57 protein-coding genes (1 of these 57 cut by a window edge) are annotated in these 55,639 nt (G+C 60.7%); 22 read left to right on the plus strand and 35 right to left on the minus strand.

The features are described from left to right. Nucleotides 1-182 precede the first annotated feature (182 nt). The 9 genes from ACFOZ5_RS15220 to ccoN all read right to left on the minus strand — a co-directional run bounded on the left by ACFOZ5_RS15220 (nucleotide 183) and on the right by ccoN (nucleotide 8,917). Nucleotides 183-863: a sulfite exporter TauE/SafE family protein gene (locus ACFOZ5_RS15220; protein WP_379888821.1), complete on the minus strand. Its 681-nt coding sequence runs from the start codon at nucleotides 861-863 to the stop codon at nucleotides 183-185. Between the two features lie 2 nt (nucleotides 864-865). Further along, nucleotides 866-1,120, minus strand: a complete 255-nt coding sequence (gene ccoS / locus ACFOZ5_RS15225) for a cbb3-type cytochrome oxidase assembly protein CcoS (RefSeq protein WP_379888823.1) — start codon at nucleotides 1,118-1,120, stop codon at nucleotides 866-868. Between the two features lie 13 nt (nucleotides 1,121-1,133). Then, nucleotides 1,134-3,608 (minus strand): heavy metal translocating P-type ATPase, encoded by a 2,475-nt coding sequence (locus tag ACFOZ5_RS15230; protein ID WP_379888825.1) that lies wholly within the window; start codon nucleotides 3,606-3,608, stop codon nucleotides 1,134-1,136. Beyond that, nucleotides 3,601-4,137: a FixH family protein gene (locus ACFOZ5_RS15235; RefSeq protein WP_379888827.1), complete on the minus strand. Its 537-nt coding sequence runs from the start codon at nucleotides 4,135-4,137 to the stop codon at nucleotides 3,601-3,603. Before ACFOZ5_RS15235 ends, ACFOZ5_RS15230 begins: the two co-directional genes overlap by 8 nt. A 57-nt stretch (nucleotides 4,138-4,194) precedes the next feature. Further along, entirely contained in the window at nucleotides 4,195-5,637 is a 1,443-nt protein-coding gene (ccoG, locus tag ACFOZ5_RS15240) for a cytochrome c oxidase accessory protein CcoG (protein ID WP_379888829.1), read from the minus strand. 141 nt (nucleotides 5,638-5,778) lie between these two features. Next, nucleotides 5,779-6,672, minus strand: a complete 894-nt coding sequence (gene ccoP, locus ACFOZ5_RS15245) for a cytochrome-c oxidase, cbb3-type subunit III (RefSeq protein WP_379888831.1) — start codon at nucleotides 6,670-6,672, stop codon at nucleotides 5,779-5,781. Further along, nucleotides 6,669-6,854: a cbb3-type cytochrome oxidase subunit 3 gene (locus ACFOZ5_RS15250; protein ID WP_379888833.1), complete on the minus strand. Its 186-nt coding sequence runs from the start codon at nucleotides 6,852-6,854 to the stop codon at nucleotides 6,669-6,671. The genes ccoP and ACFOZ5_RS15250 overlap by 4 nt, the downstream gene beginning before the upstream one ends. 5 nt (nucleotides 6,855-6,859) lie before the next feature. Then, the gene (ccoO, locus tag ACFOZ5_RS15255; protein ID WP_379888835.1) at nucleotides 6,860-7,468 is read right to left on the minus strand and encodes a cytochrome-c oxidase, cbb3-type subunit II; all 609 of its coding nucleotides are present in this window, start codon (nucleotides 7,466-7,468) and stop codon (nucleotides 6,860-6,862) included. An 18-nt stretch (nucleotides 7,469-7,486) separates the two neighbouring features. Further along, on the minus strand, nucleotides 7,487-8,917 hold the full coding sequence (gene ccoN / locus ACFOZ5_RS15260; RefSeq protein ID WP_379888837.1) for a cytochrome-c oxidase, cbb3-type subunit I: 1,431 nt from the start codon (nucleotides 8,915-8,917) through the stop codon (nucleotides 7,487-7,489). Nucleotides 8,918-9,316: 399 nt separating this feature from the next. Between ccoN and ACFOZ5_RS15265 the strand changes: the two genes are divergently transcribed. Together ACFOZ5_RS15265 and rlmM are read left to right on the plus strand one after the other, a co-directional pair. After that, nucleotides 9,317-9,988 (plus strand): alpha/beta fold hydrolase, encoded by a 672-nt coding sequence (locus ACFOZ5_RS15265; protein ID WP_379888839.1) that lies wholly within the window; start codon nucleotides 9,317-9,319, stop codon nucleotides 9,986-9,988. Nucleotides 9,989-10,005: 17 nt separating this feature from the next. Further along, complete coding sequence (gene rlmM / locus ACFOZ5_RS15270) at nucleotides 10,006-11,097, plus strand: 23S rRNA (cytidine(2498)-2'-O)-methyltransferase RlmM (protein WP_379888841.1); 1,092 nt, start codon at nucleotides 10,006-10,008, stop codon at nucleotides 11,095-11,097. A gap of 12 nt (nucleotides 11,098-11,109) precedes the next feature. Here the strand turns inward: rlmM and ACFOZ5_RS15275 are convergent, their stop codons facing one another. Beyond that, nucleotides 11,110-11,394 (minus strand): antibiotic biosynthesis monooxygenase family protein, encoded by a 285-nt coding sequence (locus ACFOZ5_RS15275; RefSeq protein ID WP_379888843.1) that lies wholly within the window; start codon nucleotides 11,392-11,394, stop codon nucleotides 11,110-11,112. Nucleotides 11,395-11,726: 332 nt separating this feature from the next. Here ACFOZ5_RS15275 and tusA point away from each other — a divergent pair, with 332 nt between their 5' ends. Beyond that, the gene (tusA, locus tag ACFOZ5_RS15280; RefSeq protein ID WP_379888935.1) at nucleotides 11,727-11,969 is read left to right on the plus strand and encodes a sulfurtransferase TusA; all 243 of its coding nucleotides are present in this window, start codon (nucleotides 11,727-11,729) and stop codon (nucleotides 11,967-11,969) included. Here the strand turns inward: tusA and dsbD are convergent. Further along, nucleotides 11,966-13,840 (minus strand): protein-disulfide reductase DsbD, encoded by a 1,875-nt coding sequence (gene dsbD, locus ACFOZ5_RS15285; protein WP_379888845.1) that lies wholly within the window; start codon nucleotides 13,838-13,840, stop codon nucleotides 11,966-11,968. The genes tusA and dsbD overlap by 4 nt on opposite strands. A 158-nt stretch (nucleotides 13,841-13,998) precedes the next feature. Here dsbD and ACFOZ5_RS15290 point away from each other — a divergent pair, with 158 nt between their 5' ends. From ACFOZ5_RS15290 to ACFOZ5_RS15300, 3 genes are all read left to right on the plus strand, one after another. Then, entirely contained in the window at nucleotides 13,999-14,607 is a 609-nt protein-coding gene (locus tag ACFOZ5_RS15290) for an elongation factor P hydroxylase (RefSeq protein ID WP_379888847.1), read from the plus strand. 64 nt (nucleotides 14,608-14,671) lie between these two features. Continuing rightward, complete coding sequence (locus ACFOZ5_RS15295) at nucleotides 14,672-15,955, plus strand: DEAD/DEAH box helicase (protein WP_379888937.1); 1,284 nt, start codon at nucleotides 14,672-14,674, stop codon at nucleotides 15,953-15,955. 21 nt (nucleotides 15,956-15,976) lie between these two features. Then, the gene (locus ACFOZ5_RS15300; RefSeq protein WP_379888939.1) at nucleotides 15,977-17,143 is read left to right on the plus strand and encodes a 4-phosphoerythronate dehydrogenase; all 1,167 of its coding nucleotides are present in this window, start codon (nucleotides 15,977-15,979) and stop codon (nucleotides 17,141-17,143) included. A 30-nt stretch (nucleotides 17,144-17,173) separates the two neighbouring features. On the opposite strand, the gene htpX is transcribed toward ACFOZ5_RS15300, so the two are convergent. The 3 genes from htpX to ACFOZ5_RS15315 form a co-directional block, all read right to left on the minus strand. Then, a complete protein-coding gene (gene htpX / locus ACFOZ5_RS15305) occupies nucleotides 17,174-18,061 on the minus strand; it encodes a protease HtpX (RefSeq protein ID WP_379888849.1) in 888 nt (295 codons plus the stop codon). Between the two features lie 117 nt (nucleotides 18,062-18,178). Next, on the minus strand, nucleotides 18,179-18,658 hold the full coding sequence (locus tag ACFOZ5_RS15310) for a hypothetical protein (RefSeq protein ID WP_379888851.1): 480 nt from the start codon (nucleotides 18,656-18,658) through the stop codon (nucleotides 18,179-18,181). 46 nt (nucleotides 18,659-18,704) lie between these two features. Further along, nucleotides 18,705-19,919 (minus strand): pyridoxal phosphate-dependent aminotransferase, encoded by a 1,215-nt coding sequence (locus tag ACFOZ5_RS15315; protein ID WP_379888853.1) that lies wholly within the window; start codon nucleotides 19,917-19,919, stop codon nucleotides 18,705-18,707. A 393-nt stretch (nucleotides 19,920-20,312) separates the two neighbouring features. On the opposite strand from ACFOZ5_RS15315, the gene ACFOZ5_RS15320 reads away from it, so the two are divergent. Next, a complete protein-coding gene (locus tag ACFOZ5_RS15320) occupies nucleotides 20,313-20,798 on the plus strand; it encodes a glutathione peroxidase (protein ID WP_379888855.1) in 486 nt (161 codons plus the stop codon). Beyond that, on the plus strand, nucleotides 20,799-21,281 hold the full coding sequence (locus ACFOZ5_RS15325) for a MarR family winged helix-turn-helix transcriptional regulator (RefSeq protein WP_379888857.1): 483 nt from the start codon (nucleotides 20,799-20,801) through the stop codon (nucleotides 21,279-21,281). Here the strand turns inward: ACFOZ5_RS15325 and ACFOZ5_RS15330 are convergent. Continuing rightward, a complete protein-coding gene (locus tag ACFOZ5_RS15330; RefSeq protein WP_379888859.1) occupies nucleotides 21,256-23,256 on the minus strand; it encodes an ATP-binding protein in 2,001 nt (666 codons plus the stop codon). The genes ACFOZ5_RS15325 and ACFOZ5_RS15330 overlap by 26 nt on opposite strands. A 195-nt stretch (nucleotides 23,257-23,451) precedes the next feature. Next, nucleotides 23,452-24,225, minus strand: coding sequence for a hypothetical protein (locus tag ACFOZ5_RS15335; RefSeq protein WP_379888861.1), 774 nt, complete (start codon nucleotides 24,223-24,225; stop codon nucleotides 23,452-23,454). Between the two features lie 210 nt (nucleotides 24,226-24,435). Between ACFOZ5_RS15335 and ACFOZ5_RS15340 the strand changes: the two genes are divergently transcribed. Further along, nucleotides 24,436-25,446 (plus strand): LysR family transcriptional regulator, encoded by a 1,011-nt coding sequence (locus ACFOZ5_RS15340; protein WP_379888863.1) that lies wholly within the window; start codon nucleotides 24,436-24,438, stop codon nucleotides 25,444-25,446. Here the strand turns inward: ACFOZ5_RS15340 and ACFOZ5_RS15345 are convergent. The 8 genes from ACFOZ5_RS15345 to ACFOZ5_RS15380 all read right to left on the minus strand — a co-directional run bounded on the left by ACFOZ5_RS15345 (nucleotide 25,435) and on the right by ACFOZ5_RS15380 (nucleotide 32,427). After that, nucleotides 25,435-26,409, minus strand: a complete 975-nt coding sequence (locus ACFOZ5_RS15345; protein WP_379888864.1) for a GNAT family N-acetyltransferase — start codon at nucleotides 26,407-26,409, stop codon at nucleotides 25,435-25,437. The two genes, ACFOZ5_RS15340 and ACFOZ5_RS15345, sit on opposite strands and share 12 nt — an antisense overlap. After that, on the minus strand, nucleotides 26,406-27,569 hold the full coding sequence (locus tag ACFOZ5_RS15350) for a JmjC domain-containing protein (RefSeq protein WP_379888866.1): 1,164 nt from the start codon (nucleotides 27,567-27,569) through the stop codon (nucleotides 26,406-26,408). The genes ACFOZ5_RS15345 and ACFOZ5_RS15350 overlap by 4 nt, the downstream gene beginning before the upstream one ends. Then, nucleotides 27,566-28,939 carry an adenylosuccinate lyase gene (purB, locus tag ACFOZ5_RS15355; protein ID WP_379888868.1) on the minus strand — a complete coding sequence of 458 codons (1,374 nt, stop codon included), beginning with the start codon at nucleotides 28,937-28,939 and terminating at the stop codon, nucleotides 27,566-27,568. The genes ACFOZ5_RS15350 and purB overlap by 4 nt, the downstream gene beginning before the upstream one ends. 139 nt (nucleotides 28,940-29,078) lie before the next feature. Continuing rightward, a complete protein-coding gene (gene hflD / locus ACFOZ5_RS15360; RefSeq protein ID WP_379888870.1) occupies nucleotides 29,079-29,729 on the minus strand; it encodes a high frequency lysogenization protein HflD in 651 nt (216 codons plus the stop codon). Next, nucleotides 29,726-30,898 (minus strand): tRNA 2-thiouridine(34) synthase MnmA, encoded by a 1,173-nt coding sequence (mnmA, locus tag ACFOZ5_RS15365; RefSeq protein WP_379888872.1) that lies wholly within the window; start codon nucleotides 30,896-30,898, stop codon nucleotides 29,726-29,728. Before mnmA ends, hflD begins: the two co-directional genes overlap by 4 nt. A gap of 64 nt (nucleotides 30,899-30,962) precedes the next feature. Further along, the gene (locus ACFOZ5_RS15370) at nucleotides 30,963-31,412 is read right to left on the minus strand and encodes an NUDIX hydrolase (protein WP_379888874.1); all 450 of its coding nucleotides are present in this window, start codon (nucleotides 31,410-31,412) and stop codon (nucleotides 30,963-30,965) included. A gap of 12 nt (nucleotides 31,413-31,424) precedes the next feature. Continuing rightward, nucleotides 31,425-32,051 (minus strand): pseudouridine synthase, encoded by a 627-nt coding sequence (locus ACFOZ5_RS15375; protein ID WP_379888876.1) that lies wholly within the window; start codon nucleotides 32,049-32,051, stop codon nucleotides 31,425-31,427. 73 nt (nucleotides 32,052-32,124) lie between these two features. Further along, nucleotides 32,125-32,427 (minus strand): cold shock domain-containing protein, encoded by a 303-nt coding sequence (locus ACFOZ5_RS15380; protein WP_379888878.1) that lies wholly within the window; start codon nucleotides 32,425-32,427, stop codon nucleotides 32,125-32,127. 561 nt (nucleotides 32,428-32,988) lie between these two features. On the opposite strand from ACFOZ5_RS15380, the gene clpS reads away from it, so the two are divergent. Both clpS and clpA read left to right on the plus strand, forming a co-directional pair. Further along, nucleotides 32,989-33,357, plus strand: a complete 369-nt coding sequence (clpS, locus tag ACFOZ5_RS15385; RefSeq protein WP_379888880.1) for an ATP-dependent Clp protease adapter ClpS — start codon at nucleotides 32,989-32,991, stop codon at nucleotides 33,355-33,357. 22 nt (nucleotides 33,358-33,379) lie between these two features. Continuing rightward, nucleotides 33,380-35,650 (plus strand): ATP-dependent Clp protease ATP-binding subunit ClpA, encoded by a 2,271-nt coding sequence (gene clpA / locus ACFOZ5_RS15390; RefSeq protein WP_379888882.1) that lies wholly within the window; start codon nucleotides 33,380-33,382, stop codon nucleotides 35,648-35,650. 128 nt (nucleotides 35,651-35,778) lie between these two features. On the opposite strand, the gene infA is transcribed toward clpA, so the two are convergent. The 9 genes from infA to ACFOZ5_RS15435 form a co-directional block, all read right to left on the minus strand. Next, on the minus strand, nucleotides 35,779-35,997 hold the full coding sequence (gene infA, locus ACFOZ5_RS15395) for a translation initiation factor IF-1 (RefSeq protein ID WP_008938619.1): 219 nt from the start codon (nucleotides 35,995-35,997) through the stop codon (nucleotides 35,779-35,781). A 132-nt stretch (nucleotides 35,998-36,129) separates the two neighbouring features. Then, the gene (locus tag ACFOZ5_RS15400; protein WP_379888884.1) at nucleotides 36,130-36,855 is read right to left on the minus strand and encodes an arginyltransferase; all 726 of its coding nucleotides are present in this window, start codon (nucleotides 36,853-36,855) and stop codon (nucleotides 36,130-36,132) included. Next, nucleotides 36,852-37,595, minus strand: coding sequence for a leucyl/phenylalanyl-tRNA--protein transferase (gene aat, locus ACFOZ5_RS15405; RefSeq protein ID WP_379888886.1), 744 nt, complete (start codon nucleotides 37,593-37,595; stop codon nucleotides 36,852-36,854). The genes ACFOZ5_RS15400 and aat overlap by 4 nt, the downstream gene beginning before the upstream one ends. 63 nt (nucleotides 37,596-37,658) lie before the next feature. Next, nucleotides 37,659-38,612 carry a thioredoxin-disulfide reductase gene (trxB, locus tag ACFOZ5_RS15410; RefSeq protein ID WP_379888888.1) on the minus strand — a complete coding sequence of 318 codons (954 nt, stop codon included), beginning with the start codon at nucleotides 38,610-38,612 and terminating at the stop codon, nucleotides 37,659-37,661. A 214-nt stretch (nucleotides 38,613-38,826) separates the two neighbouring features. Continuing rightward, nucleotides 38,827-39,744 (minus strand): AAA family ATPase, encoded by a 918-nt coding sequence (locus ACFOZ5_RS15415; protein ID WP_379888890.1) that lies wholly within the window; start codon nucleotides 39,742-39,744, stop codon nucleotides 38,827-38,829. 22 nt (nucleotides 39,745-39,766) lie between these two features. Next, nucleotides 39,767-40,681, minus strand: a complete 915-nt coding sequence (locus ACFOZ5_RS15420) for a carbon-nitrogen hydrolase (protein ID WP_379888892.1) — start codon at nucleotides 40,679-40,681, stop codon at nucleotides 39,767-39,769. Then, entirely contained in the window at nucleotides 40,678-41,679 is a 1,002-nt protein-coding gene (locus tag ACFOZ5_RS15425) for an agmatine deiminase family protein (RefSeq protein ID WP_379888940.1), read from the minus strand. Before ACFOZ5_RS15425 ends, ACFOZ5_RS15420 begins: the two co-directional genes overlap by 4 nt. Nucleotides 41,680-41,854: 175 nt before the next feature. Next, nucleotides 41,855-42,160, minus strand: a complete 306-nt coding sequence (locus tag ACFOZ5_RS15430; RefSeq protein WP_379888894.1) for a hypothetical protein — start codon at nucleotides 42,158-42,160, stop codon at nucleotides 41,855-41,857. A gap of 41 nt (nucleotides 42,161-42,201) precedes the next feature. Further along, nucleotides 42,202-42,792 (minus strand): PilZ domain-containing protein, encoded by a 591-nt coding sequence (locus ACFOZ5_RS15435; protein WP_379888896.1) that lies wholly within the window; start codon nucleotides 42,790-42,792, stop codon nucleotides 42,202-42,204. A 122-nt stretch (nucleotides 42,793-42,914) separates the two neighbouring features. On the opposite strand from ACFOZ5_RS15435, the gene ACFOZ5_RS15440 reads away from it, so the two are divergent. Both ACFOZ5_RS15440 and ACFOZ5_RS15445 read left to right on the plus strand, forming a co-directional pair. After that, nucleotides 42,915-44,156 carry a lipoprotein-releasing ABC transporter permease subunit gene (locus ACFOZ5_RS15440; protein WP_379888898.1) on the plus strand — a complete coding sequence of 414 codons (1,242 nt, stop codon included), beginning with the start codon at nucleotides 42,915-42,917 and terminating at the stop codon, nucleotides 44,154-44,156. Further along, complete coding sequence (locus ACFOZ5_RS15445) at nucleotides 44,149-44,865, plus strand: ABC transporter ATP-binding protein (protein ID WP_379888900.1); 717 nt, start codon at nucleotides 44,149-44,151, stop codon at nucleotides 44,863-44,865. Before ACFOZ5_RS15440 ends, ACFOZ5_RS15445 begins: the two co-directional genes overlap by 8 nt. Before the next feature lie 10 nt (nucleotides 44,866-44,875). Here the strand turns inward: ACFOZ5_RS15445 and ACFOZ5_RS15450 are convergent, their stop codons facing one another. Beyond that, complete coding sequence (locus ACFOZ5_RS15450; RefSeq protein ID WP_379888901.1) at nucleotides 44,876-45,394, minus strand: DUF2062 domain-containing protein; 519 nt, start codon at nucleotides 45,392-45,394, stop codon at nucleotides 44,876-44,878. Nucleotides 45,395-45,499: 105 nt separating this feature from the next. On the opposite strand from ACFOZ5_RS15450, the gene ACFOZ5_RS15455 reads away from it, so the two are divergent. The 9 genes from ACFOZ5_RS15455 to murB all read left to right on the plus strand — a co-directional run bounded on the left by ACFOZ5_RS15455 (nucleotide 45,500) and on the right by murB (nucleotide 54,302). Beyond that, on the plus strand, nucleotides 45,500-47,848 hold the full coding sequence (locus ACFOZ5_RS15455) for a DNA internalization-related competence protein ComEC/Rec2 (RefSeq protein WP_379888903.1): 2,349 nt from the start codon (nucleotides 45,500-45,502) through the stop codon (nucleotides 47,846-47,848). Between the two features lie 88 nt (nucleotides 47,849-47,936). After that, entirely contained in the window at nucleotides 47,937-48,566 is a 630-nt protein-coding gene (locus ACFOZ5_RS15460) for a MotA/TolQ/ExbB proton channel family protein (RefSeq protein WP_379888905.1), read from the plus strand. Between the two features lie 5 nt (nucleotides 48,567-48,571). Beyond that, the gene (locus ACFOZ5_RS15465) at nucleotides 48,572-48,994 is read left to right on the plus strand and encodes an ExbD/TolR family protein (RefSeq protein ID WP_379888907.1); all 423 of its coding nucleotides are present in this window, start codon (nucleotides 48,572-48,574) and stop codon (nucleotides 48,992-48,994) included. 24 nt (nucleotides 48,995-49,018) lie between these two features. Further along, entirely contained in the window at nucleotides 49,019-50,764 is a 1,746-nt protein-coding gene (gene msbA / locus ACFOZ5_RS15470; protein ID WP_379888909.1) for a lipid A export permease/ATP-binding protein MsbA, read from the plus strand. Continuing rightward, nucleotides 50,764-51,792 carry a tetraacyldisaccharide 4'-kinase gene (lpxK, locus tag ACFOZ5_RS15475; RefSeq protein ID WP_379888911.1) on the plus strand — a complete coding sequence of 343 codons (1,029 nt, stop codon included), beginning with the start codon at nucleotides 50,764-50,766 and terminating at the stop codon, nucleotides 51,790-51,792. The genes msbA and lpxK overlap by 1 nt, the downstream gene beginning before the upstream one ends. Before the next feature lies 1 nt (nucleotide 51,793). After that, entirely contained in the window at nucleotides 51,794-51,988 is a 195-nt protein-coding gene (locus tag ACFOZ5_RS15480) for a Trm112 family protein (protein ID WP_379888913.1), read from the plus strand. Between the two features lie 3 nt (nucleotides 51,989-51,991). Further along, nucleotides 51,992-52,753 (plus strand): 3-deoxy-manno-octulosonate cytidylyltransferase, encoded by a 762-nt coding sequence (gene kdsB / locus ACFOZ5_RS15485; RefSeq protein ID WP_379888915.1) that lies wholly within the window; start codon nucleotides 51,992-51,994, stop codon nucleotides 52,751-52,753. Between the two features lie 23 nt (nucleotides 52,754-52,776). Then, entirely contained in the window at nucleotides 52,777-53,259 is a 483-nt protein-coding gene (locus ACFOZ5_RS15490; RefSeq protein ID WP_379888917.1) for a low molecular weight protein-tyrosine-phosphatase, read from the plus strand. Then, nucleotides 53,259-54,302 (plus strand): UDP-N-acetylmuramate dehydrogenase, encoded by a 1,044-nt coding sequence (gene murB / locus ACFOZ5_RS15495; protein ID WP_379888942.1) that lies wholly within the window; start codon nucleotides 53,259-53,261, stop codon nucleotides 54,300-54,302. The genes ACFOZ5_RS15490 and murB overlap by 1 nt, the downstream gene beginning before the upstream one ends. 26 nt (nucleotides 54,303-54,328) lie before the next feature. Here the strand turns inward: murB and ACFOZ5_RS15500 are convergent, their stop codons facing one another. Further along, nucleotides 54,329-55,639, minus strand: the 3' portion of a protein-coding gene (locus ACFOZ5_RS15500) for a proline--tRNA ligase (RefSeq protein ID WP_379888919.1). It continues 423 nt past the right edge of the window; the window shows 1,311 of its 1,734 coding nt (coding positions 424-1,734); the start codon falls outside the window, past its right edge — the gene reads right to left on this strand; it ends in the stop codon at nucleotides 54,329-54,331.

The raw sequence follows: 55,639 nt of genomic DNA on the forward strand, positions 1-55,639 counted from the left end.
AAACAGAGCAGCGCCGATGGTAGTGTGGCATTGCCCATGCGAGAGTAGGTCATCGTCAGGCTCCTAATACCAAAACCCCGACAGCTAGCGCTGCCGGGGTTTTTTTATGGGATATAGCGAGACAAATACCTCCACTCACCTGTGCAAACCTGCAACATGGGTAACAGTAGTATCAGTCGCCCTCAAACCACCGCTATCCACGGAATGGTCCAGAGCCCGAAACCGATCATTGCAGCGCCGGCGATCTGCCGGAACCATCGATTGGTACGCAGTGTCTGTATCCAGGTGGCGGCCAGGCCAGTGCCTAACATTGACGGCAGGGTGCCGAGGCCGAAGAAGAACATGGTGCCTGCGGCAGCGGGGAGTGTCGGCTGAAGTGCGGCCCAACCGAGGGTGCTATAGACCAGGCCGCAGGGCAGCCAGCCCCAGAGCGAGCCAAGAAAGAGCGCCTGCAGCGGATTACGGACCGGGAGAAGTTTTCCGGTAAGAGGCTGCAGCCGGCGCCAGACAGGCCCGCCGATGCGCTCTATGTGACGTATGCCATACCACCACTGGGCCATGGAAAGCCCCATGAGGATCAGCAGGAGGCCTGCCAGCGTCCGCAACCAGGGTCCAAGGCCACTCAGGGCACCAGTGGCGCTGATACTCAGCCAGGCGATAATCGTCGCGATGAGCACATAAGAGGCGATGCGGCCGCCGTTGAAAGCCAGCAACATGGTTAGCTGACGTCGCCGGAACCCGCGGCCAACAGGGAGGTTCATGGACAGGGACGCACTGATCCCGCCACACATTCCCAGACAGTGAGTGCTGCCCAGGAGGCCGATCACAAAAGCGGCGGGGTAGCTCAGAGCCAGTTCGTTCAAGGTCAGGCCTTCGGGTCGTTCTGGTCGGTGCCGTCAGTTCCCTTGTCATCGCCCGTGGTGTTGGTTGTCTTCCGCTTTTTTTGCTGGGGCTGGAGGGCATCGTCGGGAATCATATCGCTGTCATCATCGTAGAGGATTCGATGAGCAGGACCTTCAAGGTCATCATACTGGCCGCTTTTTACGGCCCAGTTGAAGACCAGTATGCCAACGGTAACCAGCAACAATGTCACTGGAATCAGTATCAGAAGAATATTCACTGGCTATTCACCTTTATCCGCCCGTGGGTGAGGCTTCATGTTGGCCCTGGAACCTGGCTTCGGAGGAGTGCGCCTTTGCTCCCTTGGTGCCGTCATGGCTCAGCCTCAGTGCGTTCAGGACCACAACCAGCGAACTCGCCGACATGCCGATAGCCGCCAGCCAGGGCGGTACCAGGCCGGCTGCTGCCAGTGGCAGGGCCAGCAGGTTGTAGCCCAGGGCCCACATCATGTTCTGCCGGATGATACGTCGGGTAGCCCGGCTGGCGTCAATGGCCTTTACCAGAAGTGACAGGTTGCCACTGAGCAGGATGGCATCGGCCCGAAGCTGGGTCAGGTCGGTGGCGGAGCCCATGGCGACGGAAACCGCCGCACCCGCCATGGAGGGCAGGTCGTTAAGGCCGTCACCGACCATCATGATCTTGCGGTTGTCTGCCGCCATCGCCTGCAAGTGGGCAAGTTTGTCTTCCGGCGATGCGCCGCCTACGGCCTTGTCGATGCCCAGTTCCCGGGCGACGCGATCAACATGACCGGAGCGGTCGCCACTGAGCATCACGGTTTCTATATTCCGGGACTGTAGTGTGCGGATCGCATCCCCGGCCTCGGCACGTATCCGGTCATCAATCAGGAAGCAGGCTTCAACACGACCATCAACGGCCAGCCAGAGATCAATGCCGTGGCTCTCCTGCAGTTCGGGAGGACGAATACCGGTCTGGTCGGCAATGAAGTCGCGATGCCCGATGGCCACCGGCTGCCCCTGCCAGACGCCGCTCAATCCCTCGCCGAGATGGTTCCGGACATTGGTGACCGTCTCCGAGGCCCTGTCGGCAAAAACCTGGCTGATGGGGTGTTCGGAGTGGTGTTCCAGTCCGGCGGCCACCGCCAACGCCTGTTGTTCTGTCAGGTTTCCGTATGGTTGTGTTTCCAGCAGGTGTAATCTGCCCTCGGTCAGCGTACCGGTCTTGTCGAAGACAACGGTGTCAATTTCCCCCAGGGTTTCCAGGGTGTGTCCCCGGGTAGGGAGAAAGCCGAGTTTTCTCAGTGTCAGGGTGGCGCTGGTCAGTGCCGTGGGGGTGGCCAGGGACAAGGCACAGGGGCAGGTAACGACCAGCACGGACAGGGTGATGTCGAAGGCATTGTCGGCCCCCGCCAGCCACCAGCCCACCCAGACGAGAGGGGCAATGATCAATACCCGGCTGACGAAGACGCCGGCAATTCGGTCAGCCATAAGCGCCACCCGCGGCTTCTCTGACTGGACCCGGTCAAGAATGCGCAGAATGCCCGACAGTCGGGTGCGGTTGCCCGTTCTTGAGACTTCCACTTCCAGTGGGCTTTCGCCGTTGATGCTGCCGGCAAAAATCTCATCCCCCGGTTCGTGAGATTCTGGCAGGTATTCGCCGGTCAGGGCGGCTTCATTGAGTGTGGAGCGTCCCTGAACGATCGTGCCGTCCACGGCAAGTGTTTCGCCGGGTTTGACGCGAATCCTGTCACCGGCCTTCAACTGGTGGGCGGGTATCACGCGGGTTTCCTGACCCTGAATGAGAGTGGCTATACGGGGCTGGTAATTGCCCAGGGCCTTGCCGGTGAGTCCGGCACGGTAACGCGCCCTGGTCTCTATATAGCGGCCCAGGGAGAGGAAGAAGGTAAACATGCACACCGATTCGAAGTACACCTCTTCACCCCCGAAAAGGGTCACCCAGGCGCTCGCGACATAGGCCAGGCCGATGGCGGTCGCCACGGGTACGTCCATGGTGAAGTGGCGGGCCCTGAGGTCACGGATGGCATTGGTGAAGAACGGGCGGGCACTGTATGCGACCACCGGTGTTGCCACCAACAGGCTGAACCATCGGAACAGTTCGATGAATTCCGGTGTCACTTCGCTGATCATTTCAAAATAAAGTGGAACGGCGAGCATCATGCTCTGCATGGTGCCGATGCCGGCCACAAGCAGGCGAACAATGGCGGAGCGGTTTTCCGCCTTTAACGTCATTTCGGCTTCATCAGCTTGGTAGGGCGAGGCGGTGTATCCCAGCTCGTGGATCGCGATCAGCAGATCACTGAGTCGATTCTTGTCCGGAGACCAGACAAGTCTGGCCCGCTGGGTGGTGTGGTTAATGGCAAAGCTTTCCACCCCCGGGTAGCGGGCGAGATGGTTCTCCAGAAGCCAGATACAGGCCGCGCAGGTAATGCCGCCAATCAGCAACTGTGCCTCCATGCCGCCTTTGACCGGGCTTGCGAAGCTTTCCTGGGCGACCGGGTGATCCAGTTCCCGCAGACGCTCAAGATCCGAGCCAGACAATGTGCGTGGCGTTACTGCTGCCGCCGTACGAAACTCATAGAACCCATCAAGCCCTTCCTGATGGATGGTTTCGAAAACGGCCTTGCAGCCATGACAGCAGAAGGCCCGGTCCGGCTTCGACGGATCGGGCACAATGCCGTTATCGGCAGGGACAGGCTCACTGCAGTGAAAGCAGGGGAGTGTGTCAGCCACGGTCCGTGTCATCAGGGCGCAATACTATCCCGGACTCGGCAGGAAAGTGGCCTTCACCCTTGATACGCCAGTCGCTGGACGGGCCGCTCAGGTCAAGATACCACCGTCCGTCGAGCTTGCCAGTGACCTGTGCGCGGTAGACGCCGGGGCTGACGGAACTGAGCTGAATGATCCGGTCCTGGTCGCCAATGGTTGGATGAAACAGCTGCAGTATCAGATAGTCCGGGACGTCCAGCGTATCGGACTGGCTCTTGAGGGTCACTTCCAGTTGCCGGTCAGATTGGCGGATGTCGGCCTCAAGACCCAGATCCGATGCCAGGCTATCCCGCGCCAGTGACTGATTAATCCCCAATCCTTCCTTGGAATAGTCGTCTACCACCATCGACGACTGAGTATTCACGGCAATGGTGATGGCAATAATACAGTAGGTGATGGACATGCCCGGAAACAGCACCAGGAACCAGAACCAGGGCTGTCGGTACCAGGGCCGGGAGGCTTCGTCATCATGGGTCATTACAGTGTCAGACATGGTGTACTCATTTTCAGAAAGGTCAGCGGGCCCACAAGGGTGGGCCCGGCGTCAGTGTCAGCGAGGTCTTGGACCGATAAACTGGCTATCGGTTTCATCGGCGACATCGAGGTCATCCACTGCCTCGATCCGGAAGCTGATGCCCGTGTTAATGTCCTTCAGATCTTCAGGATCAACTTCCACCACCACAGGAACGGCCTTGTTATCGCCTGCAACCACGGAAACCGGTTCACCACCCCGAAGCAGTCGGGCTGACTCGATGCCCTCAACCTGGATAGTGAACTCTCGGGCTTCTTCCGACATGTTCTGGATCTTCAGGGTATAGGTATTTTCTACCCAGCCATTGCCGTTGTAGCTGAACATGGCACCCCGGTCGCGGATCACGTCCAGCTCCACGGGGACGCGGGTGGCAATGGTAAATGCTACCGCTCCGATCATGAGCATCAGCAATGCCCCGTAGCCGAAGGTGCGTGGGCGCAGCAGCTTCGAGGGCCTGCCCTCAAGCTCGTTCTCTGTGGTGTAGCGTATCAGCCCGCGGGGGTACTCCATCTTGTCCATGACGCTGTCACAGGCGTCAATGCAGAGGGCGCAGCCGATACATTCGTACTGCAGGCCGTCGCGGATGTCGATACCGGTCGGGCACACCTGCACACACAGGCCGCAGTCGATACAGTCACCGAGCCCGAGGTCTTCCCGGTTGGCGGATTTCTTGCGGCTACCGCGGGGTTCGCCGCGGTTGGGGTCGTAGGACACTACCCGGGTGTTGCGGTCGAACATGACGGACTGGAAACGGGCGTACGGACACATGTACAGGCAGACCTGCTCCCGCATCCAGCCCGCATTCAGGTAGGTCGCCACAGTGAAGAACCCCACCCAGAAATAGGCCCAGCCGTTGGCATTCAGGGTGGCCAGGTCTGCCAGCAGCTCACGAATCGGGTAGAAATACCCTACGAACGTGACACCGGTGGCCAGGGCGATCAGCAGCCAGACGGCGTGCTTGGCCGATTTACGGGCGACTTTCTCGGGAGAGTTGGGCTGCTTGTCGAGCTTCATGCGCTTGTTGCGGCTGCCTTCAATGCGCTCTTCAACCCACATGAAGATGAAGGTCCAGACGGTTTGCGGGCAGGTATAACCACACCAGACCCGGCCAAACAGTGTCGTGATGAAGAACAGGCCAAAGGCGCAGATAATCAGCATGGCGGCGAGCAGGAAGAAGTCCTGGGGAAAGAACGTCATCCCGTAGAGGTGAAACTCCCTGGCCGGCAAGTCGAAGTGAATCAGCGGATCACCGTCTACGGTAATCCAGACAAAAAGGAAATACATGCCCATTAGCGCAGTCAGGCTGACATTGCGGATACGCTGGAAGAGGCCTTTGATTTCCCGCACATAGATCTTTTTGCGGCTGGCGTAAAGCTCGACGGTTTCCGGCTTTTTCTTCTTGTTGTCGGAGGGGCCGTCAGTGTTCGGGTCAATCTGGTGGACCGGAATCTGACTGCTCATCATTACCTCCTGATGGTAACAGGTCCAACGATCCGTCGAAGGGACAGAAGGCTTGGCCTGGAGATCTTTTCAAGCCTGGGTCCGCAGGAGCAGGCCCAGGGTTGAAAAGACCGGGCGCCGCGGGCAGCGGCGCCGGCTTACTCAGTCGTCGGACAGGCTGTACACGTAACCCGCCAGGATATGGATCTGATCCTCGCTGAGGCGATCACCCTGGGCCGGCATCTCGTTCTGGCGGCCATAGAGCACCGCTTCCTCGATCCAGTCGTAAGTGCTGCCATACAGCCACGCATCGTCGGTCAGGTTGGGTGCACCCAGTGCCTGGTTACCAGTGCCATCGGCGCCGTGGCAGGCGACGCAGGCCTGGGCGAACACATCAGCGCCCGCCTCGGCTGCCTGCTCATCCTTCTCACGACCGCTGAAACTGAGAACATAGTTTACCACCTGGTCAACCTGTTCGGCGCTCATGTTAGGCATGGTGCCCTTGGCGGGCATGTTACCCTGGCGGCCATTGTGCAGGGTTTCCAGGATGGTGTCCGGGTCACCACCGTAGAGCCAGGCATCGTCAGTCAGGTTCGGGAAGCCAACGGATCCGCGAGCCGCAGAGCCGTGACACACAGCGCAGTTATTGGCAAACAGGCGCTGCCCCATCTCCATGGCATCCTGGTTGCGGGCCAGTTCAGGGATCGGCGTGTTACCGTATTGGGCGTAGATTTCGCTGTAGCGGGCTTCTGCCTGCTGTACTTCCTCTTCCCACTGCTTCTCCTGAGTCCAGTCCAGCAGACCTTTCCAGTTGCCCAGGCCCGGGTACAGGGCCAGGTAAACCAGACCGAAGACACAGGTGGCAATGAACAGGTAGAACCACCACTTGGGCAGTGGGTTGTCATACTCCTCGATGCCATCGAAGGAGTGGCCCATGGTTTTTTCGGTTTCGGTATCGCTTGTCTGGCTCTTGCGGGTGGCCCAGAGTAGCCACCAGCAACCAAAAATGGTACCGAGCACGATCACACTGATCCAGATGCTCCAGAAGGTACTCATCGTTTCTTCTCCGTCTTGTCCTGTTTCAAAGTGCGCTCGGCGATGTCGTCGTCATCAAAGGGCAGGTGCGCCGCCTCATCATTCTTCTTTTTCCGGTGAGAGCTATAGGCCCACCAGACGATGCCAAGAAAGGCGATCATTACCAGAATGGTCTGGATGCCCCTGAAATCATTGATATCCATCGAAATCACCGTTTGTCAGAGATCACGGTACCCAATTGCTGCAGGTAAGCGACCAGAGCATCGATCTCGAACTGACCGCGAACTTCCTCCGCAGCCCCTTCGATCTGTTCATCGGTATAGGGCACGCCCAGCGTCTGCAGGGTTTTCATCTTCTGTGCGGTTTTGGTGTGGTCGACCTGATCCTCGAACAGCCACGGGAATGCCGGCATATTGGATTCCGGCACGACGCTGCGCGGGTCATACAGGTGCATACGCTGCCAGGAGTCCGAGTAACGTCCACCGACGCGGGCCAGGTCCGGACCAGTACGCTTGGAGCCCCACAGGAACGGACGCTCGTATACGAACTCCCCGGCAACCGAGTAGTGGCCATAACGTTCGGTCTCGGCACGGAAAGGCCGGATCATCTGGGTATGGCAGACGTGGCAGCCTTCCCGGATGTAGATATCACGGCCTTCCAGTTCCAGCGGGTCCAGCGGCTCAAGGCCGGCCACGGGCTCGTTGGTCTCGTCCAGAAAGAACAGGGGAACGATTTCAGCCAGGAACCCACCGCTGATCACCAGCAGGATCAGTACGGACATCAGGCCAAGGTTCTTTTCTACAATTTCGTGTTTCATCTTACGTATTACTCCTGATCAGGCCGGCTGAACCGCAGCGTTGTCGGCGGCAACCGCGTCCTTCTGACGGACGGTCATCCATACGTTCCAGGCCATGACAAGCATGCCAGCGAGGAAGATGACACCGCCGATGAAGCGCACCAGATAACCGGGCCAGGACGCTTCAAGCGCCTGCACGAAGCTGTAGGTCAGGGTGCCGTCATCGTTAACCGCACGCCACATCAGGCCCTGCATGATGCCGTTGACCCACATGGCCACGATGTAGAGCACGGTACCCACGGTGGCGAGCCAGAAGTGCACGTTGATGAGGCCGATGCTGTACATGGACTTGATGCCCCAGAGTTTGGGGATCAGGTGATAGACCGCACCGATACTGATCATGGCAACCCAGCCCAGGGCACCGGAATGCACATGGCCAATCGTCCAGTCAGTGTTGTGGGAAAGGGCGTTAACGGTCTTGATGGACATCATCGGACCTTCAAAGGTGGACATGCCGTAGAACGACAGGGAAACCACCAGGAACCGAAGGATCGGGTCGGTACGCAGCTTGTGCCAGGCACCGGAGAGGGTCATCATGCCGTTGATCATGCCGCCCCAGGACGGTGCCAGCAGGATCAGTGACATCACCATGCCCGCGGTCTGGGCCCAGTCCGGCAGGGCGGAGTAGTGCAGGTGGTGGCCACCGGCCCATACATACGTGGCGATCAGCGCCCAGAAGTGAACAATGGACAGGCGGTAGGAGTAAACCGGCCGGTTGGCCTGCTTGGGAACGAAATAGTACATCATGCCCAGGAAGCCGGCGGTCAGGAAGAAGCCCACGGCGTTATGTCCGTACCACCACTGCATCATCGCATCGGTGACGCCCGCATAGGCCGAATAGGACTTGAACATGGAGGCCGGCAGCGCCAGGCTGTTACCGATATGCAGCACGGCAATGGTCAGGATGAAGGCACCATAGAACCAGTTGGCCACGTAGATGTGGGGTGCGCTTCGCTTCATTATGGTGGCAAAGAACACAATGGCGTAGACAACCCAGACCACAGCAATGGCGATGTCAATCGGCCACTCCAGCTCGGCGTATTCCTTCGACGAAGTAAGGCCAAGGGGCAGGGTAATGGCCGCCGATACGATGATCGCCTGCCAGCCCCAGAAGGTGAAGGCTGCCAGCCCGGGAGAGAACAGGCGCGCCTGGCACGTACGTTGAACAACGTAATAAGACGTTGCAAACAGGGCACTACCACCAAAGCCGAAGATTACGGCGTTGGTGTGCAAGGGTCGCAGGCGACCAAAGTGGGTCCAGGGCAGGTCGAGGTTCAATTGCGGCCACACCAGCTGCGCTGCAATCAGCACACCCAGCGCCATGCCCACAATACCCCATACCACCGTCATGATGGCGAATTGCCTCACCACCTTGTAGTTGTATGTCAGGTTTGCATTCACTGTGCTCATAGCCTTACCAATGGATTCAAGGGTGGGGAAAGAAATCGGCGCAAGTATGGAGAAACGATAATCTGTTTGCAATGACTCAGGTCAACTCCACCAGACTCCGTAATGCCGCTTAAATCAGTGTGATGGCGAATCTGTTCAATGCCGGAGTAATGTACAATCCGCGGGATTTTCGATATTCATCAATAGTTCACGACATAAATCCGCGGTGGGTGAATTGTGCCATGGAGACAACCCCACTTTGAGCCCTGTAGGCTGCCCATAGTGGCGGTGTCGCAGTGGTGCGACTTTCTGTCGCGCCGCATCCTCGGTGGCTGACGGGCAACGGAACGGGTGCCGATTCGTCGGGACTACGGGTAACCCCTTAGACAGAAGCGTAGTTTCTTTAGTGGAGCCTGCAAGATGACAGAGATGCTTTTCGACGATGCAGCCACTGCCCCGGGGCAGTCGCCGCTCCTGCTTCTGACCCACGGCGCCGGCGCGGGTTACGACACTCCCTTTATGGAGCGGCTCGCCGGGGTGCTCGTGTCTCACGGTGTCAGTGTGGCGCGTTTCGAGTTTCCCTACATGCAAAAGCGTCGGGCAGACGGTCGCAAGCGACCGCCGGATCGCCAATCGGTGCTGTTGGACCATTTCGCCACAATGGTGCGTCGATGTCGTGACAGGATTGGAGAGGAACGCCCCCTGGTGGTGGCCGGAAAGTCCATGGGCGGGCGCATGGCGTCGTTGCTGGCGGCTTCTCCTGAGGTGGCAGGCATTCAGGGTGTCGCCTGTTTCGGGTATCCTTTCCACCCTCCGGGCAAGCCCGATCGTTGGCGGACAGGGCATTTTGCGGATGTACGGGTACCGATGGAGATCTTTCAGGGTACGCGGGATCCGTTTGGCAAACCGGCGGAGCTGGCTGATCAGCCACCCTTGCCTTCCCGGGTTCGGGTTCATTGGCTGGAGGGCGGCAACCACGATCTCCGTCCGATGAAAAAGCAGGGGCTGGACCCGGATGCCCTGATTGACCAGTCTGCCCGGTTGGCGGCCAGTTTTCTGTACTCCCTGAGCCCGGAGTCCGTGCTTCTCTGACTTTACAGGACCCCTTTATGGATTCTTCCCTCAATCGATTGCTGTTGTTCTGCCGCCCGGGGTTTGAGGCGGAAGCCGGACGGGAGCTCACCGATGCCGCGGCCACCCTGGGAGCCTGGGGCTATTTCGAACCGGCTGAAGGTATGGGATGGTTGCAGTTTACCCTTGTCGGCGGGCTGGATGCGCCAGCGCTTCTCTCGGGGTTGCCGCTGGACTCAATGGTGTTCGTGCGAGACTGGCTGATCGTGGTGGCGGACATTACCCTGCCGGCAACCGACCGGGTCGGTGCGGTGATTGATGGGATGCGGGCCGGCGAACCATCAGCCCTGCATGGTTGTGACCGGGTGGATGTCCGTGTGCCCGAGAACAACAGCGATGCCGATCTGAGCCGTTTCGCCCGCAAGTGGGTAGCGCCACTGTCCAGGGCGTTGCGTGGAGCGGGCCTGATGGGCGATGGCGGTCGTGGCGATAATGCCGATCGCCTGGAGCTGTTGTTGGTGGACTTCACCCGGGCCATCGCCGGTGTCAGTCCTGTCAATAACCGGGCCCGCTGGGGCATGGGCATTCCCCGCCTGAAGCTGCCGGCGACCGCCCCCAGCCGTTCAGCGTTGAAACTGGAGGAAGCCTGGAAGGTCATGCTGCCACAGGGCAGGGAACTGGACTACCTGGGTGGCGGCAAGACCGCTGTCGATCTCGGCGCCGCGCCGGGAGGCTGGACCTGGCAGCTGGTCGATCAGGGCATGACGGTAACAGCGGTGGATAACGGCCCCATGGACGAGCAACTGATGGCGACTGGGATGGTCAGCCATGTGCAGGCGGATGGCTACCTGTGGCGCCCAAAACGGGCGGTGGACTGGATGGTCTGCGATATCGTGGACAAACCCCGGCGGACGGCTGCCATGGTCAGCGACTGGTTCAACGCCCAGCTGTGTCGCTACAGTGTATTCAACCTCAAGCTGCCCATGAAGCAGCGCTACGAGGAATGGCTGATCTGCCGTGATCTGCTGGCAGACCGCCTGGCTGACGCACCCTTCGCGGTCAAACTACGGGCACGGCAGCTCTACCATGACCGGGAGGAGATCACCTGTTTCCTGGAGCGCCTGGACTGAAGCGCGCCTGGTTCAGCATTGCTCCAGAACGGTAATTTTTTCGTCCTGGTCCATCATCGGTTTGACTTCGCTCAGCAGTCGGCGCCGCTCCTCGGAATGGAACCACCGGTCCCAGTCAGCCTCGGATCGCCAGTTTGACAGGGTCAGACGGTGATTCCGGTCTTTGGCGTCCACCAGGGTTTCGCCTGAAACGAACCCGGCAGCGGCCACGGCGCTTTGCAGAATATTCCGCGAGCGCTCCTCATAGGCAGATTCCAGGGATTCGGCGATATGACGTTCAATAATGACGCGAATCATGAGCACCTCAATGCTATACCATTCTACGGACAATCCAGCAGCCTGTCGGGCTTGAGGCTGACCTGTTGCGCCGGTGGGAAAGCGCCTCAAATTTCCCGGATTTTTCGTTACATAGAACCATTATGTGCCTCAAAATCCGAAACATTTGCGCCCACTTTTTCACCTTGCGCGCAACGAGCACTTAAGTCCGACAGGCTGCTGGTCTAAAATGAACCATCTAAACAGTAATTTAGCACCTGGGCCGGGAATTTCCATAAGGTTGTCGAGGGCGCCTGAAGGGTGTTCTCATGAACGCAATCACTCTGGCAGGGGGCATGGTCCGGGAGGTAACAATGACCGAAACACCCAATCAGGATGCTGAACTGGATGCCCGGGGGCTGATGTGCCCTGAACCGGTGATGATGTTGCACAACCGGATAGCTGATGTGCCGGTGGGAGGCGTGCTCCGGGTCGTCGCGACGGACCCGTCCACGACACGGGATATTCCCCGCTTCTGTCAGTTCCTGAACCATGAACTGATGCGGCAGGAAGAGAGGGGTGAAGAGTACCTGTTCTGGATACGTCGGGGGGCTTAAAGCACGGCGCCGGCCCGGTTCAGATGATTCACGAACTGGTCCAGATCCATTTCTCCGAGCACCCTCAGGTCCTCGGCTTCCTGCCCTTTGCCGTCGTAGAACAGAATCGCCGGAGGTCCGAACAGGCCAAGATCTTCCAGCAGTGACTGCTGTGCCGGTGTGTTATCAGTCAGGTCAATCTGTAACAGGGTATAGGGTTCCATGGCGGTGATCGCCGTGGGCTGGCTGAACACTTCCCGTTCCATGATCTTGCACGAAATACACCAGTCGGCGTAGAAATCCAGGATGACCGGTTCACCCCGGTTGCTGGCTTCGGCCAGCCGCGCCCGGAGATCATCCGGATCTGCCATCCGCTCAAAACCGGCGTGTGCCGTAACCGCCGTGGTGCTGCCGCTACTGCCAGTGGATGCCATGAAGGGGGCTAAAGGCCTCATGGGGTCCGTTGCCCCCGACAGGGCGCCGGCAAGCAACGCCAGGCCCCAGGCAAACAGCACCAGGCCGGCACCTTTCCAGGTTCGCTGCCAGCCAGCCCTGGCGTGGTCAAAGGCGCCCAGCTGCACCCCGGTGATGGCCGCCAGTACGCCCCACAGCGTCAGCGCAAGCCAGCCCGGCACCAGACGCTCCAGCAGCCAGATGGCCACCGCAATCAGCATGACCCCGTAGAAAGCCTTGACCACATTCATCCACGAGCCGGTCTTCGGCAGCAGATGACGGCCGCCAACCGCCACCAGGATAAGCGGAATGCCCATGCCCAGGCCCAGGGAGAACAACGCAATACCGCCAACTGCGGCGTCCTGGGTAGTACTGATATAAAGCAGGCTGCCGGCCAGCGGCGCCGACACACAGGGAGACACCACCAGTGCCGACAGCGCGCCTATACCGAACACGCTTGCCAGGCGCCCGCCGCTCAGGTTCTGGCTGGCCTCGTTGAGGCGGTTCTGGATAGCGTGGGGCAGGCGCAGGTCAAAGACGTTGAACATGGCCAGCGCAAAAATCACGAATAGAGCCGCGAAGGTACCCAGTACCCATGGCGACTGCAGGTGGGCCTGGAGATTGAAACTGGCGCCGAGGAGCCCCGTAATGACCCCTGCCGCAGCATAGGTCAGCGCCATTCCCAGTACGTAACTGAAGGCCAGTGCCAGTGCCTGGGCAGTGCTGCGGGTATTGTGGCTGGATACCAGTGTGGAAATGATCGGTACCATCGGCAGCACGCAGGGCGTGAAGGTCAGGCCCAGGCCCAGGGCCAGAAACACCAGGGCGATAATCACCAGAGGCTGTTCCGACAGGAAACCGGCAAGCCCGGTGGCGCTATCGAGGTCGCTGACTGTGCTGGATGCTTGCGAGTTCGCGGCACCGCTGTCCGTATCTGGCGCGGAGGGCGAAGCCGCCTGGGTGCCATTGCTGGCGTAGTATAGAACCTCCCGCGTCTGTGGCGGATAGCACAGGCCAGCCTTGGCGCAGCCCTGGTAGGTGACTTCCAGCGTCGCTTCCCGGGTGCCCTCCGGCAGTGTCAGGTCAACGCGGGCCTCTACTGGTTCGTAGAAAACGTTGACGGTTCCGAAGTAGGGGTCTTCGGTCTCCACCCCGGGTTCGGAAAACACCGGTTCCGAAATGCGAACGTCATCGGAGACCGGGGCGATGGTAATACGTTCACGGTACAGGTAGTGCTCCGGCGCCGTATCCCACCGTAACAGGACCCCGGTGTCCGTGGTGGTGGAACTGAAGGGCAGTGCCTCGTCCACCGGCAGGAAGTCCTGGCCTCCCAGGCTGTTGCTGCCCGGAGCAGCCAATGGGGTACCGATGGGTGCCAGAGCAATCAGGGTCAGCAGGAGCAGTCGTATATATACAGGAACAACAGTATTCAGTGGCATGGGGCTCGATTTCTTTCGGTTACCAGGGAAGCAGGTCATTGAGTGGAACACGAGACTGGGGCAAGTGCGGAAAGTTCCCGGCTTTTGTGGGGATATGTCCATTCATCGTTAAGATCCTGCTGGAATTCCTGCCAGTAAAGCCGCACAATAACGGACCCATGAATCACCGTCCAGAAGACCTTGTCACACTGTTCAACACATTGTTCCGGAAATCCCGGGGAACGGAACTGGTTCGCGGTGACGACGAGCCGGAGTACCTTCCCGCAGGGGTTGCCGGCGTCCATGCGCAGGTCATTTTCGCCCACGGCTATTTCGCCAGTGCCCTTCATGAGATCAGTCACTGGTGCATTGCCGGTGAGCAGCGGCGCCAATTGCCAGACTATGGTTACTGGTACTGCCCGGATGGGCGGACGCCAGAGCAGCAACAGGCTTTTGAACGGGTTGAAATCAAGCCCCAGGCGCTCGAATGGCTGTTCTCGGTAGCCTGTGGCAGTCGTTTCCACATCAGTGTGGATAACCTGGACGGCGGTGGCGCGATTGACGAGGCCGGTTTCCGGCGCAAGGTTTACCAACAGGCCTGCAAATACCTGGACGAGGGTTTGCCGGTCCGGGCCGGGCAGTTCCTGGATGCCCTGAGAGAATTCTATGGCACCGGCCCCGAGCACTTTCGCCAGTGGCGCGAACAACATGCCTGCCTGGCCGGACAGCAACCCGGGGCAGCACACTCTTTGACAACAGTAAGTGAAGCCTATGACGCAATCTCCTGAATCCGGTACGACAAACGACAATGCAGCCGAGGCACCAGTGCATAATGAGGGGCAGCAAAGCGGCATGCGTTTTGCCGAGCTTGGTCTCGACAAGCGGGTACTGGATGCCATTGCCGACATCGGGTTTGAATACTGCACGCCGATCCAGGCGGAAACGCTGCCGTACACCCTGGCGTGCCATGACCTGATCGGGCAGGCCCAGACCGGCACCGGCAAGACGGCAGCCTTCCTGATCACCGCCATTCAGGCGATGCTGGAAACGCCGGTGGATGACAAGGACCGGTTCGCATCGGAGCCCCGCGTGCTGGCACTGGCACCCACCCGCGAGCTGGCCATGCAGATTGCCAAGGACGCAGAGGAACTGTGCGCACGCACCGGACATCGCGTGGTGTCCGTCGTGGGCGGCATGAACTATGACAAACAGCGGGAAGTGTTGCAGAACGAGATCGTGGACATCCTCGTGGCCACCCCGGGGCGTCTGATTGATTTCCTCGGCTCCCAGGATGTCTACCTGGACCAGGTCGACCTGCTGATCCTGGATGAGGCGGACCGTATGCTGGATATGGGTTTCATTCCCGACGTCAAGCGTATCATCCGCCGCTGCCCCGCCAATGACGATCGCCAGACCCTGCTGTTCAGCGCCACCTTCAATCAGGACGTGCTGAACCTGGCGTCCATGTGGACCCACGGTGCCGAGTTCATCGAGATTGAACCGCAGCAGAAGACTGCCGAGCGTGTGAAACAGACGGTGTACCTGGTTTCCGAAGATCAGAAGCTACCGGTTCTGGTGAATTCACTGAAGCAGCAAGGTGTCGACAAGGCCATTGTCTTCGCCAACCGCCGCGACCAGTGCCGTGATCTGGAAGAGGATCTGAAAAACCAGGACGTGAAAGTTGCCCTGATGTCCGGCGAGATTCCCCAGAACAAACGGTTGCGTACCCTGGACCAGTTCAAGAACGGCGAGATCCAGGTACTGGTGGCCACAGATGTCGCTGGCCGTGGCATTCACGTGGACGGTGTTACCCATGTGTTCAACTACAACCTGCCGGATAATGCCGAAGATTACGTGCACCGCATTGGCCGAACCGGTCGGGCGGGGGAGCACGGGATCTCCATCAGCTTCGCCAGCGAAGACGATGCCTTCGCGCTGCCGTCCATCGAAACGTACATCAGCCAGAAGCTGACCACCTCGGTGCCGGAAGAGGAGCTACTCCAGCCCCTCGAGAAACCACCGATCCAGCGTCGTCGTGGCGCCCGTCGTTCCAGCGGTGGCCCGCGCAGTGGTGGCAACCGTGGACGCTCAGGGCAGGGCGGTCGCGGACGGTCACGGCCTTCCGGCAACCGCTGATCTCTGTCGGAGATGGCTTCGCTGCGGATCGTCGCGGATGAGAATATTCCCTTGCTGGAAGCCTTCTGCGGGGATGTCGGTGCGCTGACCCGGGTGAATGGCCGGAGCCTCATCCGCGATCAGTTACGGGACGCGGATGTACTGCTGGTGCGCTCCGTGACCCGGGTCGATGCCGCGCTGCTGGCTGGCACCAACGTCAGGTTTGTCGGTACTGCCACCATCGGTACCGACCATGTGGACACCCAGTGGCTGGCCCGTCAGGGCATCACCTTTTCCTCAGCGCCCGGATGCAATGCCAGCAGTGTCGTGCAATATGTTCTGTCGGTGCTCTCCGTGTACCTGGTTCGCCAGCAACGCCCGGGTTTTGATGGCCTGAGCGTTGGCGTTATTGGCGCGGGAAACGTGGGTGGTGCCCTGGTTCAGCGCCTTCTGGCTCTTGGGGTTAACGTCAGGGTCAGTGATCCCCCCCGCCAGCAGCAGGGCGCCGATCTTCCGTTCGCCTCCCTGGATGATGTACTGCAGTGCGATGTGGTGTCGCTGCATACACCGCTGACCACCGCAGGTCCCCATGCCACTGCGCACCTGCTGGATGCCGCTCTGCTGTCCCGGCTCGGGGCTGGCCAGCTACTGATCAACAGCGGGCGTGGCCCGGTTATCGACAACCGGGCGCTGCTGGAACGTATGCGGGAGCCTGAAGCACCCCTGGTAGCACTGGATGTGTGGGAAAACGAACCGGAACCTTTGCCGGAACTGGTGGACAGCTGCTGGCTCGCCACGCCTCACATCGCAGGCTGCAGCCTGGAGGGAAAATGTCGCGGCACCGAAATGATCGCCCGGGCCCTGCACCAGTGGGCCGGTGCGGATATGCCAGCCCGCCTGGCATCGGTCCTGCCGCCGCCGCTGCTATCGGAGCTTCACTTCACTGACCAGGTGGAGCCTATGGATGCCCTGCACCGGGCACTGATGGCCTGCTACGATCCCCGCGACGACGATAGCCGGCTACGGGGAGCACTTGCCCGGGCTGACGCCGCTGGTAACCCCAGGGGGGCGGCCTTTGATGAACAGCGAAAACGGTACCCGGTACGCCGTGAGCCGTCGAGCCTGGCCGTTAGGGTGCCGCCGGGCAGCGACACCGCTAAGGGGCTGTCGAAATGTGGCTTTGAGGTCATTGAGGCGTCCAAAGCCTAAGCCCTGGACGCTCCACGGTTGCTCTGTCCTTTACCCTGCCTGGCTGGCCTGTTTCAGGGCCGCAATACGATCCTCAAGGGGCGGGTGGGTCATGAACAAGGCCGCCAGGCCCTGGCGGGAGCCCCGGTTGATGCCGAAGGCCTGGAGGCTGTCAGGCATCTGGTCGGGCATTTCGCTTTCCTGTTTGAGCCGCGCCAGTGCGCTGATCATGGCCCCTGTTCCCGCCAGCTGGGCACCAGCGATATCCGCCCGGAATTCCCGCCGTCTGGAAAACCAGAACACAATGGTGCTGGCCAGGATGCCGAGCACAATTTCCGCCACAATGGTTACCACAAAGAAGCCCAGGCCGTGGCCACTCTCGTTGCGGAAGACCACCCGGTCCACCAGCGAGCCGATCACCCGTGCCGCGAAAATCACGAAGGTGTTCACCACCCCCTGAATCAGGGCCAGGGTGACCATATCACCGTTCGCCACGTGGCCGATCTCATGGCCCAGCACCGCGCGGATTTCGTCCTTGTTGAAGCGTTGCAGCAGGCCTTCGCTGACCGCCACCAGCGCATCATTTTTGTTCCAGCCAGTGGCAAAGGCATTGGACTGGCTGGCCGGGAATATGGCCACCTCTGGCATGCCAATGCCGGCGTTCCTGGCGAGCTCTGCCACTGTGTCCACCAGCCAGCGTTCCGCCGGGGTTCTGGGTGACTCGATGACCCGGGCGCCAGTGGCCCTTTTGGCCATGAATTTGGATATCAGCAGGGAAATGAACGAGCCGGCAAAGCCGAACACGGCGGCGAAAACCAACAGGGAACTGTAGTTGATCCCGTTCTGTTGCAGATAGCCGTCAACGCCGAGCAGGCTCAGGGTGACACTGGCCACCACAATGACCGCCAGGTTGGTGGCAAGGAACAGCAGTATTCTCATTCTCTCTCACTCCGGAAGGACAGTCTCTGTTGCCCGATATCGGTCCATATCCGGCCATTTCAATGGCCGGCGACCTTTAAATGTATTGTCGGGTGAGAAAGACATCAGGCCGGGGTGTCAGTTCCCCGTGGGTGCGAAGAAAGCCGCCTGCATGGCCCGGTTGAGGGTGGGAGAATGACCGCCACGGATGGACTGGCGAAGCACGTGCACCCAGGTGGACCGGTCCTGGCGAACCGAGCGTGGCAGCGAATCGTCATCCGGGGCCGGCACGCCGGGCTCCGGAAGGTCGAGTGCAGCCACCAGGTCGTAGGGAGCCGGAGTGCTTAGCCGGATAAAGGCATCGCGGGTCAGCACGGCCTGGTCCAGGGCCTCCTGGCGAATGGTGTCCACATAGCGCAGCAGGCCTTCCTCCTCCAGCCACAGCAGGGCGCCAAAACAGGCCATATGCCGGGGGCTGTGCAGCCCGAACTCATCGGGCTCATCCGGTCCGGCAATGTCCTCGACAAACAGGTTGATGCGCCTGGGGAACACGCTGTAAAGCTGCACCAGGGCGATGGCGGAATCCCGGTAGAATTCTTCGATGTGGATATCAGCCAAGCTTTGACCTCCTGCTGTTGCCGCTGGTCACCCGTCGTCCATTGACCTACTGGCCCCAGGTGGAAAGGAAGCGTTCCAGTCGACCGATGGCGTCTTCCAGGGCGTCCACCCGGGGCAGGAACACCACCCGGAAGTGCTGGCGGTCGTCAATATTGAAGCCGGAGCCCTGCACGAGCAGGATACGTTCCTGTTGCAGCAGGTCCATCACGAACTGTTCGTCATCCTCGATGGGGTAAACCTCCGGGTCCAGTTTGGGAAACAGGTACAGGGCCCCCTTGGGTTTTACGCAGCTGACGCCGGGGATGTCATTGAGCAGTCGCCAGGCGGTTTCCCGCTGTTCGTATAGCCGCCCGCCGGGCGCTACCAGGTCGTCAATGGACTGGTAGCCGCCGAGGGCAGTCTGAATGGCCAGCTGGGCCGGCACATTGGCACACAGCCGCATGGACGCCAGCATGTCGATACCCTCGATCAGGTCGCCAGCCTTGTGCTTGGCGCCGCTGATGATCAGCCAGCCGGAGCGATAGCCGGCGGCCCGGTAGTTCTTGGACAGACCGTTGAACGTGAAGAACAGGACGTCATCGGCAAGCGATGCGGTGGGTACGTGCTCAACGCCGTCATACAGGATCTTGTCGTAGATCTCGTCGGACAGGATGATGAGGTTGTGCTGCCGGGCCAGCTCGATCACATCCTCCAGCAACTCCTTCGGGTAGACGGCACCGGTGGGGTTGTTGGGATTGATCAGTACAATGGCCTTGGTGCGATTGGTGATCTTGCGGCGGATATCGTCCAGGTCCGGGAACCAGTCCTGTTGTTCGTCACAGCGGTAGTGCACGGCCTTGCCGCTGGACAGGGTTACCGCAGCCGTCCAGAGCGGGTAGTCCGGGGCAGGCACGAGTACTTCATCGCCGGTATTCAGCAAGGCCTGCATGGACATGACGATCAGTTCGCTGACGCCATTGCCCAGGTAGATGTCGTCGATATCCACCTTGTCGATACCCCGTTCCTGGCAGTAGTGCATGACGGCCTTGCGGGCGGAGAACAACCCCTTGGATTCCACGTAGCCCTGGGCCAGGTGGAGGTTGTAGATCACGTCCTGCTGGATTTCCTCCGGCACGTCCAGCTCAAAGGCGGCGGGGTTACCAATGTTGAGCTTGAGTATACGGTGACCTTCTTCTTCGAGACGACGCGCTTCACGCAGAACCGGGCCACGGATTTCGTAACAGACGTTGTCCAGTTTTGCGGATTTTCTGTAGTTCTGCATAGAAGGCGTTTTCCCGATGGTTGTGCGTGCGTGCCGTAACAGGCGGCAGTCTGGCAGCTTGTCGGACTTAAGGCTGATCTGCTGCGCCGGCGGGAAAACGGCTCCAATGTTCCGGATCTTTCGTTACATAGAACCACTATGCGCCTCAAAATCCGAAAAATTTGCGCTCGCTTTCCCGTCTTGCTCGTGACGATCGCTTAAGTCCGACAGGCTGCGCTAGAAACAGGTCCACCATTCTAGCGGAGCCGGGACCGTAAAAAACAGTCCGAACAGGGCGCAATTGTGATGAAAAATGGCAACGGGCGCCGCATGTTGGAGGATATTTCTCAAACTGGCGTCCAGATGAAGAATTGTGCACAATATAATTGTTAAAAATACAGGAGCACTGCAGACATGACCACAGCCCCCATTTACGATATCGAAGTCACAGACATCAAGGGCCAGAGCCGGGCCATGGCGGATTACGCCGGCAAGGTTCTGCTCATCGTGAATACCGCCTCGAAGTGTGGCTTTACGCCCCAGTTTGAAGGCTTGCAGGCACTGTACGATGAACTGGGGGAGCGGGGGCTGGAGGTGCTGGGTTTTCCGTGTAACCAGTTCATGAACCAGGACCCGGGCGAAAACGGCCAGATCAGTGAATTCTGTTCACTGAACTACGGCGTCAGTTTTCCCATGTTTTCCAAGCTGCAGGTGAACGGAGCGGATGCCCACCCGCTTTACCGGCTGCTGAAAGAGGAAGCTCCGGGTATGATGGGGTCCAAAAAAGTGAAGTGGAACTTTACCAAGTTCCTGGTAAACCGGGATGGTCAGGTAGTCCGGCGTTATCCGCCGACCGCGAAACCCGAAGCCATCCGTGATGATATTGTGGAGCTCCTGTAAGTGAATGATCAGCAAGCCCGGCCCGGTGAGGAAGACATTGACAACCTGCTGGCCCTGGACAATCAGCTCTGTTTTGCCCTCTACGCGGTCAACCGTGCTATTACCGGGCGTTACCGGCCGCTGCTGGCGGAACTGGATCTGACCTATCCGCAGTACCTGGTCATGCTGGTGATGTGGGAAGCGGACCGCAAGGGCGATAGCCCCAGGGTCTCGTCCATCGGCGAACGCCTGCGCCTGGATTCGGGAACCCTGACACCGTTGCTGCGCCGCCTGGAGCAGCGTGGCCTGCTGACCCGCCAACGTTCCAGTGAAGATGAGCGCGTGGTGACGGTGGCGCTGACCGGGGAAGGGCGGTCAATGCGTGACCGGGCATCCGATGTGCCCCTGCGTCTGCTGTGCGACCTGGGGGTGGGGCCGGATCAGGCGGTGCAGCTGCGGGAAGACCTCAGGGAACTGCTCAGCCGTCTTGAGGAGGCCCGCTAGTGTCCTGCGTGACCGCCCAGCGCTGGATCATCTGGTCCAGCACGTCGCGGTTATAGGGTTTGGTGATGTAGTCGTCCATGCCGGCGGCCAGGCACTCCTCACGGTCGCCAGCCATGACATTGGCGGTGACGGCAATCACCGGCAGTTTCTTCCACTCCGGGTTCTGGCGAATCCGCCGGGTTGCCTCGTAACCATCCATCACCGGCATCTGGCAGTCCATCAGCACCAGGTCATAGGGTTTCAGTGACAGTGCCGCCAGCGCCCGCTCCCCGTTCTCGGCGTGGTCTACTTCATGCCCGAGTTTATGCAGCAGGCCGGAAGCCACGATCTGGTTGACCCGGTTATCTTCCACCAGGAGTATCCGGCACTGGCGTCTGCTGACACCTGCCTCGGTACTTGGCGGGTTTGCCGGTTCGTCCTTTTCCGTACTGTTATCCGCCGGTAACGGCAGGGTAACGGTGAACCAGGTGCCTTCTCCCTCCCGGGAATCCACCCGGATCTGACCGTGCATGCGTTCAACCAGTTGCTGACACAGGGCCAGGCCCAGGCCGGTGCCGCCGTAACGGCGGGTGGTATCGGTGGCCGCCTGGGAGAACGGCGAGAAAATCCGGTTAAGCTCCTGCCGTGACATACCGATACCCGTGTCCCTGATTTCCAGGCGGACGCCCTCCGGTGTGTGGGCCAGGTGGATCGAGATCTTCCCCTCGTCGGTGAACTTGATGGCGTTGGAGAGCAGGTTGTTGGCCACCTGCCGCAGACGGGTTGGATCGCCCAGGTATCGGGGTGCCAGACCGGTCTCAAGTTGGGTGACAAACTCCAGCCCCTTTCGACGTGCCTGTTCGCCGTGGATAGTGGCGCACTCGGTGATCAGGGTGCGCAAGTCGAAGGAAATGACCTCCAGATCCAGCTTCCCGGCCTCCACCTTGGAGATATCGAGAATGTCGTTGAGCAGGCTCAGCAGGCTCTGGCCAGCCCGGTGGGCAATCTCCAACTGATGACGTTGCGACGGCTCAAGGTTGCTTTCCAGGGCGAGCTCCAGCATGCCCAGAACACCGTTGAGCGGTGTCCGTATCTCGTGGCTCATGCTGGCGAGGAAGCGGGCGCGAGTCTGGGCACGGCGGACGGCGTCTTCCTTGGCGCGGATCAGGGCCCGGTTACCCCGTTGCAGGGCTTCGTTCTTTTCGGAGATTTCCCGGGTGCGATCTTCCACTTCCCGCTCCAGCTTGCCGGAGTAGTCCTTCATCTGGCTTTCGACTTCCCGCAGCTGGCTCAGGGAGGAGTCGACGGTCTGCAGGTGGCGGTTGATGATCGCCACCATGCTGCCAATCTCGTCGTGCTCGTGGGACGAAGGCACCGGCAGGCGGGCTTTTTCCGGGGCGTTGCGGACATCCTGCAGGCTGCTGATCACCCGCATCATGGGTTTGGTCAGCACAAAATAGAACACCACCAGCAGCATGGCGGACAGTACCAGGCTCTTGAGGATGCCACTGATCAGGAGGAAGGTGGCGCGAGACAGGAAAAGGTTGCCATAGTGGTTGGTGGAAATGGTAATGACCAGCTCGCCCAGTTCGACCTCTTCGAGGTCTGGCACTTCCAGTTCCGTGGTGTAGCGACGGGTTTCGCCGAACAGCAGATCACTGATCCAGCGATAACTGCCATCACCACTGCCACGACTGGCCGCGGACAAGGTGCGGTTCTTGGCATCCTGAATACGGGCGTCGATGACCGCCGGATGGCGCAGCATGCCGTCCAGCAGTTCGCCGGCCAGACGGGTATCGATATTATAGGCAATCTGGGAGGCGGGGCTGTGGCTGATGTCCATCAGCGCTTCGATATCCTGATTCATGTAGGCACGGGTGCTGTGGTATTCCACTGTCACCTGAATCAGGTTAAGAACAAGCCCCACGGCCATGGCCAGCAACACGGTGTTGCGGGTGAGGCGGTACGAAAGGCGGTTCTTGAAAAGGTGCGTCACTATAGTTTCCCGTCCGGGTAATTCGTTAGCCTACTGAGTCCCTGAAAGCCATGAGGGCTGAGTTGCCCCCTGATATGGAGCCACCACAATGGCGGAGCTGGCATCCTGCCAGTGTCTCCACCGGCAAGCGGTGGGTCAACGAATTACCTGGATGGGACATTATCCCTGTGAGATCGGCTCATCCGCGGCCGCATGTCAGTCATCGTAATCGGCTTTCTTCTTCCAGGTATCGTCATGGAGGAAGGTGTCCCATTGCTTGTCCAGCCGGCTTTGCTGTTCCGCCGAACGGGCCTGCTCGCCACTGCTCAGTTCCTGTTCAAGCTCATGGATTCGTCCCTTGAACGCCGCCACGGCCCTCGCGGCCATATCATTGCCCCTGGACTTGGCCATCTCCGAGGCTGCCAGGTGGTAGGCGTGGATAGCCTTGCGCAATTCGTTCTGTTGTACATGATCCCTGGCCTGGAAAACGAACAGGTCCGCATGGGTTTTGTGGATGGTAAACAGGACGTGATGCAGGTTGGCCTTGGCTGTGGCAGCGTTGATCTTGCCGGACTTGTGCAGGGATTCAATCAGTTTGAAAAGGTTTTGCAGCAACTCCTTGACATAATTGGACTTCTCCGGAGAGTCGATGATGACCTTGGGGTGTTCGTCGGTTCCGTCCATCACCCTTTGTTTGTTTTCCCGTACCGTGGCCAGCCACTGCTTCACCGGCAGGTCGGTGCGCTCCTGCTGGAGACCGTTGCAGGTTTCTTCCATGCGACGAAGCAGCAGCAGTTTGATGTCCCGGGTCAGGTACTGGCCGGGCAACTCGTCATAGATGCGATAGGCCCGGTTGTAGGCGTCTTCCAGGGTGGCGATGCGACGGGCACGCTCGATACGGGCGCGTTCGCGCATCTGACTGACAACGACGATGACGATCGATATGACAACGACCGTCAGCAGAAGCAGGATAATGGTGGTGGTATTCATGTATCCCTGGGGCGCTCCCTGATTATCTTTATGATTGGGGAAAGCTCGTCCCGGAACAGGTGACCTTCGGAGCCGTATTGACCTGTCCGGAAGTGCGTGAGCTATCGCAAGTATCTGGCAGACTAGCGGAAAAGTCTAATCGATTCCGTTCCATCTTGTTACAGGTGATATAGTGACACAATAATAGCGTTCCGGAGGCCCCCGCCTGTCATGGATATTTCCCGCGTTGACCTGAACCTGCTGGTATACCTGGATGTGTTGCTGCGGGAAAAGAATGTCACCAAAGCCGCCAATCACCTGGGCATTACCCAGCCGGCCATGAGCAATGGTCTGCGTCGCCTGCGGGATCTGTTTGACGACCCTTTGCTGGTCCGTACCAGTGAGGGTATGACTGCAACCGAGCGGGCCACGGAGTTGCAGCCACTGGTGCGCAGTATTCTCTCGAACATCGAGCAGGCGGTTCAGGAGAAGGCTTCGTTCTCGGCCGGCGAGAGCCAGCGGGTGTTTCGTATCATGGCCAGTGATTATGCCGAATCCTGCCTGATGCCTCGGGTGCTGCGACGGATCCGTCAGGAAGCCCCCAACGTTATCCTCGATGTACTCACACCCAGTGACGTGAGCTTCCAGGATGTGGAGCAGGGGCGCCTGGACATGGCCATTAACCGGTTTGACAAGATCCCCCAGTCGTTCCACCAGAAAACCCTGTGGACCGAGTACTTTGCCTGCCTGATGAACGTTCGCAACCCGATCCTGCAAGACCCGTTCACCCTGGACAGCTATCTTGAGGCCAGCCATATCTGGGTCAGCAAGACCGGCTTTGGCGTGGGTGTGGGGGTCAACCCCAAAGATGTGCAGCGCCTTGGCTGGGTGGATGAGGCTCTGGGCCTGATGGGGCGCAAGCGGCACATTTCCGTTTTCACCCGCCACTACCAGGTGGCAATGCTGCTGGCGGAGCAGCACGACCTGATTGCCACGCTGCCCAGCCGGGCCGCCTGGCTGCAGAAGGACAATCCGCAGCTGGTCATCAAGCCGCCACCCTTTGATATCCCCCCTTTCGAGCTGAAGATGGCCTGGAGCCCACTCTTGCAACACAATGCGGACCACCAGTGGCTGCGGCGGCTGGTTGCTGAAGTGGCCGGGGAGGTGGACGAGGAGTTCGCCGAGTTCGGGCGTCAGTTCGAGGCCGAGGAGCCAGACGGCCCCCATCGGTCAGAGCGGTAGTTCTCTCAATTCGAGAGAAGGTCGGGCGGTATCCCACATGCGTTGGAAGTTTTCCGCCACTAACTTGACCCGACCACTGTCGGCAAAGCCGGCAAAACCTTCCGGACGGTCAAACTGGTGCCTGAACAATACGCCCTGACGGTCCACCAGCAGAAAGGGTTGCTCCGTTGGTGGATAGTCCTCATTGATCAGTCGCAGGCTGATGGCACTGGGCAGGCGGCGCGCCAGTTCCACCACGCGATGGCGGCGTTTTACCAGTGGGGTGTCATCGTGGATGAGCAGGCGGACTTCGCTATTGCGGTGATGTCGGGCCAGCCAGGACAGCAGGTCCCGGAACGACTGGCGATCGTAGAGGTCATGGTCAAGCATCCGGTCATACAGCCACACCCGTTGCCGGGCCTGGCCCACCAGGCTGTCCATCAGCTCCGGCACCTGGTGTTCACTATCGATCAGCCAGCTTTTGTCGTCTGCGCCCAGTATCAGAGGCCATGGTCGTACGCTGTCGTCAACAAAATGCCGGGTGGCCAGCGTCGGCGCGAGGCAGCGCATGCCGTAGTGGGGGATGCCGGCGTCATCGTAGGGCTCCGTGCAGACGTGGAAGCTGCTGCGTTGGTAGAAGGCAACGGCGTGTTCCTGAGCCGAGAGGTGAATATTCCGCACCTGACCAGCGGCCTGGACCATCAGGTGCCGCAGCAGTTCCTCGCCAATCCCGCTGCCGCGGTGTTCCGGCAGCACCGCCATACGACCGATATGGGCGGTATCATCAAGTGTGTTGAACATGCGCGCAGTGGCAACCGGCGTGTTGTCTGCCAGTACCGCCAGGAAATGATCGGCGATTTCGTCAGTGTCGTCCCATTCCAGCTCGGGGGGCACGTTCTGCTCGTCGATGAAGACAGTCTGGCGGATTGTCTTGAGTTCCTGGGGCGCCAGCTGCCAGCTGTACTTGCGGAATCTCACGGTCATTCGAAATAAAGGCTTCCCTGATTGTAGAGAACGGTCAGCAGCTCAGCGAGCGCCGGGTCCTGGCAAAGTCGGGCGATAGCAGCGGTGTCCGGCCGGCTGGCCGAGCACAGTAGCGGCGCCAGCGGGCGGGCATCGCCACCGAGCAGGTAACGTTCCCCATCCACGAAAAGCGCCGTCTGCTCGTCCAGTTCCGTATAGGCGAAACGCGAGCCCTCATTCCAGCGCAGCACGCCATCACTACCCAGGGCTTCCAGCAGGTCGTCAGTGGTAGCCGGTGGTTCGGCTGGAATCACGATGTCGCTGTTCTTGGGCGCCGTACTGAATTGTCCGAACCACAGGGCGAGCTGGCGGCGGTCGGATATGCGCGACTGGATCTCGGCCTGCAGCCGGTCCAGCACACCCTGACCAATAGTGCCCGGGTTGTCCGACAACTCCGGTTCGCGATCCGGGAAGTGGCCCGTTACATCGGTTTCGGAACAGAGGAAGTCCGTGAAGCTGGTCAGCAGGTCGTCCACGGTTGGCGCCCGGAAACCGACGGACAGGGTAATGCAGTCGTCCTCGGCGACGCCGTGATGACCGATGCCCGGTGGCAGGTAGAGCATGTCGCCGGGCTCAAGTACCACTTCCTCTTCCGGCTGCCAGTCCTTCAGGATGCGCAGCGGCGTGCCGTCCACCCGGGGTGACTGATCACTGCATTCGCCGCCAAAACGCCAGCGCCGGTGCCCTTCCGCCTGCAGAAGGAATACATCGTACTGGTCGTAATGGGGGCCGACGCTGCCACCGGGCGGCGCATAGCTGGCCATGATGTCGTCCAGCCGCCAGTTGGGTATGAAGCGGAAGTGGTCGAGGATATCGGCTACTTCCGGTACCCAGTGGTCCAGCCCCTGGACCAGCAGCGTCCAGTTGCCGGCGGGCGGGGAGGTGAAGCGGTCTGTCCCGAAGGGGCCGTTATGGAGCTGCCAGGGGTGACCGTTCTCCTCCTCCACCACGATGCGGGACTCCACCGCCTGTTCGCAGGCCAGCCCGGCCAGCTCATCGGCGCTCACCGGGCACTGGAAGCCAGGGAACGCCTTGCGGATGACCAGTGGCTTCTTCTGCCAGTAGTCCCGCAGGAAGGTGTCGGCGGACAGGCCGCCGGGCAGTCGGTCGGGTACGGTCATGATCCGATATTACCAGCCTGTTGGGCGGCATTGCCGGTGTAGGTGGCCGGCGTCAGCGCCATGAGTTCATCTTTTGCCGCCTGGGGGATATCCAGGCTCTGTACGAAATCCTGGATCAGCTCCGGAGTCATGTCCTTGCCCCGGGTCAGTTCCTTGAGTTTTTCGTAGGGCTTCTCGATATTGTAGCGGCGCATCACGGTCTGGATCGGCTCGGCCAACACTTCCCAGGCGTTATCCAGATCTGCGGCCAGGCGTGCCGGATTCACTTCCAGCTTACCCAGCCCTTTAAGGGTCGACTCGTAGGCAATCAGGCTGTGGGCAAACCCAACGCCCAGGTTACGCAGCACGGTTGAGTCGGTCAGGTCACGCTGCCAGCGGGAAATCGGCAACTTGCTGCCCAGGTGTGCCATGAGTGCGTTGGCAATGCCCAGGTTGCCTTCGGAGTTCTCGAAGTCGATGGGGTTGACCTTGTGGGGCATGGTGGAGGAGCCGATTTCCCCGGCCACGGTCTTCTGCTTGAAGTAACCGAGGGAGATGTAACCCCACAGGTCGCGGTTGAGGTCAATCAGGATGGTGTTGAACCGCCCAACGGCATCAAACAGCTCCGCAATGTAGTCGTGGGGTTCGATCTGGGTGGTGTACGGGTTCCAGGATAGCCCCAGGCCTTCCACAAAAGCTTTGGCGTTGGCCGCCCAGTCAATAGAGGGATAGGCCGAGAGATGAGCGTTGTAGTTACCTACGGCGCCGTTGATCTTGCCCAGTAGTTCCACCTTCCGGATCTGGGCCAGCTGACGGCGCAGCCGATGGACGACGTTGGCCAGTTCCTTGCCAACGGTACTTGGCGACGCGGTCTGGCCATGGGTGCGGGACAGCATGGGCTGTTCAGCGTGCTCCAGTGAGAGCGTCTCGAGGTGTTTGACAATCTTGTCCATGGCCGGCAGCAGGCCGTCGTCGAGGCCTTCCCGCAGCATCAGGGCGTGGGAGAGGTTGTTGATATCCTCGGAGGTACAGGCGAAGTGGACGAATTCGGTGATGGCCTGCAGTTCGTCCACTGGCGCGATCTTGTCCTTGATGAAGTATTCCACCGCCTTGACGTCGTGGTTGGTGGTCCGCTCGATGGATTTGATGGCCTCTGCATCCGCCAGGCTGAAGTTGTCGATGATGTGGTCCAGTGCATCCCTGGCGCCAGTGCTGAGGGGCGGTACTTCGGTAATATCCGGATGGTCGGCGAGCTGCTGCAGCCAGCGCACTTCCACCTTGACCCGGTTGCGGATCAGCCCGTACTCGCTGAAAATTTCCCGGAATACCGAAACTTTGTTGCCGTAGCGGCCGTCCACCGGCGAAATGGCGGTCAGGCTGGTCAGTTCCATCAGTTTTACACCTCATCAGAATCGGGCAGGGCGCAGGAAGCTGCGGCGGCCTGCGGGTAAATGATCTGGTGCCTATGATACACCAGCGCAAGCGGCAATTCAGCGCTACGCGGACCGCGCTGGTGGCGCATGGGGGAAGTTATTCGGAATGGTAGACCGACTGGTTGGCCTTTTCCGCCAGTTCCCGGGCGATGGCGGCCACCTTGCGGCGACGGAAGATCAACTGCCAGCGACGCCCGCCGGTCTGACGCCAGAGTACCGCCGAGCGGATACCAGCGAGCAGCAGGGCCCGGACCCTGGCGGCGTTATCTTCCCGTTGCAGTACGGACGGGTCGCCGGTGACCTGAATACGCAGACGGAAGGTGCTGATGGTGTCCGTGTAAATGGAGGCCAGGTTGCCAATCAGGTTGCCATGCACATAACCGAAATGGTTGGCGGTATGGCGTGCCTGGTCAATACGCTCGCCGATGGCGCCCATCATGTCCCGCTTGCGATTGAGGCTGGATTCCAGCTGAATGAGGTTCAGGCTGTAGCGGAGAATATCCATGTCCTGCTGACGGGTCTGGTTGCTGAGGATCTTGGCGAGGGCGTCCAGACCTTCACGCAGGTTCATCAGTTCCCCGCCGTAGACATCCAGGGTGTTGTCCGGGCTGGTCACAAACAGCGAACGCAGACTGGTTTCCAGGGAGGACTCGGCACAGCGCCCCTGGTGGGCCACCTGGCTGACCAGGGTGGCGGCCTGGAAAACACCTGCCAGGGCCAGGGTCTGGTCGGTCAGGGACTTGCTCAAGACGCCTCCGCCTTCACGCCCGTGATCGACGCCGTGGGGTCCTCCTGGTCGTCTCGCCAGGTGGTCTCGATGACCGCGCCGCCGAGGCAGACTTCACCGTCATAGAAGACCACTGACTGGCCCGGGGTGACTGCCCGCTGGGCCTCGTCAAAGATCACACGGGTACCCTGGCCGGTGACGGTAACCTCGCAGTCCTGGTCCGGCTGGCGGTAGCGGGTCTTGGCCTTGCAGCGGAAGCGCTGCGCCGGTGGTTCCCCGGCAACCCAGTCCACCGGGCCGCTGAGCAGGCCGCGGGAGAACAGCAGGGGGTGGTGCTTGCCCTGGACGGCAATCAGCACGTTCCGCTGGAGGTCCTTTTCGGCCACGTACCAGGGGTCATCACTGAAGCCCGACAGGCCGCCGATACCCAGCCCCTGGCGCTGGCCAATGGTGTGGTACATCAGGCCCTGGTGGCGGCCGATGACCTGGCCATCCGGTGTCTGGATTTCGCCGGGCTGTGCCGGCAGGTATTGCTTGAGGAAGTCGCTGAACTTGCGCTCCCCGATAAAGCAGATACCGGTGGAGTCTTTCTTGTCGTGGGTGACGAAACCCTGCGCCTCGGCGATGCGGCGAACCTCGGGTTTTTCCAGCTCACCCACCGGAAACAGGGTTCGGGCGACCCGCTCGCCGGACACGGCATGCAGGAAATAGCTCTGGTCCTTGTTGTTGTCCAGGCCCTTGAGCAACTGGGCCCGGTCGGGATGATCCGGGTCCGGGCGCTGACGGGTATAGTGGCCGGTGGCGATAAAGTCGGCGCCGAGGGTCACGGCGTAGTCCAGGAACGCCCTGAACTTCACTTCCTTGTTGCAGAGGATATCCGGGTTGGGAGTGCGGCCAGCACTGTATTCCGACAGGAAGTGTTCGAACACCCGGTCCCAGTACTCCGCGGCAAAGCTGGCGGTATGCAGAGGGATGCCAATGGCCCCGGCCACCGCCTGGGCGTCGGCAAGATCGGTCATGGCGGTGCAGTACTCGGTGCCGTCGTCCTCGTCCCAGTTCTTCATGAACAGGCCTTCCACCTGGTATCCCTGGTCCTTCAGCAGCCATGCGGCCACGGAGGAGTCGACACCGCCGGACATGCCGACAATGACCCGGGTATCTTCTGGTTTTCTGGGGGCAGGCTGGTTCATGGCGCTAACAGGTACTGGTTACCGGTGAATGTCAGGGGCGAAATTGTAACATCCTTTGTGCCGGTCACGCTTCCGGCTCCACAATGACGTCCAGCGGGAACTGGCGTCCTTCTCGGTAATCCAGTATGCAGTCAAGCACCATGGGGCTGCGTAGCCGGTCGCCGAGGTTCCGGATCTCGTCCAGGGTCAGCCAGTGGGCGGCGACGATGTCGTCATCGAGCTGGTCGGTGACGTGGCGCAGCGGGCTGGCGGCAAAACAGAAACGGAAGTAGGTGACACCATTGGCTGGGGCAATGTACCGGTACATGCCCAGAAACGCCTGGGGCTCAACCTCCCAGCCGGTTTCCTCCAGGGCTTCCCGGCAGGCGGCATCGGTGACAGCCTCGCCTTCCTCAATGTGGCCGGCGGGCTGGTTGAAGACGACCTCGCCATTGATTCGTTCTTCCACCAGCAGGAAGCGGCCCTGGGGGTCTTCAACGATAACGGCAACGGTAGCGTGTGGCTTCCAGGTCATGGGGATCCTCAGTCAGGTTTTGTGTCGGGTCCTGCGCTTATCGGGCTTTCGCCCTGGGCGATTTGGAGCCCTGGCGGGCGCACGGGCGCGAGCCGGGAGATGAACCGTCAGGCTGCGGGATTCGCCGGGGGCGAGGCCGTCAACGCTCCACTCGCCGATGCGCCAGCGTACAAGGCGCAGGGTAGGGTAACCGGTTGCGGCCGTCATGCGACGTACCTGCCGGTTGCGGCCTTCGGTGAGCTTCAGTTCCAGCCAGGATGTGGGAATGTTGGCGCGCTCACGTACCGGCGGATGGCGGGGCCACAGAGCTGGCGGATCAATGCGTTGTGCAGCGGCGGGTCGGGTGGGCCCATCCTTGAGGTCGAGCCCCCGTCGCAGTCGCTCAAGTGCCTCGTCACTGATCTCTCCTTCGACCTGAACCAGGTAAGTCTTGGTCATTTTCTGGCGGGGGGAAGCGATTCGATGTTGTAGTCCGCCGTCGCTGGTCAGCAGGACGAGGCCTTCGGAGTCATAATCCAGTCGCCCGGCAGGATAGACGCCGGGTATATCCACGTAATCACCCAAGGTTGCGCGCCCCTGGTCATCACTGAACTGGCAGAGCGTCTGGAAGGGTTTGTTGAGAAGAATAAGGGCAGCCATTCCGGCATGTTAACAGACTGACATCCATTAGCAGCCGGGAATGGCTTATGATCACGGTGCTGTCGGTTCCGACTCAGCCGTTGACCATGCGCACCACGTTACTGGTGTGGCCCCGTTCCTGTTCGGCGTCGTCCCGGGTTGTACGGGACTCCTGGCCTTTCGCTGCCGGTTGTTGCTCCGGGACGATGTTTACGGCGTGAACGCCCTTGTCGCTGGGTTTCTTTTCAAAGGTTACCGGCTGTCCGGCTTTCAGGGTTTTGTACCCTTCCATTTGTACCGAGGAGAAATGTGCAAACAGGTCATCACTGCAGCCCTCTTCGATAATGAAGCCATAACCCTTGGCGTTATTGAACCACTTTACTTTGCCCCTTGGCATGATGAACTCCCTTGTCCTGTCATTATCTGTCGTAGCCGTTGGCCTCAGTGAGGCCGTGCGCTACGGTGTTTTACACAATTTTACATTGCAGGATTTACTTTTGACCATTCACTGGTGGGAGTCAACACCAAAGTTGCGGGAATCACTGATTGTGCACATTACATCATTGTTATGGGGGTATATGGCGCAATGATATCTACAGGTTTTCTGTTTTTTTGTATCGTTGGGTTATAGCAATAAATTTTATAAAAGCAGGTAGTCTAAGGCCGGTTGTCCTTTCGGTCCGGGCGTATGGCTGGCGGGTGCTGCTCTGCACTGGTTGAAGGAGGGCGCGACGCGGTATCATGTTTCATTGAACCCGGTGGCGGTTCTGCTGTCGTAACTGTGTCGGTTGCTGGTTTGTCCAGGAGGCCATGATTGTGCCGCGAAATGTTGCGTGCAGTCTGGCGAATGGGAGCGGCAAGATGGCGTCCAGGGGCACAGCAGAGCATTGCCGATCTTGAAAACCCGCCTCCGGACACCCATCTTATGTCACAGAAACCGACATCCGGTAAGAGAATCATGCGAACTCTGAGAAATTCTCTACTAGTATTGAGTCAGGGGGATCACGACGATCAGGGCGAGCCCGGTCGCGAGGACGGCGTCAGTGTGGCGCCGGAAAAACCGGCTCTGAAGCGGCCCGCCCGATATCAGGTGGTCCTCCTGAACGACGATTACACGCCCATGGATTTTGTTGTGGATGTGTTAATGAAGTTCTTCGCCATGAACGAAGAAAAGGCGACGCAGGTGATGCTGCTCGTCCATACGCAGGGAAAGGCCGTATGTGGGGTGTATACCCGGGACATCGCGGAAACGAAAGCAGCGCAGGTGAACCAGTATTCCTCCGAGTGCGAGCATCCGCTGCTGTGCGAGATTGAACGTGCGGACTGACTGACCTTATGCGGGGTGGCCCATGCTGAGCAAAGATCTAGAAATTACGCTGAATGCCGCTTTCCGGAATGCCCGGGACAAGCGTCATGAATTCATGACGGTAGAGCACCTGCTACTGGCATTGCTTGACAACGATTCAGCTGTGGGCGTCCTCAAAGCCTGCGGGGCAGATATGCAACGTCTGCAGGATGAGCTGACCGAGTTCGTGGATTCCACCACGCCCCTGATCCCCGGCAGTGACAATGAGCGGGAAACCCAGCCGACCCTGGGATTCCAGCGCGTGCTGCAGCGGGCGGTTTTCCATGTACAGTCTTCTGGCAAGAAGGAAGTGACCGGCGCCAATGTGCTGGTGGCCATCTTCAGCGAGCAGGAGAGCCAGGCGGTTTACCTGCTGAAGAAACAGAATATTGCCCGCATTGATGTGGTCAACTTTGTTTCCCACGGCATCTCCAGGGTTCAGGGCGCCGAGGACCAGGAGGCCCAGGATCCGGCTGCCCAGGAGGAAGGTGCCGAGGAGGGTTCCTCCAACCGTCCGCTGGAAGCCTATGCGTCCAACCTGAACGAACAGGCCCGTCAGGGTCGTATTGACCCGCTGATCGGCCGTGAGCACGAGGTTGAGCGGGTGGTGCAGATCCTGGTGCGCCGCCGCAAGAACAATCCGCTGTTGGTGGGCGAAGCCGGTGTTGGCAAGACCGCCATTGCCGAGGGGCTTGCCCGTCGCATCGTGGACGGCCAGGTGCCCGATATCATTTCCGATGCGGTGGTCTACTCCCTGGATCTGGGCGCGCTGCTGGCCGGCACCAAGTACCGGGGGGACTTCGAGAAGCGGCTGAAAGGCCTGCTGGCCGAGCTCAAGAAGGAAAAACGGGCCATCCTGTTCATTGACGAGATCCACACCATTATCGGTGCCGGTTCCGCTTCTGGTGGTGTCATGGATGCCTCCAACCTGCTCAAGCCGATGCTCAGTTCCGGCGAAATCCGCTGCATTGGCTCCACCACGTTCTCCGAATTCCGGGGGATTTTCGAGAAAGACAGCGCACTGGCCCGTCGTTTCCAGAAGATTGATGTGAACGAGCCCAGCGTTGAGGATACCTATCAGATCCTCAAGGGGTTGAAGCCCCACTTCGAGAAACACCACGATCTCAAGTACACCGACAAGGCCCTGCGTGTGGCGGCGGAAATGGCGGACCGGTACATCTCTGATCGCCATCTGCCGGACAAGGCCATTGATGTCATCGACGAGGCTGGCGCCCGTCAGCGTCTGCTGCCGGAAGCCAAGCGCCGCAAGGTGATTGGCGTGTCGGCCATTGAGGACGTGGTGGCCACCATTGCCCGCATTCCGCCGAAGAGTGTGTCCAGCAACGACAAGGACCTGCTGCGCAACCTGGAGCGGGACCTGAAGATGACCGTATTCGGCCAGGATCCGGCTATCGAGTCCCTGTCCAATGCCATCAAGCTGGCCCGGGCCGGGCTCAAGGCACCGGAAAAGCCGGAAGGCGCTTTCCTGTTCGCCGGTCCCACGGGTGTGGGCAAGACCGAGGTAACCCGGCAGTTGGCCAAGGTACTGGGCATCGAACTGGTCCGCTTCGACATGTCGGAGTACATGGAGCGCCATACCGTGTCACGGTTGATTGGTGCGCCTCCGGGCTACGTTGGTTTTGACCAGGGTGGCCTGCTGACCGAGTCCGTCAACAAGCACCCGCACTGCGTGCTGCTGCTGGATGAAATCGAGAAGGCGCACCCGGAAGTGTTCAACCTGCTGCTGCAGGTGATGGACCACGGCACCCTGACCGACAATAACGGCCGCAAGGCAGACTTCCGTCATGTGATCCTGGTAATGACCACCAACGCGGGGGCGGAAGATATCAGCCGTCGTTCCATTGGTTTCCAGGAGCAGGACCACAGCACGGATGGCATGGAGGTGATCAACAAGATGTTCACGCCGGAATTCCGCAACCGCCTGGATTCCATTATCCAGTTTGGCGGACTGGCACCGGAAATCATCACCCACGTGGTAGACAAGTTCCTGACCGAATTGCAGGCCCAGCTTGATGAGAAACACGTGGTGCTGCATGTGGATGATGAGGCCAAGCTCTGGCTGGCGGAGAAGGGGTATGACCCGACCATGGGTGCCCGCCCGATGGCCCGCCTGATCCAGGACAAGATCAAGCGCCCGCTGGCGGAGCAGATCCTGTTTGGTGCGCTGTCCGAGAATGGAGGCGAGGTGAATGTTCACCTCAAGGACGAAGAGCTGGTGTTTGAATACGAGGATGAACCTGCCGAAGCGGTCTAGACGCTCCGGGCTCAGCCCGGGCTTCCGCTGATATTCTGGCTTTCACCAACAACAAAGCCCCGCCAGAGCGGGGCTTTTTTTGCGCAGATGTCAGGCCGCTGTTCAAACAGCCCGGCAGGCTGGCGGCATTAACGGGCGCGGTAGACGATACGGCCCTTGCTCAGGTCGTAGGGAGTCAGCTCGACCTTGACCTTGTCGCCAGTGAGGATGCGGATGTAATTCTTGCGCATCTTGCCGGAGATGTGGGCGGTCACAACGTGTCCGTTGCTCAGCTCCACACGGAACATGGTATTGGGAAGGGTATCAACAATAACGCCTTCCATTTCAATGACATCTGATTTCGCCATTCAGTAAGAACCTCGCTTGATTGGGTTTCCCTGATTCCGGAATGGCGCAATTCTGCCTCATTTGCAGGCGATTGGCAAAAAAAGCGTCGATTCGACGAAGGTTTTTCCCATGCCATTGCCGAAGGAGGTTCGTCAGTAATCGCCTGAATCCGGATCAAATTCCTGCCAGGTCCCATCGATAAGGGCCTCGATGGGACGATAACGGGTTTTGTAGTTCATCTTCCGGCTTTCGCGGATCCAGTAGCCCAGATACACCCAGGGGAGCCCCCGCTCCCTCGCCTCGCGGACCTGCCAGAGGATGGCCAGTGTGCCCAGGCTGCGCTGATCATGATCCGGGTCGAACATGGTGTAGATGGCGGACAGTCCATCTTCCAATTGGTCCAGGACGGCGAGGCCAATCAGCTTGTCATCCACATTCATCTCCAGAAACCAGCTATCGGTGGCACCTTCGACAAGGAACGACTGAAACTGGTCCCGGGATGGCGGGTACATATCACCATCGGCGTGGCGTTCATTGATGTATCGTTCGTACAGCCGATAATAACGCTCGGAGAATTGCGCTGGCACCAGCTTGAAGGTGACATCCTGGTTGCGCTTCCATACCCGCCGCTGGGACCGGTCAGGGTGAAACACCCGGGCGTCCAGGCGGACGGGGATGCAGGCGTTGCAGTACTCGCAGTGGGGACGATAATAATGGGAGCCGCTGCGACGAAAGCCCAGGGCGGTGAGCTGGGAGTAGAGCCGCTTGTCCACATTCGCCCGCGGGTCCACAAACATGGTGGTGGCGTTGCGGCCAGGCAGGTAACTGCAGCTGTGGGCCGGTGTGGCAAAAAATACCAGCGTTCTCAGGCTGCTCATTCAGTGTTCCTCAACCCTGTGTGGTCTTCCGGGCGTCGGTCATTCCAGGTCCAGTCCAGCCGCCAGCTATCATGGCGGGGTGGTTGACCCACATTCTCCTCCAGTATAGTCAGGAATTCCCGCCTGGGAATAGTCCTCGCGCCCATTCGCAGCAAATGAGGGCTCTCCACCTGACAGTCCATTATCCGAAAGCCCGAGCGCCTCAGTTCTCCGCACAGGTGCACCAATATCACCTTGGAGGCGTTGGTTTCGAGGGAAAACATGGACTCGCCAAAGAAACAGCGTCCGATAGCCAGCCCGTAGAGGCCGCCCACCAATTCGTCCCTGTGATTCCAGGCCTCGATGGAATGGGCGTGGCCCCGGCGGTGGAGCTCGATATAGGCCTGCTCCATCTCGTCGGTAATCCAGGTGCCTTCCGGGCGTGTGGAGGCGCAAAGCCGGATGATGCGGCGGAAGACTTTGTCTGTGGTTATCCTGAAGCGCTTCTGGTTCAGGGTCCGGCGTAGGCTGCGGGATACATGAACCTCATCGGGAAAGAGTACGCAGCGGGGGTCGGGTGACCACCAGAGGATCGGCTGGTCGTCGCTGAACCAGGGGAAAATGCCATGCCGGTAGGCATGCAGCAGGCGTTCAGGCGACAGGTCGCCTCCGAGGGCGAGCAGGCCATCGGGTTCACGAAGGGCCTCCTCTGCCGGAGGAAACCAAAGGTAGTCTGGGTCAAGCCAGGGCAGGGCGCTCATCGGGGCTGCCTCGTCTTGCCCACCCGGGCCGGCGGCCAGGGTGGGTGGGTCGCAGGGTCAGACTCAGCCCTGCTGGTCCAGGAACTTCTCGGCATCAAGCGCGGCCATGCAGCCGAAACCGGCAGAGGTGACGGCCTGACGGTAGACGTGGTCCGCCACATCGCCGGCGGCGAAAACCCCGGGCACACTGGCCTGGGTTGCCATACCTTCGAGGCCGCTACGGATGCGGATATAACCGCCTTCCATATCCAGTTGGCCTTCGAACAGCTCGGTATTCGGGCGATGGCCAATGGCGATGAATACGCCGGCCAGGTCCAGCTCCCGGGTGCTGCCATCCTTGGTGTTGCGTATGCGCATGCCGGTCACACCGGTGCCGTCGCCCAGTACCTCATCCAGGGTGTGGTCCCAGACAATGTTCACGTTGCCGTTTTCGGCTTTCTCGAACAGTTTGTCCTGCAGGATCTTCTCGGCGCGGAGCTTGTCACGACGATGGACGAGGGTCACCTCATCGGCAATGTTCGACAGGTACAGCGCTTCCTCAACCGCGGTATTGCCGCCACCGATAACCGCGACTTTCTGCTTCTTGTAGAAGAAGCCATCGCAGGTGGCGCAGGCGGATACGCCCTGACCCTTGAACTTTTCCTCAGACTCCAGCCCCAGGTACATGGCAGAGGCCCCGGTAGCGATAATCAGCGCATCGCAGGTGTATTCGCCGCTGTCGCCCTTGAGACGGAATGGGCGATTGCGCAGGTCAGCCTCATTGATGGTGTCATAGATCACATTGGTCTCGAACCGCTCGGCATGCTTGAGCATACGCTGCATGAGTTCCGGCCCCTGGACACCGTCATTGTCACCGGGCCAGTTATCCACGTCAGTCGTGGTGGTGAGCTGGCCGCCCACTTCGATGCCGGTAATCAGAGTAGGCTGAAGGTTGGCCCGGGCCGCGTAAACGGCGGCGGTGTAGCCGGCGGGGCCGGAGCCCAGGATGATCAGTCGGGAGTGCTTGGTGTCGGTCATTGCTCGTGTCTCTTCGGTTCTCGGTGGCGATGGTTCCGGGACACTAAGGTGTCTGGCGGCCGTTATTATGAATATCGGGGCGTCCGGCTGTCCATCAAGGTCCGTTACGGAGTTTCTGAGGCAGGAAAGGATACCAAGGTATACCCGAAACGCGAATTTGATTGCCGCAATTCCGGTCATTGAACCTTGCTATCTGTGATCCGGTGAGCGGTTATCAGCCGCGGCCAATCACCGGTACCTGATCAAGGAGTTGCCTGACCCGCTGCTCCCCCTTGCCACTGTCGCCCTGTTCCAGGCGATGGGCGGCGATGGCCGGGAATACCGTCTGCACGTCGTCCGGCAGCACATGGTGGCGGCCCTCCATCAGGGCCCATGCCCGCGACGCCCGTACCAGGCCGAGGCCGGCCCGGGGAGACAGGCCATATAGCAGGCCTGGCATGCGGCGGCTCTCTTCCAGCAGGTTCTGAACGTAATCCAGCAGGGCCGGGCTCACGCTGACCCTGGCCACGCCTTCCTGCAGGGTCTTCAGGTCTTCCGTGTGGAACATGGTGCGCAGTCTTTCGGTCATCCGGCGCCGGTCTTCACCCTCCAGCAGTTCACGCTCGGCCTTCGGGTCCGGGTAGCCCAGCCGCAGGCGCATCAGGAAGCGATCGAGCTGGGATTCCGGCAGGGGGTAGGTGCCGCCCTGTTCCGCCGGGTTCTGGGTGGCGATGACAAAGAACGGCAGGGGCAGTGGGCGTGTCTCACCCTCGATGGACACCTGCCGCTCCTCCATGGCCTCCAGCAGGGCACTCTGGGTGCGCGGCGAGGCACGATTGATTTCGTCGGCCAGCACCACCTGGGCGAAGATGGGCCCCTGGTGAAAGATCAGGGAGCCGGCCTCACGGTCGTACATGGAAAAACCCAGAACGTCTGCCGGCAGCAGGTCGTTGGTGAACTGGATTCGCTGGTAACTCAGCCCCATGACCTTGGCCAGGGCATGGGACAGGGTGGTCTTGCCCATGCCGGGGATGTCCTCGATCAGCAGGTGGCCCTGGGCAAGCAGCCCGCACAGGGCCAGTCGGATCTGGGGCTCCTTCCCCAGGACAATGTGGTTGAGTTCGGTGATCGCGGCGTCGATCAGTTTCTTCATGGAAAGCCCGATGTATAAGGTGTCAGTCCCGTACCCGTTTGAGGATGTCTGCATAGGCGTCGATGCGCCTGTCTCTCAGGTACGGCCATAGGCGGCGAACGGACTCGCTGCGACTCTGGTCGATATCTACTGTCAGGATAGTTTCCTGATGATCGTCTGCCCGGTCGAGTATCTCGCCCTGGGGGCCGCAGATAAAACTGTTACCCCAGAAGCGGATGCCGGCGGACTGGCCGGAAGGGTCGGGCTCTGTGCCAACCCGATTGGGTGCGATCACCGGCAGGCCGTTGGCGACGGCGTGGCCCCGCTGCACGGTGACCCAGGCGTCCAGTTGCCGGGCCTGCTCTTCGGGATCGTCGGTGGTGTCCCAGCCGATGGCGGTGGGATAGATCAGCAGTTCTGCGCCAGCCAGCGCCATCAGGCGGGCGGCTTCCGGATACCACTGGTCCCAGCAGACCAGAATGCCCAGCCGGCCGACAGAGGTGTCAATGGGTGTGAAACCGTTGCGACCATCGTTAAAGGCGGCATCGCCGGGCGTGAAGTAGAATTTTTCATAGAACCCGGGGTCGTCGGGAATGTGCATCTTGCGGTAGATGCCGGCAAGGGAGCCGTCGGTTTCCAGCACCACGGCGGTATTGTGGTAAACGCCATTCATGCGGCGCTCGAACACCGACCCTACCAGCACAACCCCCAGTTCCCCTGCCAGCGCGCCAAGCCTGTCGGTGGTCGGGCCGGGGACGGGCTCCGCCAGGTCGAATGTTGATGTATCTTCCGTCTGGCAGAAGTAATGGGTGGCGTGCAGTTCCTGCAAAACCACCAGTTGCGCGCCCTCATTCGCTGCCTGCCTGACCAGCCGCTCGGGCGTGTCGAGGCTGGCGGTCTTGTCGGCGCTGCAAGTCTGCTGGATGGCCGCGACCCTGAGGTATCGGTTGCCGGTCATAGTTCCACCACACCCCGGGGTAACTGCATGGTGACGCAGTGCAGGCTGCCGTGTTGCTCTACCAGCGGACGGCACTGGATGGGGATGATCTCCCGCTCCGGGAACAATTCCCGGAAGGTAGTCAGTGCGGCCTCGTCCTGGGCAACGTCGTAAACGGGAACCAGCACAGCGCCGTTGATGATCAGGAAATTGGCGTAGGTTGCCGGCAGGCGTTCACCATGTTCGTCCAGTATTGCATCAGGCCAGGGCAGCGGAGTGAGCTGGTAAGGGGAGCCGTCGGCCTGGCGGAACTGGCGCAGTTCCTCTTCCATGGCGGCAAGGGCCGGGTAATGCTCGTCGGACGGGTCGTCACAGCGGACGTGGCAGATCCGGTCGGGGCCGCAGAAGCGGGCCAGGGTGTCAATGTGGCTGTCGGTATCGTCACCGGCCAGGTAACCATGGTTGAGCCAGAGCACCCGGTTGGCGCCGATGGTCTCACCCAGCAGGGCCTCTATGGCCGCCCGGTCGTAATCGGGATTGCGGGAGGGGCTCATCAGGCATTCGCTGGTGACCATGACCGTGCCCTCGCCATCGGATTCGATGGAGCCTCCCTCCAGCACGAAATCCACCGTATCCAGGGGGATATCGCCAAAGCAGCCTGCCGTGGCCAGGTGATGGTTAAGGGCATTGTCCTTTTCCCAGGGAAACTTCCCGCCCCAGGCGTTGAAGCGGAAATCCAGCAGGCGGGTGCCATCACTGGTCTGTACCGTGATGGGACCGTGGTCCCTTGCCCAGGTGTCGTTGGAGGGCGCGGGTACACAGTGGGCTCTGCCCGGCAGGCCGTTTTCGCGGGCCCATGCGTTCAGTTCCCTGTCGAGCTGTTCCGCCCGGAACACATGCTCGCAACTGATCAGCAGGTTCTCGAATCGCAGAACCGCCCGGGCAATGGCCAGGAAAACCGGTTCCACTTCCTTGAGTCGGCTGAACCAGTCGGTCCCGGGGTGGGGCCAGGTCAGCATTACGGCACTCTGGGGTGCCCATTCGGCAGGCATCACGCGTGTCGAGGTCAAAATTGCAACCATCCTGTCAGGGGTTCACGGTCAGGAACCGGTCAAAGGGGGTCCTGCGTCGGGTTTCCGCATTCTACCGGTTTGATGGCGTTACGTCAGGCGCGCAGGCGCCCGCTCACGTCAATCAGCGGGCGTGTCGGGCTACGGTATGAATAACGTGGTTGTACTCGAAGTAGACCACGAAGTCGTCATAGTGCCACTGGGAGATGGGAGGGTCGCCCACGGGGCCGGAGGTGCTGACCGGATCGCCAAAACGCTGACGCACCGTTTCCCTGGACTGGCCGGTTTTCGGCAGTGCCATGGAACCACGCTCACCCTGGGACATCACGGGTACTTTTACCTGTTCTGCCTGGGCCTGGGGGGCGAACCCGGTTCCCAGTGCCGTTATGGCAAGACTCGCAGCGGCGGCTACGGACATCAGCTTGTTCATTGTCAGCTCTCCTGAAACTTCTTTAATGATGGCTCGGTTCATTATTGCGATGGTTCGCCGCTCTGTCTCTGTCGGATCTGCCATCCCATGACGTGTTTCGCAATCTGCTGCCGGTCAGCGTCCTGTATGTCAATAAATGAGGTATGTACAAGTGTCAGGCTGGCGTCCTGAGGGCTCTCAAGGGGCGTCACCTCAATCACTTCCGCCTTCGCCTGGGGCCGGTAGAGCTCCGGTGGCAGTGTCAGGCGCAGGGCCAGAATATCACCCGGGGACAGCTCACCGGCAACGACCTGAAAACTTACACCGCCTTCACTCAGGGTGACGTCCCGCCACTGTTCCGGTTGCAACGGATTTTGCTCAAAGGCCATAATGCGCGCCAATGTATCAACCTTGCCGTTCAGGGACTTGAGCAGAGCGGCCGTCAGCCGGTCCCGCTCCGCCAGCACAGGAAGCTGGTTGCGGAATTCCTGGTCCAGGCGCTTCAGTTCCGCTTTGAGGCTGTCCAGGTGATCCTCGGCGAAAGGATTGCCAGCCCCGGTTTCGCCGTGGCCAAGCCGACGGTACTCCAGGCCGATCCGGTCCTCGATGCGGAAAAAATCCCGGCGGTCGGGTCTGTATTGATCTGGCGACATTTTGGCTCCAGGGCAGCGGCGGGTGGCGACAGAATACCCGTTTTTTGAACAGTTTAGCAGCTTCCCGATGGCAAGAAAGCGGGGGCACCCGATTCGACTTCCGGCAGTGACAGGCGACCTGTATGTTTCGACCTCTCTCGTTTTACATCGGTTTGCGATACACCGCGGCCAAGCGACGAAACCACTTTATTTCCTTTATATCCCTGACGTCCATGATAGGCCTGATGCTCGGCGTTGCCGTGCTGATCATCGTACTGTCCGTGATGAATGGCTTTGACCGGGAACTGAAGGAGAAAGTGCTGGGCATGGTGCCCCACGCCGTGGTCAAGGGCGATCCCTATCTGGCCGACTGGCAGGAAGTGGACCAGAAAGTCACTGAGCACCCGCGGGTGCTCGCAGCGGCCCCCTTTATCGAGGGGCAAGGCATGGTCACCGGAGGCGGCAACGTCCGTGGCGTGCTGATCAAGGGGGTGGTGCCGGAGCAGGAAGATACCGTTTCCATCATCTCCAGCCAGATGATCGAGGGGCAGCTTGACGACCTGAAGGCCGGCGAGTTCGGCATTATCGTGGGGCGCCCACTGGCGGCCAGCCTGCGCCTGGAGGTGGGCGACCGCCTGACCATTGTGCTGCCGGAGGCTTCAGTAAGCCCGGCAGGGGTGATGCCCCGGCTCAAGCGATTTACCGTGGCGGGGATCTTCAGCACCGGGGCGGAGCTGGATGGCAACTACACCCTGGTGCATATGGAGGATGCCAGCAAGCTGATGCGTACCGGTGGCCTGGCGGAAGGGGTGCGCCTGCTGGTGGATGACCTGTTTGCCGCACCGGCGGTGTCAGAGCAGGCCGCCCTGAGCCTTGGTGGCCGCTATTACATATCCGACTGGACCCGTACCCACGGCAGCCTGTTCAGTGCCATCCAGATGGAAAAGACCATCATCGGGTTGCTGCTGATGTTCATCGTGGCGGTGGCGGCTTTCAATATCGTGTCCACCCTGGTCATGGTGGTGACTGACAAGACCGGCGATATCGCCATCCTGCGAACCATGGGGGCAACGCCGGGCCGTATCATGCGCATATTCATGGTCCAGGGAGCTGTGATCGGGGTCTTTGGCACGCTGGTGGGAACCACCCTGGGGATTCTCGGGGCCTGGTACATCAGCGACCTGATCAGCGCCCTGGAGAATCTGCTGAATCACCAGTTCCTGAATGCCGATGTCTATTTTATCAGCTATCTGCCCTCCGACCTGCAGTGGCCTGACGTGGCCATCATCAGCAGCGCCGGGCTGGTCATGAGCCTGCTGGCAACCATTTACCCCGCCTGGCGGGCATCCCGTGTCGACCCGGCGGAGGCTCTCAGGTATGAGTGAGGACGTATCCATGCAATCGAGTCAGCGGCCCGTTATTGAATGCCGGAATATCACCCGTACCTACCGGGAAGGCCCTGCTACGCTGACCATCTTCTCGGACATCTCACTGACGGTGGGTGCCGGGGAGACGGTCGCCATCGTGGGCAGCAGCGGCGCCGGCAAGACCACACTGCTCAACCTGCTGGGAGGTCTTGATAAGCCGTCATCAGGGCATATCGCTATCTGCGGTGAGGAGATTCATCGTATGGGGGAGGCCCGAAGGGCCCGATTCCGCAACCGCCACCTGGGCTTTGTCTACCAGTTTCACCACCTGCTGCCGGAATTTTCCGCCCGGGAAAACGTCATGCTGGCCTGTACCCTGGGTGGCATGGCTATCAGGGAAGCCCAGGACCGGGCCGACGCCATGCTGGCCCAGGTGGGCCTGGCGGAGCGGCTGGATCACAAGCCCGGCGAATTGTCCGGTGGTGAACGTCAGCGGGTGGCTATTGCCCGCGCCCTGGTGAACGAACCCGAGTGCGTACTGATGGATGAGCCCACCGGTAACCTGGATGAGCAGACAGGGGGCAGCGTACAGAAATTGATCGAGAGCCTGCGGGACCGGCTGGGCATAGCGTTTGTGGTGGTTACGCACGATATGGTTATTGCCCGTGGCCTTGGCCGTGTGCTGCGGCTGGAGCAGGGCAAGCTGCACCCGGTTGACGGCAGCTGACCGGAGCGTCTCAGGTGTTACTACGGATGCGGCGCCTGCGCCAGTCTGTTCGTACCCTGCGACGCCAGAGGAACTGGATAACCAGGTAGCTGACGCAGGCAAGGACGGTGGCCACGGCTATTGAGCCGATGTACAGGGGAATGCCGATTTCCACGATGCGTTCGCTGAGCCATCCCCAGGAAAGCTGGAACTCGAAGGTGATCACCGGGCGGTCCAGCAGCATGGCGCCGACCTTGTAATTGAAATAGAAAATGGGCGGCATGGTCAGCGGGTTGCTGATCCACACCAGTGCCACTGACAGCGGCAGATTGGCGTTGAACCAGATTGCACCGAAGGCCGCTGCCAGCATCTGCGCTGGCATGGGAATGAATGCCAGGAAAACCCCTATCAGGAACGCCCGCGCGATGCAGTGCCGGTTGATGTGCCACAGGTTGGGTTCATGAAGGATATCCCCGAGGAAGTGCAGAGACTCGATTGAGCGCACTTTCTCCGGTGACGGGATGTAGCGTTTCATGAACTTCTTCGGCATAACGAAGAAAAGCCTGGTTGCCTGGAAGGCCCGGCAAGGACAAACCGGGTTCCGTAAGCCTGGTTGATGGGCATTTACCTTTCATGGACAAGGACGGTCGACTCAATGGGGGCCAGGATCACCGCCTTCGCCTGCGGCGTCATCATACTGTACTCAGGGCTTTTTACGCCACCTCGGGCACTGTTTGTGTCGGTTTTCTGCATGACGCTGCTGGTGGCCCTTCTTGCATTGCGCCAGCAGTGCCGGTGGGGTCGTTACCTGTCGGTGGCCCTCTGTCTGGTATTGGGTCTGGCGTGGGCCGCGCTGGCCAGTCAGAGCCGGCTGGACGACCGCCTGTCACCGGAGCTCGAAGGCATCGAACTGACCGTTTCCGGGTACGTGTGCGATGCGCCTTCCCCGGGTGCCTGGGGCAGCGTCCGCTTCAGCCTTTGTGTGGATGACAGTCGTCCGGCGGGTGTGCCGGGGCGGCTGCGCCTGTCGTGGTATAGGGATGAGGCCACCCTGGACCTGCCCAGCCCGATGACCGCCACGGTCGTCCTCAAGCGTCCCCACGGTGCCGTCAACCCTGGTGGATTCCGCTACGAGACCTGGCTGTTCCGTCAGGGATATGGTGCCACGGGGTCCGTTCGTGAGGTCGTTGCTGCGCCTGCCAGTCATTGCCTGCTTTCATGCCGTTACCACCAATGGCGTAAGGAACGGGTGCTTGCCGGACGTGAGGCGCTGGGCGGCATGGAGCAAACCGGGCTGGCATTATCGCTGCTGCTCGGTTACCGCGGCGATCTGAATAGCCGTCACTGGCAGGTGCTGGAAGCTTCGGGAACCATTCATCTGGTAGCCATATCGGGCCTGCACCTGGGTCTGGTGGCAACCCTGGCTGCTGTGGTGCTGCGCTGGCTGGCCCTGCGCATCCCGCGTCGGGAATCGTCACCCCGGTGCCTGCGGGTGTGGCTCTGGCTGGGGGTGGCGGTGGTGGCCCTCGGTTATGCACTGCTTGCCGGGTTTACCGTGCCGACACGACGGGCCCTGGTCATGGTGGTGGTTGCCGGCTGGCTGTTGCTGGTGGGGCGACTGTCCACGCCCTGGCATGGCTGGTTGCTGGCTCTTGGCGCTGTGTTGCTGCTGGACCCGCTCTCGCCACTGGATCAGGGCTTCTGGCTGTCATTCTGCGCCGTGGCGGTACTGATTCTGGTGTTCAGTCGACGGCAGGGCCAGCCTGGTGCCCTGCGCGCACTGGTGCTGGCCCAGGCAGCGGTGTTTGCCGGTCTCTGGCCGGTGTTGTCCGTGCTTGATCAGGGCGCTGCATGGGCAGGGCTGGTGGCCAATGTCGTGGCCATCCCGATGCTGTCGCTGCTGGTAATGCCCGTGTTGATGGTGGGAGGTCTGGTGCTGCTGGTATCCGCAGGGCATGCCGGCGACTGGGTCGGGGCGCTGTTTGACGGTGTGCTGGGTGTCCTTTGGTGGGTACTGGAAAGCCTGGCAGGTCTCGGGCTCCCTGCGGGCAGGATTCCGCTGTTTCTGGCATTGTCAGTGGCCGTTGCGGTGCTGGCCGCCCTGTGGGTGCCGGATCGTCGGTTCCGGTGGGGCGCGGTGCTGGTTGTCGCGCTGATGCTGGCAGGCGTGGGTATGCCGAAAGGCAACCGTTGGCAGCAAGCACCCCAGGTCTGGGTGTGGGATGTGGGGCAGGGGCTCTCGGTGCTGCTTCGCCATCAGGATGAGACGCTGCTTTACGATACCGGGCCGGAGTCTGCCTCGGGCTACAACGCGGTATCGGACGTGTTGATACCGTCCTTTGACCGTATCGGCGTCCGCTCCGTGGGCACCCTGGTGCTCAGCCATGGTGACCAGGATCACGCTGGCGGCCTGTCGGCGCTGTTTGGTCGCTATGCCCCCGAGCGGATTATTTCCGGTGAGCCGGGCAGGATCCTGGAGCACATTGAAGGGCGCAGGGTGGCTTCCTGCCATCGGCATGGGCCGGTCACAGTGGGGGGCGTGGAGGTGTTTTTCTGGCAGGCAGTGCCAGAGCCGTCGGGAGACGCCAATGATCGCTCCTGCGTGATGCTGATCCGGTTTGGCAGCCAGCAGATGTTGTTGCCAGGGGATATTTCCGAACACACTGAGCAGACGATGCTCGCGGAATGGCCGCTGGCAACGTCTGAAGGATATGACCTCACTCTTATCGCCCCGCATCACGGCAGCAAAACCTCCTCTGGGCGGTCATTTGTGGCGCGGCTGGCCCCGGAGACCGTGATTTTTACCGCAGGCTATCGGCACCGTTACGGGCATCCACACCCGGATGTCGTGGGCCGATACCGGGCCGTTGGCAGTGACCTGCTGAATACGGCCAATGCCGGCGCACTGAGGCTGGACCTGTCGCCGGATCAGGTGAGTGTTGTGCGCTGGCGGGACCATGCCCCCTTCTGGATCCGGGCGCCGGAGCCGGTCAGTAGTGAGTAACTCTTCCCATACGTCGCTTTCGGGTGTGGTCTGATTTCGTGGCTATGCTAAAGTAGCGCCGCTTATAACAGATCAGGGGAGACTGTGCGTGTTTGAGCTTTTGAAAGCGGGTGGCATTCTGATGGTGCCGATTGTGTTGTGCTCCATTCTGGCACTTGCCATTATCCTGGAGCGGTTGTGGACCCTCAGGCCATCGCGGGTGGCACCACCGGATGTGATGTCGGAGCTGTGGCGCTGGATCAAGGCCAAGGAGCTCAACGGCCGCAAGCTCAAGGCCTTGCAGGCCTCGTCTCCCACCGGCCGGGTTCTTGCCAGCGGTCTGATGAACGCCAAGCATGGCCGTGAGGTCATGAAGGAAAGCATCGAGCAGGAAGCGGCTCAGGTCATCCACGATCTGGAGCGGTTCCTCAACCCTCTGGGTACCATTGCCACCATCTCTCCGTTGCTGGGTCTGCTCGGTACCGTTATCGGCATGATCAAGGTGTTCGCCAAGATGCAGGGAACGGAAGGAGCGGCCAACATAGCCACTCTCTCCGGTGGCATTTCCGAAGCGCTGGTGACCACCGCTGCCGGCCTGACGGTTGCCATTCCCGCCCTCATCGCCCACCGCTACCTGCTGCGCCGCATCGAGGCTTTGGTGGTGGGTATGGAGCAGGAAGCCATCCGCCTGGTAGAGGTGGTGCATGGCGACCGCGAAATTGACGTTGAGGGAGCCTGACGGCCGTGAAATTCCAACGCCAGCGTAGCCGAGAGGTGGGGGTGGATCTTACCCCCCTTATCGATGTGGTGTTCCTGCTGCTGATTTTCCTGATGGTGTCGACCACCCTGCCGGACGATAATCACCTCAATATCCAGCTGCCCGAGGCGGACGGCGAGCCGGTAACGGCGGATGTGGAGCTGATTGACCTGGTGGTAAACGCCCAGGGCCACTACATTGTCAACGGGCGTACCCTGATCAATAATCGCAGGGATACCCTTGCACAGGCGATCCGTGACGCCTCCGGTGGCGATGATGACCTGCCGTTTGTGATCACCGCGGACGCCCGTACCGCACACGAATATGTCATCAGGGCCATGGATGTTGCCGGCAAACTGGGTTTTACCAAGATCAAGTTCACCACCGATCCCACATCGGACGAACAGTAAATCCGGCAATCAACTGGCGGGGCAATGAAGCAAGCTGAAGCATCCAACTGGCAGACCTATGGCCGCCTGCTGAAGTACGTCAGGCCGTTCTGGCTGGCGTTCAGCCTGGCGGTGGTGGGCAACGTTATCTATGCGGCCGCTTCCACCGGCATGGCCGCCGCCATGGAATTCGTGATCCAGGCCATCGAGAACCCGACGCCCGAAAACCGCATGCTCATCACCATGATGATCGTGGGGGTCTTTGCGTTCCGGGGCGTGGGCACCTTCATGAGCCAGTATTTTATCGCCTATGTCGGTCGCCATGTGGTGAATGCCCTGCGCAAGCAGCTGTTTGACCGGCTGCTGTCGTTACCCTCCCGCTATTTCGATAATCATGCCTCGGGGCGGCTGGTGTCCAAGCTTACCTTCAATGTGGAGCAGGTGGCCGACGCTACCACCAACGCGGTGACCATCATCCTGCGGGAAGGTCTGACCATCGTTGGCCTGCTTGGCTTCATGATCTACACCAACTGGAAGCTGACCCTGATCTTTGTCGCCCTGGGGCCCCTGATCGGGCTGGTGGTGAGCTACGCCAGCAAGCGATTCCGCAAGATCAGCCGCCGGATCCAGAGTTCCATGGGGGATATCACCCACGTATCGTCGGAGTCCATTACCGGTTACCGGGTGGTTCGCACCTTTGGCGGCGAGAACTATGAGCGACAGCGCTTTGGTGATGTTGCCGACCGTACCATGCGACAGGGCCTTAAGATGGCCTCCACCCAGGCTATCGCCACACCGGTGGTGCAGGTGCTGGTGGCCTTTGCCCTTGCCGCGCTGGTCTGGGTGATGCTGGCACCGGAGATACGTGGCGGTATGAGCACCGGCGAACTGGTGGCCTTTATCACGGCGGCGGCCACCATGGCCAAGCCGATTCGCCAGGTCACGTCCGTACACAGCAAGATCCAGAAAGGCGTTGCGGCCGCCCATGACGTGTTCAGTACCATGGACGAGGAACCGGAACAGGATACCGGGCAATACGCCCCTGAGCGGGTCAGGGGTGCCATCCGGTTCGACAATGTCAGTTTCCGTTACCAGGATACACTGGATAATGTGCTGCACCAGATCAATCTGGACATTCCCGCCGGCCAGAGTGTGGCCCTGGTCGGGCGTTCCGGCAGTGGCAAGTCCACGCTGGTGAGCCTTTTGCCCCGTTTCTACGAGTATCATCAGGGCGAGATCCGGCTGGATGACCACCCGGTTACCGAGTTCAGCCTGGCCGCACTGCGGGCCCAGATTGCCCTGGTCACCCAGAACGTGGTGCTGTTCAATGACACCATCGCCGCCAACATTGCCTATGGTTCCCTGAAGGAGCGGTCCCGGGACGACATCATTGCGGCCGCCCGCAAGGCACACGCCATGGAATTTATCGAGCGCATGCCGGAAGGGCTCGATACCATGGTGGGCGACAACGGTGTCATGCTCTCCGGCGGCCAGCGCCAGCGTCTGGCCATAGCCCGGGCCCTGCTCAAGGACGCCCCGGTACTGATTCTGGATGAGGCCACCTCGGCCCTGGACACGGAGTCCGAACGTTACATCCAGGAAGCCCTGGAAACCGTCATGAAAGGGCGTACCACCCTGGTCATTGCCCACCGCCTGTCCACCATCGAAAAGGCGGACCGCATTCTGGTGATGGAGTCCGGCCGCATTGTGGAAGACGGCAACCATGAGCAATTGCTGGCAGCTGGCGGACCCTATGCGCAACTGCATCAGCTGCAGTTCAGCGAAGGGTAATGGCGGATTGGACGGAGACTCTGTGGTACGGGCAGCGGTGCCCACTGTGGCCACTGCTGCCTCTGGCCTGGCTTTACCAGCGCATTGCCCGGAACCGTCGCCGTCGCTTGCAGGCCCAGGCAGTGCCATTGCCCCTGCCAGTGATTGTGGTGGGCAATATCACCGCTGGCGGCACCGGCAAGTCCCCCCTCACAGCCTGGCTGGCTGGGTTTCTGGTGAAACAGGGTTGGCGGCCGGTGATCCTGTCACGGGGTTACGGCTCCGACCAGCCTGCCGGTGGGCCGATGTTGGTGACCGCTGACAGCGACCCGGCAACGGTAGGCGACGAGCCGGTGATGCTCGCCGGCCAGACCGGCTGCCCGGTGGTGGTCCATCCGAAACGTCTCGATTCCGCCCGCATGGTGATGGAGCAGGGCCTGGGGGATATCGTGCTTTGCGACGATGGTCTGCAGCATTACTACCTGGCCCGGGACCTGGAACTGGCGGTTTTTGATGGCGCCCGGGGCATTGGCAACGGCGCCAGCCTGCCGGTAGGACCCATGCGTGAGTTGCCCGCACGCCTGCAGGATGTGGATTTCGTGGTGGTTAACGGCGATGCCACCGGCCCCGTACCGGAACACCCGCGCCGCTATAAAATGACGCTGGAACCACACCGGGTCCGCAACCTGGCAACCGGCGACACACACCCGCCGCAATGGCTATCCGGCCGTGACTGTGTCGCTCTGGCGGGTATCGGCAACCCCCGGCGCTTCTTCGACCAGTTGCAGGCACTCGGGGCGACGGTAGAGGGTAGGGCGTTTGCCGATCATCATCGATATACTGAAAAGGACATTACTGTTGCCGATGAGCGGCCACTGTTGATGACAGCCAAGGACGCTGTCAAGATCCGGCCATTCGCCCACGCCCGGTGCTGGGTGCTGGAGGTAGAGCCAACCCTGCCCGCGGCATTCGGCCCGGCCCTGGCTCAGGCCCTCCGGCGCAAACTGGCTGCTCGCGGCCTTGAACCTTCTTCTTCAAGAGAGACCTGACATGGACAAGAAACTGATTGCCATGCTTGCCTGCCCGGTGTGCAAGGGCGACCTCAAGCTCGACAAGGAGCGCAACGAACTGGTGTGCTACGGCGATGGTATGGCTTTTCCCATCCGTGAAGGCATTCCAGTGATGCTGGCCACCGAGGCCCGCACCCTGTCCACGGACGAGCGACTCGACCGGACGCTGGGGTAGGGCATGTCGTTTACCGTTGTGATTCCGGCAAGGTACGCCTCATCGCGATTGCCGGGCAAACCGCTGGCCGATATCAACGGCTCGCCGATGATCCGCCATGTCTACGATCAGGCCTGCCGCAGCAGCGCCAGCCGGGTGCTGGTGGCCACCGACGACGAGCGTATCGTGCAGGCCTGCGAGGGCTTTGGGGCGGAAGCGGTCATGACCTCGCCGGATCATGCCAGCGGCACCGACCGCCTGCAGGAAGTGGTGACAAGCCTGGGGCTGGCGGATGATGCCCGGGTAGTGAACGTGCAGGGCGACGAACCGCTGATTCCGCCGGGCCTGATCGACCAGGTGGCGGGCGCGCTGGATGACTACCCCGATGCTGCCATTTCCACGCTGTGCGAACGGATTGTCGACCCCAAGGACCTGTTCAACCCCAACGTGGTCAAGGTGGTGCGCGACCACGATGGCTACGCCCACTATTTCAGCCGCGCCCCCATGCCCTGGTTGCGGGACCAGTGGCAGGCCCTCACGGTGCCTGAAAGCCTGCCGGCGGATTACCGTGCCTGGCGCCACATCGGCATCTATGGTTACCGGGTCAGTCTGCTGCACCGTTTTGTAAGCTGGCCGCCCGCGCCCACCGAAACCACGGAGAGCCTTGAACAGCTGAGGGCCCTGTACAATGGCGCGCGCATCCATGTCAGTGAGGCGTCCGAGCCACCGCCGGCCGGAGTAGATACCCGGGAAGACCTGGAGCGTATTCGCCAGCAGCTGGCGTGAAGGAACTGATTGAGGAGAACCCGATGAGCAAACGAGTTCGCGTACTGTTTGTATGCCTGGGCAACATCTGCCGCTCGCCCACCGCCGAAGGTGTGTTTCGCCGCCAGCTGGAGCGCCATGGGCTGTCGGATCAGGTCGAGGTGGATTCCTGTGGCACCGGCAACTGGCATGTCGGCAAGGGGCCCGATGAGCGGGCTCGCCAGTCGGCGGCTGACCGTGGCGTTGATATCGGACACCTGAGGGCCCGCCAGTTCCGGCCTGACGACCTGGATGAGTTTGACTACGTGCTGACCATGGACCGTCAGAACCTGGCGGATGTGCGGGACATATGGCAACAGCAGGGGGGCACCGAGCCCCGCCTGTTCCTGGAGTTCCTGTCCCGGGGCCATGACGAGGAGGTTCCCGACCCCTACTACGGTGGTGATGACGGCTTCGAACGGGTGCTGGATCTGATCACCGAAGCCAGCGAGGGCCTGCTGGCCGACATCCGGAAGCGCCTGGCGTGATGCGGCCCCGCAACCTGATCGAGAATGCGCCACTTAAGTCCCTGAGTACCATGGCCACTCCCGCCGTGGCCCGGTACCTGGTAGCCGCCACCAATGCCAGGGATGCCCGGGATGCCCTGGCTTGGGCCTCCCGAGAAGGGCTGCCGGTACAGGTGGTGGGCGGCGGCAGCAACCTGATTTTCTGTGATGACTTTCCCGGCCTGGTTTTGCACATGGCCCTGAAAGGGCGGCACTGGGCCTCGGTGGACGGTGACTCGGCCACGCTGGTACTGGCCGCTGGCGAGAACTGGCATCAGGCGGTGCTCTACGCGGCCGGGGCGGGCTATCGGGGGCTGGAAAACCTGGCGCTCATACCAGGCACGGCGGGTGCCGCCCCGGTCCAGAACATCGGCGCCTACGGCGTGGAGCTGTCCGACACCTTCGTCGGCCTGACAGCCTGGGACCGCCACGCCGCCGAGACCGTGGAGCTGTCTGCTGAGGCCTGCCGCTTCGGTTATCGCGACAGCCTTTTCAAACACGAAGCCGACCGCTACCTGATCCTGGAGCTCCGTCTCGCCCTGAGCCGCAGCCGACCCTATGTGCTGGGTTATGGTGAGCTGGCCCAGTGGTTTGATGGCTCAGAGCCATCTTCGCCCATGGCCGTGGCGGAAGCGGTGATGGCGGTACGTCGTCGCAAACTGCCGGACCCCTCGCAGTTGCCCAACACCGGCAGTTTCTTCAAGAATCCTGTGGTTTCCCTGGAGCAGTGGCAGGCATTGCAGGATCAGTGGCCGGAAATGGTGGCCTATCCCACGGAAGATGGCGTCAAGCTGGCGGCGGGCTGGCTGATCGACCAGTGTGGCTGGAAGGGTTACCGGAACCGCACCGTGGGTGTTCATCATCATCAGGCGCTGGTCCTGGTGAATCACTCCTCGGGAACCGGGGCCGATGTGCTGGCCCTGGCACGACGTATCCGTGATGATGTATGGGAACGTTATGGGGTAACCCTGGAAATGGAACCCGGAGTGGTGCCGTCAGGCTGTGGGTTGGCCCCGCCAGCCTGACGGACATCATGCGGTTGCTGACAGACTCACACACCGCTGCGGGGAGAAGCCTTCAGCAGGAATGGCAGAATGTCGTTGATCGCCACGTCCTGCTTGTCGGCATCACGGCGGCCCTTGTACTCCAGGGTGCCGGCGGTCAGCCCGCGGTCCGATACCACCACGCGGTGGGGCAGGCCGGTCAGTTCAAGGTCGGCGAACTTCACGCCGGGGCGTTCGTTGCGGTCGTCCAGCAGTACGTCGAAGCCCGCTTCAGTTAATTGTTCATACAGCTTTTCACCAGCTTCCTGCACGGCCGGTAACTTGTGGCCGTTAAGGGTCACAATGGCCACCTCAAACGGCGCAATGGCTTCTGGCCAGATGATGCCCCGGTCGTCGTGGTTCTGTTCGATAGCGGCGGCCACAATGCGCGACACACCGATGCCGTAGCAACCCATTTCCAGCACGGCACTCTTGCCGTTCTCGTCCAGCACCGTGGCGCCCATGGCCTGGCTGTACTTGTTGCCCAGCTTGAAGATGTGTCCCACCTCGATGCCGCGGCGAATCTCCAGCATGCCCTTGCCATCGGGGCTCGGGTCACCCTCTACCACGTTGCGCAGGTCTTCCACGCGGCCCAGGGGAACGTCCCGCTCCCAGTTCACGCCGGTCAGGTGATACCCCTCGCGGTTGGCACCACAGACGAAATCCGCAAGATGGGCAGCGGCACGATCGACAATCACCGGCACCGGCAGGTTGACTGGGCCAATGGAGCCCGGAGGGCAACCGGTGGCCTTGCGGATCTCCTCGTCTGTGGCCATGGTCAGCGGCTCGGCGATACCGGGCAGGTTCTCCGCCTTGATGTCGTTCAGGGTGTGGTCACCGCGCAGGATCAGTGCCACCAGGCCGCCTTCCTCGCCCTCTTCTGCTTCCGCCTTCACCAGCAGTGTCTTGACGGTTTTTGTCGCCGGTACCTTGAGGAACTCAGAGATGGCGTCGATGGTCGTCTGGCCCGGGGTTTCCACTTCCGTCATTGATTCGGCGGGGGCGGGGCGATCGCCGGCCGGCGCCAGGGCTTCGGCTTTCTCAATGTTGGCGGCGTAGTCGCTTTCCGTACTGAAGGCGATCTCGTCCTCGCCCGACGAGGCCAGCACATGGAACTCATGGGAGGCGCTGCCGCCAATGGCACCAGAGTCCGCTTCCACCGGGCGGTAATCCAGGCCCAGGCGGTCAAAGATGGCGCAGTAGGTGCGGTGCATCACCTTATAGGTTTCGTCCAGGGAGTCGCGGTTGATGTGGAAGGAGTACGCGTCCTTCATCAGGAACTCCCGCGCGCGCATGACGCCAAAGCGCGGCCGGCGCTC

Origin of the sequence: Marinobacter lacisalsi, assembly GCF_042651045.1 — a bacterium.
In the GTDB taxonomy this organism is placed as follows: Bacteria; Pseudomonadota; Gammaproteobacteria; order Pseudomonadales; family Oleiphilaceae; genus Marinobacter; species Marinobacter lacisalsi.

Coding starts and splice junctions, on each gene's coding strand:
- ACFOZ5_RS15235 (WP_379888827.1), bottom strand. CDS start 4,137: ATGTCTGACACTGTAATGACCCATGATGACGAAGCCTCCCGGCCCTGG.
- ccoG (WP_379888829.1), bottom strand. CDS start 5,637: ATGAGCAGTCAGATTCCGGTCCACCAGATTGACCCGAACACTGACGGC.
- ccoP (WP_379888831.1), bottom strand. CDS start 6,672: ATGAGTACCTTCTGGAGCATCTGGATCAGTGTGATCGTGCTCGGTACC.
- ACFOZ5_RS15250 (WP_379888833.1), bottom strand. CDS start 6,854: ATGGATATCAATGATTTCAGGGGCATCCAGACCATTCTGGTAATGATC.
- ccoO (WP_379888835.1), bottom strand. CDS start 7,468: ATGAAACACGAAATTGTAGAAAAGAACCTTGGCCTGATGTCCGTACTG.
- ccoN (WP_379888837.1), bottom strand. CDS start 8,917: ATGAGCACAGTGAATGCAAACCTGACATACAACTACAAGGTGGTGAGG.
- ACFOZ5_RS15265 (WP_379888839.1), top strand. CDS start 9,317: ATGACAGAGATGCTTTTCGACGATGCAGCCACTGCCCCGGGGCAGTCG.
- rlmM (WP_379888841.1), top strand. CDS start 10,006: ATGGATTCTTCCCTCAATCGATTGCTGTTGTTCTGCCGCCCGGGGTTT.
- ACFOZ5_RS15275 (WP_379888843.1), bottom strand. CDS start 11,394: ATGATTCGCGTCATTATTGAACGTCATATCGCCGAATCCCTGGAATCT.
- tusA (WP_379888935.1), top strand. CDS start 11,727: ATGACCGAAACACCCAATCAGGATGCTGAACTGGATGCCCGGGGGCTG.
- dsbD (WP_379888845.1), bottom strand. CDS start 13,840: ATGCCACTGAATACTGTTGTTCCTGTATATATACGACTGCTCCTGCTG.
- ACFOZ5_RS15290 (WP_379888847.1), top strand. CDS start 13,999: ATGAATCACCGTCCAGAAGACCTTGTCACACTGTTCAACACATTGTTC.
- ACFOZ5_RS15295 (WP_379888937.1), top strand. CDS start 14,672: ATGCGTTTTGCCGAGCTTGGTCTCGACAAGCGGGTACTGGATGCCATT.
- htpX (WP_379888849.1), bottom strand. CDS start 18,061: ATGAGAATACTGCTGTTCCTTGCCACCAACCTGGCGGTCATTGTGGTG.
- ACFOZ5_RS15315 (WP_379888853.1), bottom strand. CDS start 19,919: ATGCAGAACTACAGAAAATCCGCAAAACTGGACAACGTCTGTTACGAA.
- ACFOZ5_RS15320 (WP_379888855.1), top strand. CDS start 20,313: ATGACCACAGCCCCCATTTACGATATCGAAGTCACAGACATCAAGGGC.
- ACFOZ5_RS15335 (WP_379888861.1), bottom strand. CDS start 24,225: ATGAATACCACCACCATTATCCTGCTTCTGCTGACGGTCGTTGTCATA.
- ACFOZ5_RS15340 (WP_379888863.1), top strand. CDS start 24,436: ATGGATATTTCCCGCGTTGACCTGAACCTGCTGGTATACCTGGATGTG.
- ACFOZ5_RS15345 (WP_379888864.1), bottom strand. CDS start 26,409: ATGACCGTGAGATTCCGCAAGTACAGCTGGCAGCTGGCGCCCCAGGAA.
- ACFOZ5_RS15350 (WP_379888866.1), bottom strand. CDS start 27,569: ATGACCGTACCCGACCGACTGCCCGGCGGCCTGTCCGCCGACACCTTC.
- purB (WP_379888868.1), bottom strand. CDS start 28,939: ATGGAACTGACCAGCCTGACCGCCATTTCGCCGGTGGACGGCCGCTAC.
- mnmA (WP_379888872.1), bottom strand. CDS start 30,898: ATGAACCAGCCTGCCCCCAGAAAACCAGAAGATACCCGGGTCATTGTC.
- ACFOZ5_RS15370 (WP_379888874.1), bottom strand. CDS start 31,412: ATGACCTGGAAGCCACACGCTACCGTTGCCGTTATCGTTGAAGACCCC.
- ACFOZ5_RS15375 (WP_379888876.1), bottom strand. CDS start 32,051: ATGGCTGCCCTTATTCTTCTCAACAAACCCTTCCAGACGCTCTGCCAG.
- ACFOZ5_RS15380 (WP_379888878.1), bottom strand. CDS start 32,427: ATGCCAAGGGGCAAAGTAAAGTGGTTCAATAACGCCAAGGGTTATGGC.
- clpS (WP_379888880.1), top strand. CDS start 32,989: ATGCGAACTCTGAGAAATTCTCTACTAGTATTGAGTCAGGGGGATCAC.
- clpA (WP_379888882.1), top strand. CDS start 33,380: ATGCTGAGCAAAGATCTAGAAATTACGCTGAATGCCGCTTTCCGGAAT.
- infA (WP_008938619.1), bottom strand. CDS start 35,997: ATGGCGAAATCAGATGTCATTGAAATGGAAGGCGTTATTGTTGATACC.
- ACFOZ5_RS15400 (WP_379888884.1), bottom strand. CDS start 36,855: ATGAGCAGCCTGAGAACGCTGGTATTTTTTGCCACACCGGCCCACAGC.
- aat (WP_379888886.1), bottom strand. CDS start 37,595: ATGAGCGCCCTGCCCTGGCTTGACCCAGACTACCTTTGGTTTCCTCCG.
- trxB (WP_379888888.1), bottom strand. CDS start 38,612: ATGACCGACACCAAGCACTCCCGACTGATCATCCTGGGCTCCGGCCCC.
- ACFOZ5_RS15415 (WP_379888890.1), bottom strand. CDS start 39,744: ATGAAGAAACTGATCGACGCCGCGATCACCGAACTCAACCACATTGTC.
- ACFOZ5_RS15420 (WP_379888892.1), bottom strand. CDS start 40,681: ATGACCGGCAACCGATACCTCAGGGTCGCGGCCATCCAGCAGACTTGC.
- ACFOZ5_RS15425 (WP_379888940.1), bottom strand. CDS start 41,679: ATGCTGACCTGGCCCCACCCCGGGACCGACTGGTTCAGCCGACTCAAG.
- ACFOZ5_RS15430 (WP_379888894.1), bottom strand. CDS start 42,160: ATGAACAAGCTGATGTCCGTAGCCGCCGCTGCGAGTCTTGCCATAACG.
- ACFOZ5_RS15435 (WP_379888896.1), bottom strand. CDS start 42,792: ATGTCGCCAGATCAATACAGACCCGACCGCCGGGATTTTTTCCGCATC.
- ACFOZ5_RS15440 (WP_379888898.1), top strand. CDS start 42,915: ATGTTTCGACCTCTCTCGTTTTACATCGGTTTGCGATACACCGCGGCC.
- ACFOZ5_RS15445 (WP_379888900.1), top strand. CDS start 44,149: ATGAGTGAGGACGTATCCATGCAATCGAGTCAGCGGCCCGTTATTGAA.
- ACFOZ5_RS15450 (WP_379888901.1), bottom strand. CDS start 45,394: ATGCCGAAGAAGTTCATGAAACGCTACATCCCGTCACCGGAGAAAGTG.
- ACFOZ5_RS15455 (WP_379888903.1), top strand. CDS start 45,500: ATGGGGGCCAGGATCACCGCCTTCGCCTGCGGCGTCATCATACTGTAC.
- msbA (WP_379888909.1), top strand. CDS start 49,019: ATGAAGCAAGCTGAAGCATCCAACTGGCAGACCTATGGCCGCCTGCTG.
- lpxK (WP_379888911.1), top strand. CDS start 50,764: ATGGCGGATTGGACGGAGACTCTGTGGTACGGGCAGCGGTGCCCACTG.
- ACFOZ5_RS15480 (WP_379888913.1), top strand. CDS start 51,794: ATGGACAAGAAACTGATTGCCATGCTTGCCTGCCCGGTGTGCAAGGGC.
- kdsB (WP_379888915.1), top strand. CDS start 51,992: ATGTCGTTTACCGTTGTGATTCCGGCAAGGTACGCCTCATCGCGATTG.
- ACFOZ5_RS15490 (WP_379888917.1), top strand. CDS start 52,777: ATGAGCAAACGAGTTCGCGTACTGTTTGTATGCCTGGGCAACATCTGC.
- murB (WP_379888942.1), top strand. CDS start 53,259: ATGCGGCCCCGCAACCTGATCGAGAATGCGCCACTTAAGTCCCTGAGT.